This window comes from Pseudomonas sp. LBUM1670, from assembly GCF_059695695.1.
In genome coordinates, this window is sequence record NZ_CP166783.1 from 1185589 (window position 1) to 1242290 (window position 56702).

The 56702-nt window shown below is 59.8% G+C and carries 51 protein-coding genes and 2 pseudogenes (2 of these 53 only partly in view); 28 read left to right on the top strand and 25 right to left on the bottom strand.

Going from position 1 to position 56702, the window contains the following annotated elements; all coding sequences use genetic code 11:
- The 4 genes from ACA073_RS05380 to ACA073_RS05395 form a co-directional block, all read right to left on the bottom strand.
- Positions 1-537 carry the 5' portion of an ABC transporter ATP-binding protein gene (locus ACA073_RS05380; protein WP_497402164.1) on the bottom strand. The gene continues 501 nt to the left of window position 1, outside the view, so 537 of the gene's 1038 nt are visible here — the first part of the coding sequence; it begins with the start codon at positions 535-537; its stop codon lies off the left edge, out of view.
- Positions 538-766: 229 nt separating this feature from the next.
- On the bottom strand, positions 767-1918 hold the full coding sequence (gene ydcS / locus ACA073_RS05385; RefSeq protein ID WP_497402165.1) for a putative ABC transporter substrate-binding protein YdcS: 1152 nt from the start codon (positions 1916-1918) through the stop codon (positions 767-769).
- Between the two features lie 82 nt (positions 1919-2000).
- Positions 2001-3488, bottom strand: a complete 1488-nt coding sequence (locus ACA073_RS05390; protein WP_407012275.1) for a gamma-aminobutyraldehyde dehydrogenase — start codon at positions 3486-3488, stop codon at positions 2001-2003.
- 99 nt (positions 3489-3587) lie between these two features.
- On the bottom strand, positions 3588-4502 hold the full coding sequence (locus ACA073_RS05395; protein WP_497402167.1) for a LysR family transcriptional regulator: 915 nt from the start codon (positions 4500-4502) through the stop codon (positions 3588-3590).
- 186 nt (positions 4503-4688) lie between these two features.
- Between ACA073_RS05395 and ACA073_RS05400 the strand changes: the two genes are divergently transcribed.
- On the top strand, positions 4689-5411 hold the full coding sequence (locus ACA073_RS05400; RefSeq protein WP_497402169.1) for a tellurite resistance TerB family protein: 723 nt from the start codon (positions 4689-4691) through the stop codon (positions 5409-5411).
- A 59-nt stretch (positions 5412-5470) separates the two neighbouring features.
- Here ACA073_RS05400 and ACA073_RS05405 read toward each other — a convergent pair whose 3' ends face one another.
- Positions 5471-6466 (bottom strand): hypothetical protein, encoded by a 996-nt coding sequence (locus tag ACA073_RS05405; RefSeq protein WP_497402171.1) that lies wholly within the window; start codon positions 6464-6466, stop codon positions 5471-5473.
- A gap of 316 nt (positions 6467-6782) precedes the next feature.
- Here ACA073_RS05405 and ACA073_RS05410 point away from each other — a divergent pair, with 316 nt between their 5' ends.
- The 14 genes from ACA073_RS05410 to ACA073_RS05475 all read left to right on the top strand — a co-directional run bounded on the left by ACA073_RS05410 (position 6783) and on the right by ACA073_RS05475 (position 22429).
- Positions 6783-8405 (top strand): methyl-accepting chemotaxis protein, encoded by a 1623-nt coding sequence (locus ACA073_RS05410; protein ID WP_497402173.1) that lies wholly within the window; start codon positions 6783-6785, stop codon positions 8403-8405.
- A complete protein-coding gene (locus ACA073_RS05415) occupies positions 8405-8941 on the top strand; it encodes a chemotaxis protein CheW (RefSeq protein ID WP_497402175.1) in 537 nt (178 codons plus the stop codon). The genes ACA073_RS05410 and ACA073_RS05415 overlap by 1 nt, the downstream gene beginning before the upstream one ends.
- Positions 8938-10200, top strand: coding sequence for a CheR family methyltransferase (locus ACA073_RS05420; RefSeq protein ID WP_497402177.1), 1263 nt, complete (start codon positions 8938-8940; stop codon positions 10198-10200). The genes ACA073_RS05415 and ACA073_RS05420 overlap by 4 nt, the downstream gene beginning before the upstream one ends.
- Complete coding sequence (locus tag ACA073_RS05425; RefSeq protein ID WP_497402179.1) at positions 10197-10880, top strand: chemotaxis protein CheW; 684 nt, start codon at positions 10197-10199, stop codon at positions 10878-10880. The genes ACA073_RS05420 and ACA073_RS05425 overlap by 4 nt, the downstream gene beginning before the upstream one ends.
- Positions 10877-13165 carry a hybrid sensor histidine kinase/response regulator gene (locus ACA073_RS05430; protein WP_497402181.1) on the top strand — a complete coding sequence of 763 codons (2289 nt, stop codon included), beginning with the start codon at positions 10877-10879 and terminating at the stop codon, positions 13163-13165. Before ACA073_RS05425 ends, ACA073_RS05430 begins: the two co-directional genes overlap by 4 nt.
- Entirely contained in the window at positions 13162-14172 is a 1011-nt protein-coding gene (locus ACA073_RS05435; RefSeq protein ID WP_497402183.1) for a chemotaxis response regulator protein-glutamate methylesterase, read from the top strand. Before ACA073_RS05430 ends, ACA073_RS05435 begins: the two co-directional genes overlap by 4 nt.
- Before the next feature lie 48 nt (positions 14173-14220).
- Complete coding sequence (locus ACA073_RS05440; protein ID WP_497402185.1) at positions 14221-15222, top strand: diguanylate cyclase domain-containing protein; 1002 nt, start codon at positions 14221-14223, stop codon at positions 15220-15222.
- A 271-nt stretch (positions 15223-15493) separates the two neighbouring features.
- Positions 15494-16589, top strand: a protein-coding gene (gene prfB / locus ACA073_RS05445; RefSeq protein ID WP_139272976.1) for a peptide chain release factor 2 whose coding sequence is annotated in 2 segments (ribosomal slippage) — positions 15494-15565 and positions 15567-16589 — 1095 coding nt in all. Because the reading frame shifts where the segments join, the coding sequence is not laid out codon by codon here.
- Between the two features lie 101 nt (positions 16590-16690).
- Positions 16691-18193 carry a lysine--tRNA ligase gene (gene lysS, locus ACA073_RS05450; RefSeq protein WP_497402187.1) on the top strand — a complete coding sequence of 501 codons (1503 nt, stop codon included), beginning with the start codon at positions 16691-16693 and terminating at the stop codon, positions 18191-18193.
- Positions 18194-18294: 101 nt separating this feature from the next.
- Positions 18295-19011, top strand: a complete 717-nt coding sequence (locus tag ACA073_RS05455) for a TetR/AcrR family transcriptional regulator (protein ID WP_497402188.1) — start codon at positions 18295-18297, stop codon at positions 19009-19011.
- A gap of 160 nt (positions 19012-19171) precedes the next feature.
- Entirely contained in the window at positions 19172-19726 is a 555-nt protein-coding gene (locus tag ACA073_RS05460; RefSeq protein ID WP_497402189.1) for a hypothetical protein, read from the top strand.
- Positions 19727-19762: 36 nt separating this feature from the next.
- Positions 19763-21040, top strand: a complete 1278-nt coding sequence (locus ACA073_RS05465) for a flavohemoglobin expression-modulating QEGLA motif protein (RefSeq protein WP_497402191.1) — start codon at positions 19763-19765, stop codon at positions 21038-21040.
- Between the two features lie 148 nt (positions 21041-21188).
- Positions 21189-22103 (top strand): alpha/beta hydrolase, encoded by a 915-nt coding sequence (locus tag ACA073_RS05470; RefSeq protein ID WP_497402192.1) that lies wholly within the window; start codon positions 21189-21191, stop codon positions 22101-22103.
- Complete coding sequence (locus ACA073_RS05475; RefSeq protein ID WP_497402193.1) at positions 22100-22429, top strand: PA3694 family proteiin; 330 nt, start codon at positions 22100-22102, stop codon at positions 22427-22429. Before ACA073_RS05470 ends, ACA073_RS05475 begins: the two co-directional genes overlap by 4 nt.
- 195 nt (positions 22430-22624) lie before the next feature.
- Here the strand turns inward: ACA073_RS05475 and lptF are convergent, their stop codons facing one another.
- From lptF to ACA073_RS05490, 3 genes are all read right to left on the bottom strand, one after another.
- Positions 22625-23413, bottom strand: coding sequence for a lipotoxin F family OmpA-related lipoprotein LptF (lptF, locus tag ACA073_RS05480; RefSeq protein WP_497402194.1), 789 nt, complete (start codon positions 23411-23413; stop codon positions 22625-22627).
- Between the two features lie 48 nt (positions 23414-23461).
- Positions 23462-23875, bottom strand: coding sequence for a DUF4398 domain-containing protein (locus ACA073_RS05485; protein ID WP_497402196.1), 414 nt, complete (start codon positions 23873-23875; stop codon positions 23462-23464).
- Between the two features lie 341 nt (positions 23876-24216).
- On the bottom strand, positions 24217-24561 hold the full coding sequence (locus ACA073_RS05490; protein WP_497402197.1) for a pilin assembly protein: 345 nt from the start codon (positions 24559-24561) through the stop codon (positions 24217-24219).
- A gap of 201 nt (positions 24562-24762) precedes the next feature.
- On the opposite strand from ACA073_RS05490, the gene ppc reads away from it, so the two are divergent.
- From ppc to ACA073_RS05525, 7 genes are all read left to right on the top strand, one after another.
- A complete protein-coding gene (gene ppc / locus ACA073_RS05495; RefSeq protein ID WP_497402199.1) occupies positions 24763-27393 on the top strand; it encodes a phosphoenolpyruvate carboxylase in 2631 nt (876 codons plus the stop codon).
- A gap of 255 nt (positions 27394-27648) precedes the next feature.
- A complete protein-coding gene (adk, locus tag ACA073_RS05500; RefSeq protein ID WP_497402201.1) occupies positions 27649-28296 on the top strand; it encodes an adenylate kinase in 648 nt (215 codons plus the stop codon).
- Between the two features lie 87 nt (positions 28297-28383).
- On the top strand, positions 28384-29058 hold the full coding sequence (gene tsaB, locus ACA073_RS05505) for a tRNA (adenosine(37)-N6)-threonylcarbamoyltransferase complex dimerization subunit type 1 TsaB (protein ID WP_192228483.1): 675 nt from the start codon (positions 28384-28386) through the stop codon (positions 29056-29058).
- Positions 29059-29289: 231 nt separating this feature from the next.
- Positions 29290-29595 carry a hypothetical protein gene (locus ACA073_RS05510; protein WP_497402203.1) on the top strand — a complete coding sequence of 102 codons (306 nt, stop codon included), beginning with the start codon at positions 29290-29292 and terminating at the stop codon, positions 29593-29595.
- A complete protein-coding gene (locus ACA073_RS05515; RefSeq protein WP_497402204.1) occupies positions 29595-30455 on the top strand; it encodes a DUF72 domain-containing protein in 861 nt (286 codons plus the stop codon). The genes ACA073_RS05510 and ACA073_RS05515 overlap by 1 nt, the downstream gene beginning before the upstream one ends.
- 33 nt (positions 30456-30488) lie before the next feature.
- On the top strand, positions 30489-31310 hold the full coding sequence (locus ACA073_RS05520) for an isocitrate lyase/PEP mutase family protein (RefSeq protein WP_497402205.1): 822 nt from the start codon (positions 30489-30491) through the stop codon (positions 31308-31310).
- A 2-nt stretch (positions 31311-31312) separates the two neighbouring features.
- A complete protein-coding gene (locus ACA073_RS05525; protein ID WP_497402207.1) occupies positions 31313-32008 on the top strand; it encodes an extensin-like domain-containing protein in 696 nt (231 codons plus the stop codon).
- A 17-nt stretch (positions 32009-32025) separates the two neighbouring features.
- Here the strand turns inward: ACA073_RS05525 and ACA073_RS05530 are convergent, their stop codons facing one another.
- Complete coding sequence (locus ACA073_RS05530; protein WP_497402208.1) at positions 32026-32646, bottom strand: energy transducer TonB; 621 nt, start codon at positions 32644-32646, stop codon at positions 32026-32028.
- Positions 32647-32739: 93 nt separating this feature from the next.
- Between ACA073_RS05530 and ACA073_RS05535 the strand changes: the two genes are divergently transcribed.
- Positions 32740-33522, top strand: a complete 783-nt coding sequence (locus tag ACA073_RS05535; RefSeq protein WP_497402210.1) for a class I SAM-dependent methyltransferase — start codon at positions 32740-32742, stop codon at positions 33520-33522.
- 118 nt (positions 33523-33640) lie between these two features.
- Here ACA073_RS05535 and ACA073_RS05540 read toward each other — a convergent pair whose 3' ends face one another.
- A complete protein-coding gene (locus tag ACA073_RS05540) occupies positions 33641-34285 on the bottom strand; it encodes a TetR/AcrR family transcriptional regulator (protein WP_497402211.1) in 645 nt (214 codons plus the stop codon).
- A gap of 93 nt (positions 34286-34378) precedes the next feature.
- Between ACA073_RS05540 and ACA073_RS05545 the strand changes: the two genes are divergently transcribed.
- The 3 genes and pseudogenes from ACA073_RS05545 to ACA073_RS05555 form a co-directional block, all read left to right on the top strand.
- On the top strand, positions 34379-35479 hold the full coding sequence (locus ACA073_RS05545; RefSeq protein ID WP_497402212.1) for an efflux RND transporter periplasmic adaptor subunit: 1101 nt from the start codon (positions 34379-34381) through the stop codon (positions 35477-35479).
- Positions 35480-35485: 6 nt separating this feature from the next.
- A complete protein-coding gene (locus ACA073_RS05550; protein WP_497402213.1) occupies positions 35486-38551 on the top strand; it encodes an efflux RND transporter permease subunit in 3066 nt (1021 codons plus the stop codon).
- 192 nt (positions 38552-38743) lie between these two features.
- Positions 38744-39247: pseudogene (locus ACA073_RS05555) on the top strand (Fic family protein); the annotation flags it as partial.
- Positions 39248-39401: 154 nt separating this feature from the next.
- Here the strand turns inward: ACA073_RS05555 and ACA073_RS05560 are convergent.
- The 3 genes and pseudogenes from ACA073_RS05560 to plsB all read right to left on the bottom strand — a co-directional run bounded on the left by ACA073_RS05560 (position 39402) and on the right by plsB (position 42914).
- The gene (locus tag ACA073_RS05560; protein ID WP_497402214.1) at positions 39402-40091 is read right to left on the bottom strand and encodes a DUF4197 domain-containing protein; all 690 of its coding nucleotides are present in this window, start codon (positions 40089-40091) and stop codon (positions 39402-39404) included.
- A 40-nt stretch (positions 40092-40131) separates the two neighbouring features.
- Positions 40132-40308 (bottom strand): annotated as a pseudogene (locus ACA073_RS05565) (YbaY family lipoprotein); the annotation flags it as partial.
- A gap of 104 nt (positions 40309-40412) precedes the next feature.
- Entirely contained in the window at positions 40413-42914 is a 2502-nt protein-coding gene (gene plsB, locus ACA073_RS05570) for a glycerol-3-phosphate 1-O-acyltransferase PlsB (RefSeq protein WP_497402216.1), read from the bottom strand.
- A gap of 234 nt (positions 42915-43148) precedes the next feature.
- Here plsB and ACA073_RS05575 point away from each other — a divergent pair, with 234 nt between their 5' ends.
- Positions 43149-43358 (top strand): cold-shock protein, encoded by a 210-nt coding sequence (locus tag ACA073_RS05575; RefSeq protein WP_017336686.1) that lies wholly within the window; start codon positions 43149-43151, stop codon positions 43356-43358.
- Positions 43359-43494: 136 nt separating this feature from the next.
- Here ACA073_RS05575 and ACA073_RS05580 read toward each other — a convergent pair whose 3' ends face one another.
- From ACA073_RS05580 to ACA073_RS05595, 4 genes are all read right to left on the bottom strand, one after another.
- Entirely contained in the window at positions 43495-43872 is a 378-nt protein-coding gene (locus tag ACA073_RS05580; protein WP_497402217.1) for a hypothetical protein, read from the bottom strand.
- A 96-nt stretch (positions 43873-43968) separates the two neighbouring features.
- Positions 43969-44778 (bottom strand): putative RNA methyltransferase, encoded by an 810-nt coding sequence (locus tag ACA073_RS05585; RefSeq protein ID WP_497402219.1) that lies wholly within the window; start codon positions 44776-44778, stop codon positions 43969-43971.
- Positions 44778-45929, bottom strand: a complete 1152-nt coding sequence (dapE, locus tag ACA073_RS05590; protein ID WP_497402221.1) for a succinyl-diaminopimelate desuccinylase — start codon at positions 45927-45929, stop codon at positions 44778-44780. Before dapE ends, ACA073_RS05585 begins: the two co-directional genes overlap by 1 nt.
- Before the next feature lie 241 nt (positions 45930-46170).
- Positions 46171-48762, bottom strand: coding sequence for a glycosyltransferase (locus ACA073_RS05595; RefSeq protein ID WP_497402223.1), 2592 nt, complete (start codon positions 48760-48762; stop codon positions 46171-46173).
- A gap of 277 nt (positions 48763-49039) precedes the next feature.
- On the opposite strand from ACA073_RS05595, the gene tcdA reads away from it, so the two are divergent.
- Positions 49040-49852 carry a tRNA cyclic N6-threonylcarbamoyladenosine(37) synthase TcdA gene (gene tcdA / locus ACA073_RS05600; RefSeq protein WP_497402225.1) on the top strand — a complete coding sequence of 271 codons (813 nt, stop codon included), beginning with the start codon at positions 49040-49042 and terminating at the stop codon, positions 49850-49852.
- Between the two features lie 89 nt (positions 49853-49941).
- Here the strand turns inward: tcdA and ACA073_RS05605 are convergent, their stop codons facing one another.
- From ACA073_RS05605 to ACA073_RS05640, 8 genes are all read right to left on the bottom strand, one after another.
- Positions 49942-50346, bottom strand: coding sequence for a SufE family protein (locus ACA073_RS05605; protein ID WP_497402227.1), 405 nt, complete (start codon positions 50344-50346; stop codon positions 49942-49944).
- Positions 50343-51548 carry an aminotransferase class V-fold PLP-dependent enzyme gene (locus ACA073_RS05610; protein ID WP_497402229.1) on the bottom strand — a complete coding sequence of 402 codons (1206 nt, stop codon included), beginning with the start codon at positions 51546-51548 and terminating at the stop codon, positions 50343-50345. The genes ACA073_RS05605 and ACA073_RS05610 overlap by 4 nt, the downstream gene beginning before the upstream one ends.
- Before the next feature lie 162 nt (positions 51549-51710).
- Positions 51711-52745, bottom strand: a complete 1035-nt coding sequence (gene dapD, locus ACA073_RS05615; RefSeq protein WP_497402231.1) for a 2,3,4,5-tetrahydropyridine-2,6-dicarboxylate N-succinyltransferase — start codon at positions 52743-52745, stop codon at positions 51711-51713.
- A 33-nt stretch (positions 52746-52778) separates the two neighbouring features.
- On the bottom strand, positions 52779-53087 hold the full coding sequence (locus tag ACA073_RS05620) for an arsenate reductase (protein ID WP_231986532.1): 309 nt from the start codon (positions 53085-53087) through the stop codon (positions 52779-52781).
- Between the two features lie 503 nt (positions 53088-53590).
- Positions 53591-54343, bottom strand: a complete 753-nt coding sequence (locus tag ACA073_RS05625) for a M12 family metallopeptidase (protein WP_497402233.1) — start codon at positions 54341-54343, stop codon at positions 53591-53593.
- A gap of 34 nt (positions 54344-54377) precedes the next feature.
- A complete protein-coding gene (locus ACA073_RS05630) occupies positions 54378-55133 on the bottom strand; it encodes a M12 family metallopeptidase (RefSeq protein ID WP_497402235.1) in 756 nt (251 codons plus the stop codon).
- 65 nt (positions 55134-55198) lie between these two features.
- A complete protein-coding gene (locus tag ACA073_RS05635) occupies positions 55199-55954 on the bottom strand; it encodes a zinc metalloprotease (RefSeq protein ID WP_497402237.1) in 756 nt (251 codons plus the stop codon).
- A 70-nt stretch (positions 55955-56024) separates the two neighbouring features.
- A protein-coding gene (locus ACA073_RS05640; RefSeq protein ID WP_497402239.1) for a M12 family metallopeptidase crosses the window boundary here: on the bottom strand, positions 56025-56702 show its 3' portion. Its footprint extends 24 nt past the window's final position; only the last 678 of its 702 coding nucleotides appear in the window; its start codon lies beyond the right edge, outside the window; the stop codon is at positions 56025-56027.

Below are 56702 nucleotides of genomic sequence, written 5' to 3' on the forward strand. Positions count from 1 at the left end.
TTTCTTCAGCTCGCTTTGCATTTGCTCACGCAGCTTCAAATCGAGCGCGCCGAGGGGTTCGTCGAGCAGCAGCACCCGAGGGCGATTGACCAGGGCGCGGGCCAGGGCCACACGCTGGCGCTGACCGCCGGAGAGTTGCACCGGTTTGCGCTCGCCGTAGCCGCCGAGGGCAACCATGTCGAGGGCTTCTTCGGCGCGTTTGCGGCGTTCGCTTTTGCCCACGCCTTTGACTTTCAAACCGTAGGCCACGTTGTCGAGCACGTTCATGTGCGGGAACAGCGCGTAATCCTGAAACACAGTGTTTACATCTCGTTCATACGGCGGCAGCCCGGCGGCTTCGTTGCCGTGAATCCGGATGGAACCGGCACTGGGCTGTTCAAAACCGGCGATCAGGCGCAAACACGTGGTTTTGCCCGAGCCGGAAGGGCCCAGCATGGAAAAGAACTCGCCGTCCTGGATGTCGATGGAAACCCGGTCGACGGCTTTCACTTCGCCGAAAAGACGGGAAACGTTGGTGAACTGGACTGCAAGCGTCATGGTGCGGTGCTCCGAAAAGGCGAGGGCCGTCACAGCGGCCCTGCCTGGACTTCTGGAAAAACGGGTAGTTGTTATCTGTAGGGTCGAACTCGGTTTTGGTCGCGCGATGATCAAGTGTGGGAGCGGGCTTGCTCGCGAATGCGGTTGAACATTCAAAAGCTACGCTAACTGAAACTCCGCATTCGCGAGCAAGCCCGCTCCCACAATGAGATCTGCATCAACTCACAGACTAACGACCGCCCATGATCGCGATGTAGTCCTGGGTCCAGCGGCTGTACGGCACGAATTTTCCGCCTTCAGCCTGCGGGGTTTTCCAGAAGGCGATCTTCTCGAACTGGTCGAAGCCGTTGGTTTTGCAGCCTTCGGCGCCAAGCAATTCGCTCTCCTTGCACCCCGCCGGAACCGACGGCAACGAACCGAACCAGGCGGCCAGGTCACCCTGGACTTTCGGTTGCAGCGAATGGTCCATCCACTTGTAAGCACAGTTCGGGTGCTTGGCGTCGGCGTGCAGCATGGTGGTGTCGGCCCAACCCGTTGCACCCTCTTTTGGAATGACCGAGGCCACCGGCTGCTTGTCCGCCACCAGGCCGTTGACCATGTAGCCCCAGCTGCTGGACGCCACGACGCCTTCGTTCTTCACGTCACTCATCTGCACGGTCGCGTCGTGCCAGTAGCGGTGGATCAAGGGCTGCTGCTTGCGAAGCAGGTCCAGCGCGGCTTTGTATTGTTCTTCGTTGAGCTGGTACGGGTCCTTGATTCCCAGCTCCGGTCGTTTCGACTTGAGATAGAGCGCCGCATCGGCGATGTAGATCGGGCCGTCGTAGGCCTGAACCCGGCCCTTGTTGGACTTGCCGTCCGGCAGGTTCTGTTCCTCGAACACCACACCCCAGCTGTCCGGGGCGGTCTTGAATACGTTGGTGTTGTACATCAGCACGTTCGGACCCCATTGATAGGGCGTGCCATAGGTTTGTTTATTGACGACGTACCACGGGCCATCCTTTAGACGTGGATCGAGGTTCTTCCAGTTCGGGATCAATGCGGTGTTGATCGGCTGCACACGCTTGCCGGCGATCAATCGCAGCGATGCATCGCCCGAGGCGGTCACCAGGTCATAACCGCCCTTGGACATCAGGCTGACCATCTCATCGGAAGTGGCGGCCGTTTTGACGTTCACCTTGCAGCCGGTTTCCTTCTCGAAACCGGTCACCCAGTCGTAGGCCTTGTCGCTCTCGCCACGTTCGATGTAGCCAGGCCAGGCGACGATATCCAGCTGACCTTCGCCCGCGCCGACGGCTTTCAGCGGTTCGGCGGCCTGGATACTGGCGCTGGCCAACAGCGCCGTGGTGATTGCACTGAGCAGTGCGGTCTTGTGCACGAACATGGGAATTCCCTCTTCTTTAATTATGGTCGGGGCAGTTGTGAACGTGGTGAAGCATGCCGTTAGCGGCTTGTTATTAGCGTAGTCAGAGATGCTGTCCGTGGCGCGCCATGATGTGCCGCACCACGCTGTAGTCCTGAAGCGAATCGCTGGAGAGGTCTTTGCCGTAGCCCGAGCGTTTCAGGCCGCCATGGGGCATTTCGCTGACCAGCATGAAATGGCTGTTGATCCAGGTGCAGCCGTACTGCAAGCGCGCGGCGACCTGCATCGCCTTGTCCAGGTTCTGGGTCCAGATCGAAGACGCGAGGCCGTATTCCGAATCGTTGGCCCAGTCCACCGCCTGTTCGAGTTGATCGAAACGGGTCACGGTGACCACCGGCCCGAAGACTTCGCGCTGGACGATTTCATCGCTCTGTTTGCAACCGGCCAGCAAGGTCGGCTGGTAATAGAAACCGGCGCCGGAATGCACCGCCGCACCGGTCACCCGTTCAATGTGCGGCTGGCCGAGGGCACGTTCGACGAAGCTGGCCACGCGGTCGCGCTGGCGGGTGCTGATTAGCGGGCCGATTTCGTTGTCGGCATCGCGTTTGCCGGCGAAGCGCAGGCTGCTGACCGCCGCGCCGAGTTCGGCCACCAGTCGGTCATGAATCCCGGCCTGTGCATAAATCCGGCAGGCGGCAGTGCAATCCTGGCCCGCGTTGTAGTAACCGTAGGTACGCACGCCTTCGACCACGGCCTGAATGTCGGCATCGTTGCAGACGATCACCGGCGCCTTGCCTCCGAGTTCGAGGTGCGTGCGCTTGAGGGTTTTTGCGGCGGCCTGGAGGATTTTTTGCCCGGTGACGATATCGCCGGTCAACGACACCATGCGGATTTTCGGGTGGCTGACCAAGTGGCTGCCAACGCCTTCGCCACCGCCGCAAATGATGTTGATCACGCCGCGCGGGAGGATCTCGGCCAGCGCTGGCGCGAGGGCCAGAATCGACAGCGGCGTGTGCTCGGACGGTTTGAACACCAGCGTGTTGCCAGCGGCCAGGGCCGGGGCGATTTTCCACGCGGCCATCATGATCGGGTAGTTCCACGGCGCAATCGAAGCGACCACGCCAATCGGATCGCGACGGACCATGCTGGTGTAACCCGGCAGATATTCACCGCTGAGCTGGCCGGTCTGGCAGCGTACGGCACCGGCGAAGAAGCGGAACACATCGACCGTCGCGCTCAAGTCGTCCTGACGGGCCAGGTGCAAGGGTTTGCCGCAGTTCAGGGATTCGAGGCGGGCGAGCAGGTCGGCCTGTTTTTCGATGGCGTTGGCGATGTCCAGCAGCAGGTTCGAGCGCTGCTGCGGCGTGGTCCGCGACCAACTGGCGAACGCACGGTGGGCGGCGAGGATCGCGGCTTCGACTTGCTCGGTGCTGGCTTCGGCGATGTGCGTCAGCACCTCACCGGTGGCCGGGTTGAGGATCGGCTCGACAAAACCCTGACCCGCGACCAGTTCGCCATCGATCAGCAACGCGGTGAACAACGGGGTCTGCGCGCCAGCCATTTTTCGGGTTCTCTTTTCTTGTGTGGCCATGTTGCTCCCTGTGACTGGGGCCGGCCGTCTTATAGATGTACCAAGACTAGTGCCCGGACCCGAGGTCGACAAATACTAAATACTGAAGGTGGCGTTCGATTAAATAGATGGCTTGCGCCCGCCGTGGGGTTGCTCGCGGGCGACGGTCAGGAACGGGTCCACCAGCGCCGGGCGTGCCGTGCCACGGCGCCATGCCAGGCCGACGTCGAGGGTCTGGCTCAGGTCCGCTATCGGGCGCGCTTCGATGATGTCGCCCTCCAGTGACCATGGGCGATAGGTCATGTCCGGCTGGATCGAAACGCCCAGGCCGGCGGCGACCAGGCTTCGTACCGCCTCGGTCGAGGCGGTTTTCAGGGTGATGCGTGGCTGAAGCGACGCCGCCGACCACATGCGCTGGGCGTTGCGGTCCATTTCATCGACGTTCAGTTGAATCAGCGGCTCACGGGCGACGTCGGCGAGGTTGATGCTGTCGTGTTCCAGCAAGGGATGCTGGGCCGGTAGCCACAGTCGATGGGGCGAGTGCGTCAATACTTCAGTCTGCAAGGCGTGGCGGTCTTCGAGGTTGGAGAGGATCAACACGCCGACATCGATCTCGCCGCTGACCAGCAGATGTTCGATGTACGGGCGTTCGTCCTCCATCACGCGAATCTCGACGTTGGGGTAGGCGCGTTGAAAGCGGGTGAGCAAATCCGCGAGGTAGTAACCGGCGACGAGGCTGGTCACGCCGATGATCAACTGCCCGGCGACTTGGTCGGTACTTTGTTGAAGGCTGCGTTTGGCGTTGTCCACCGTCGCCAGAATCAGGTGCGCCTGGCGTAGGAATTGATGTCCTTGGTGAGTCAGTGTCATGCCCTTGGCGTGACGGTTGAATAACCCGACGCCGATTTCCTGCTCCAGTTGCTGGATGGCCAGGGTGAGTGTCGATTGGGAAATGAACGCGGCTTGCGCGGCGGCCGAGATCGAGCCGGTCTCGGCCACGGCGATGAAATGGCGAATCTGACGCAAGGTCATCATGAAGAATTACCCGGTGGGCGGTTTTTATAGATTCTCCCGAGTGTATATCTTTTTAATCGATGGCTTTGCGGGTGTTACAGGAGATGAGCAACATCTGGAAGCACTCTCCCCAGGAGAGGCTGGGCACTTTCGATCTAGGCTGGGGGCCTTAAGTGTCCGATTAGCCCTTTCGTGGAGGCTGCAAGAATGAATACCCGTGGATTGCTCGATCAGTTACTCAAATCCGGCCAGGACATGTTGCAGAACAAGGCCGGCGGCTCGCAGAACAAGGCGTCCAGCAGTGGATTGGGCGGGTTGCTCGGCGGCAGCAGTGGTTCGGGTGGCCTTGGTAGTTTGCTGTCCGGCGCAGGTGGCGGTGCATTGGCGGCGGGCGCCATGGGCCTTTTGATCGGCAACAAGAAGGTTCGTAAGGTCGGCGGCAAAGTCGCCGTCTACGGCGGCCTCGCGGCGCTGGGCGTCATTGCCTACAAGGCTTACGGCAACTGGCAGGCCCAGCAGGGCACGGCACCGCGGAGCGAACCGCAAACCGTGGACCGCTTGCCGGCGGCGCAGGTCGAGCAACACAGTCAGGCGATTCTCAAGGCGCTGGTGGCGGCGGCCAAGGCTGACGGTCATGTCGATGAGCGCGAGCGGGCACTGATCGAAGGTGAGTTCACCAAACTCGACAACGATCAGGAGCTGCAACATTGGCTGCACGCCGAGCTCAACAAACCACTCGATCCAACCGATGTCGCGCGCGCCGCCAGCACTCCGGAAATGGCCGCCGAGATGTATATCGCCAGTGTGATGCTGGTGGATGAGGAGAACTTCATGGAGAAGTCCTACCTGGATGAACTGGCCCGCCAACTCAAGCTGGAATCGGGGTTGAAGGCCGAGCTGGAAAAGCAGGTGCGCCAGGCATTGGTCTGAATGCTCGGATAAAACTGCGGCGAGGGGCACGCCCCTCGCCCAGGCTATACGGGCTCTGCCTATGCCGTAACGGGGACGTCATACGCCCATCCGGAAAAAGTGTTCGCAGCATACTTGTCTTTTGAAAACCGCTGCCTGCAGGTGATTTTCATTCCTGCGTGTAAGCCGGTAGCGGCTATGGCCCAGCTACCGTCCGGGTTGGCAATCGTCTTGCCGTGAAAGCTCCCCACTGCCGTTTGATGCAGCTCGATATCTGCCCCTGGAACACCATTCTGCCCGCGTATTGTTGAGCTCATGGACGAATGTGTGATAACTGGCGGGTCAAATACCACAACACGCAAGGCATGACTGCACATGTACCAATTACCTTTCCCGTCCAGGTATACACGCAAATCATGGACACCGGGTTTCAGATCATTATTGAATGTCAGGTTGGTATCCCCAGTACCATCTGTCTTTTTATGATTGGTCAATTCGATACCCGTATTGGCATCGGTAATTCGTAGCCAGCTGTCGGCATGACCACCCACACCAAAAGTCGGGCGTCGCTGCACTTTCATCCCCTGATATGTTCCGTGGAAAAACGGTCGTGAGTACGCCGTCACAGAGTTGCGATCTTCTTCGTTCTCGCGTCCTGCACCGGGTACTGAGTATTCGAACTCGCCCTCATTGGTGTCAGTGCTCTCCATGCCCGGTACTACGTTGATGCGGATGATGGTGGTGTCCATGGTCCAGTCGCCGTTTCTCCACAGGGCAAGGATTATGTCGTTGAATCCAGCTGGCAAATTTTTATTCACAACCAGCGCGTACTCTCCCCATTCATTCGTCAAACCCACCCCGCTCAACGCCTTGAATGTGTGGGCATCCCTTAACTGGACGCTACACCTGGCATTTCCATGCACTTGAAAGGTTGGGCGTGAATTAGTTGAAGCTCCCCATTTTGGCGTATAAACCCCCGGCGGAGATTCCAGAGGTTCAATACCTTCATCCCGTACATTGCCTTCCGATACGGAAACTTCTTCTGCTGCACTGAACTGACTTTCTGCTTTTGACATGATCTCGCTCCTGCGTTTACCAATGGCTGTTGAGTGACTCTCAACTGTCGTTCTACGCCGAGCGCCGGGCGTAGCCTACCTGTCAAAACTGACAGTTCAGACGGGCGGTAACACTGCTCCTCCCCATGTCCTCTGCGTGTTCAAGGTTTCCGTCAGCGGCTACACCACCCTGCATCGCTGCGGCTCGATCAGCCGGATTCGCGAGGGATGGCGGCCGAGAGATCGCTAGCGCCGAGAAGCGCGCACCTGTTTTATTAATGAAACACCACCCTCGGCTATACTCCCCAGCATTTGAAATGGCCCCGAGGGACTGACTGTGAAGAACTGGACGTTGCGCCAACGCATTTTGGCGAGCTTTGCGGTAATTATTGCCATCATGCTGCTGATGGTCGTCGTCTCGTATTCGCGGCTGTTGAAGATCGAGGTCAGCGAAGACAGCGTTCGTGAGGACGCGCTTCCCGGGGTGTATTACAGCTCGACGATTCGTGGCGCCTGGGTCGACAGTTTTCTCAAGATCCAGGAAATGCTGGGCTTTAAGGAAGGGCAGGGCATCAGTGCCAAGGACGCCGCCGACTTCAAAGGCTTTGAAACGCGTGTGCAGGATGCGATCAATAACTATCGCGCCACCGTCACGACGGATGAAGACAAGGTCGAATTCGCGGCCTTTGAAAAACTCCATGAGGATTACGCCAGGATTCTGGCCGCGGTGCTCGACTTGCATAAGCGCAATGAGGAGGCCGAGGCCATCAAGTTGTTAAATGAACAACTGACCCCGGCGTGGACTGCGGGGCGCATGAAGCTCAACGATATCCTCCGGGAAAACAAAGCCGTGGCCGACAAGGACATGGCGAACATCGATGAAGCCGTGGTCACCGCGAAAGTCATCATGGGCCTTTCCCTGTTGGTGGCGGTACTAGCCGCCGGTCTCTGCGGACTGCTGCTGATGCGCGCGATCATGGCGCCGATGAACCGCATCGTGCAGATCCTCGAGATCATGCGCACCGGGGATTTGAGCGGTCGCTTGAACCTGGAGCGCAAGGACGAATTCGGCGCCGTGGAAACCGGCTTCAATGACATGATGGTTGAGCTCACTTCCTTGGTGTCCCAGGCTCAGCGCTCGTCGGTGCAGGTCACCACCTCGGTCACCGAAATCGCCGCCACCTCCAAACAGCAGCAAGCCACCGCCACTGAGACCGCCGCCACCACCACCGAGATCGGCGCGACATCCCGTGAAATCGCCGCCACCTCGCGCGATCTGGTCCGCACCATGACCGAAGTCTCCACCGCCGCCGATCAGGCCTCGGTGGCCGCCGGTTCCGGGCAGCAGGGGCTGGCGCGGATGGAAGAGACCATGCACTCGGTGATGGGCGCCGCGGATCTGGTGAACGCCAAGCTGGCGATTCTCAACGAGAAGGCCGGCAACATCAATCAGGTGGTCGTGACCATCGTCAAGGTGGCGGACCAGACCAACCTGCTGTCCCTGAACGCCGCCATTGAAGCCGAGAAGGCCGGTGAATACGGCCGCGGATTTGCCGTGGTCGCCACCGAGGTGCGGCGTCTGGCGGACCAGACCGCCGTGGCCACTTACGACATCGAGCAGATGGTGCGCGAGATCCAGTCGGCGGTGTCGGCCGGGGTCATGGGCATGGACAAATTCTCCGAAGAAGTGCGCCGCGGCATGTCCGAGGTACAGCAAGTCGGCGAGCAACTGTCGCAGATCATTCATCAGGTTCAGGCGCTCGCGCCTCGGGTGTTGATGGTCAACGAAGGCATGCAGGCTCAGGCCACGGGCGCCGAACAGATCAACCACGCGCTGGTGCAGTTGGGCGATGCCAGCAGCCAGACCGTCGAATCCCTGCGCCAGGCCAGTTCCGCCATCGACGAGCTGAGCCAAGTGGCCGTCGGGCTGCGTAGCGGCGTTTCGCGATTCAAAGTCTGATGAGCGAACTCACGGCCAAACGCATCGCCGTGAAGCCGGCGTTGCACGCATTGTTTCTGGTGTTTCGCATCGGCAGCGAGCGCTATGCCCTGCAAGCGATCGAGGTGGCGGAAGTGTTGCCGCGTCTGCCGTTGAAGCCGATTCCTCGCGCGCCGGACTGGGTCGCCGGAGTGTTCGCCTATCGCGGCGCGGTGGTGCCGGTGATCGACCTCAGTGCGCTGACGTTCGGTGTACCGGCTCAGGCCCGCACCAGCACGCGATTGGTGCTGGTCAATTACCGTCCGGATGAAACCGCTGAAGCGCAGTTGCTCGGGCTGATCCTGGAGCAGGCTACCGACACGCTGCGCTGCAACCCGGCGGATTTTCAGCCTTATGGCCTCGACAATCGCCAGGCGCCTTACCTCGGGCCTGTTCGTGAAGATGCGCAAGGTTTGCTGCAATGGGTGCGCGTTGCCGATCTGCTGGATGAACAGGTGCGCGCGCTGCTGTTTCCGTCACAGCCGCTGGATCTGGCGGCGCTTGAGGAGCGTCCATGAGCAGCGATCAGCGGTTTTTCGATTTTCTCAAGGAGCGCATCGGCCTCGATGTGACCTCGGTGGGGCCGGCGATCATCGAGCGTGCCGTGCGCCAGCGCAGCACCGCATCGCGGTCGCAGACGGCCGATGAGTATTGGCACACCTTGCAAGGCTCGCGGGATGAGCAGCAAGCGCTGATCGAAGCGGTGATCGTTCCCGAAACCTGGTTTTTCCGTTACCCGGAATCCTTTGCCACCCTGGCGAAACTGGCGGCCAAACGACTGGCCGACATCAACACCATGCGCGCGCTGCGAATCCTCAGCCTGCCGTGCTCCACCGGCGAAGAGCCCTATTCCATCGCCATGGCGTTACTGGATGCCGGATTCAAACCGCACCAGTTCAAAGTCGAAGGCATGGACGTCAGCCCGCTGTCGGTGGAAAAAGCCAAACGCGCGCTGTACGGCAAGAACTCGTTTCGTGGCCAGGACCTCGCGTTTCGCGAACGGCATTTCATCGTTGAAGACGATGGCTATCGCCTCAGCGAGCGCGTGCTGGATCAAGTGCGTTTGCAGGTGGGCAATCTGCTGGATCCGGCGTTGCTGGCCAGCGAAGCACCGTATGACTTTGTGTTCTGCCGCAACCTGCTGATCTATTTCGATCAGCCCACCCAGCAGCAAGTGTTTGAAGTGCTCAAGCGGTTGACCCATGTCGACGGTGTGCTGTTTATCGGTCCGGCCGAGGGCAGTTTGCTCGGGCGCTTGGGTATGCGCTCGATTGGAATCCCTCAATCCTTCGCGTTCAGTCGTCAGAGCGCGCCTGAGCCTGTTCCAGCCTTTGTGCCGCCCCCGCTGCCGGCGCGTCAGCCGGTGCGCAGCGTGACGCCGCCGCCCGTGCGCCCCCGACCTTTCGCAAGCGTGACGCCGCTGCCCGTGATAACCAAAGCCGCCAACCCGGACGCCGCCACGCTGCAGGCAAACATCGCCGCACTGGCCAACGAAGGCAAAAGCGCTGAAGCCCGCGCCGCGTGCGAAAGCTATTTGCGCAGTCACGAACCGGTGGCCCAGGTGTTTTACTGGCTGGGACTGCTCAGCGATGTCGCCGGCCGTGCCCTCGAAGCCCAGGGGTTTTATCGCAAGGCGTTGTACCTCGAACCGCAACATCCCGACGCGTTGATGCACCTGGCGGCCTTGCTGCAATCCCAGGGCGATACGGCGGGCGCCCGACGATTGCAGGACCGCGCCGCCCGCAGCGAGCGCGCAGACAGTGAGCGCAAACGATGAACGCTGCCGACACCTTTAGCCTCACCCATGAAGATGCCCAGGCCATCGACGATTGCTGGAACCGCATCGGTATCCACGGCGACAAGTCCTGCCCGCTGTTGAGCGAACACATTCACTGCCGCAATTGCGCGGTGTATTCGGCCGCCGCCACGCGTTTGCTTGACCGCTACGCGTTGCAGCAGACAGACCGCGGACAAGTCTCGGTCGCGGTCGAGAGCGATGTGAAAACCCGCTCGCTGTTGATGTTTCGTCTTGGCGAAGAATGGCTGGGCCTGGCCACCCGCAGTCTGGTGGAAGTGGCGCCGCTGCAAGCCATTCATTCCCTGCCGCACCAGCGTTCCCGGGCCTTGCTCGGTGTGGCGAACGTGCGCGGCGCGCTGGTGGCGTGCCTCTCGCTGGTTGAATTGCTGGGCCTGGATGGCGCGAGCAGCGTAGCGTCCGGTGCGCGCGTGATGCCGCGGATGCTGATCATCGCCGCCCACGGTGGGCCGGTGGTGGTGCCGGTGGATGAAGTCGACGGCATCCATGCCATCGACGAACACACCCTTGATGCGGCGTCCCGGTCCGGCAGCCAGGGCAGCGCCAAATACACCCGTGGCGTGTTGCAATTCAAAGGTCGCAGCCTGCGTTGGCTGGATGAAGAACAACTGCTGTCCGCCGTGACCCGGAGCCTCACATGACCCCCGAGCAAATGCGCGACGCCTCTTTGCTGGAACTGTTCAGCCTGGAAGCCGAGGCCCAGACCCAGGTGCTGAGCACGGGGCTGCTGGCGCTTGAACGGGACCCGACCCAGGCCGATCACCTCGAGTCGTGCATGCGCGCGGCCCACTCGCTCAAGGGCGCGGCGCGAATTGTCGGCGTCGATGCCGGGGTCAGCGTTGCCCATGTGATGGAAGATTACCTGGTCAGCGCCCAGGAAGGGCGCCTGTACCTGCGGCCCGAACACATTGATGCACTGTTGCAAGGCAACGATCTGCTGATGCGGATTGCGACGCCGAGCGACGCTCCGGCGCCTGCGGACATCGAAGCTTACGTCGTCTTGATGGGACGGCTGCTTGTTCACATGGCTGCGGCTGCCCCCATCGCGCCGCCGATGGCAGAAATTCAGCTGGAACCGCCGACGCCCAAGGTTGAGCCGCCCATGCCGGCCGCCACCGAAGCCCCCGCGGCAGCGCCCGCCGAGCCAGCGCCCAAGACCAAACGCACCACCGAGAACGGCGAACGCGTCCTGCGGGTCACGGCCGAACGCTTGAACAGCCTGCTCGACCTGTCGAGCAAATCCCTGGTGGAAACCCTGCGGCTCAAACCGCACCTGGCCACCATGCAGCGCTTGAAGCGCATACAGAACAACAGCCTGCGGGCGCTGGAAAATCTCAACGTCCATCTCAAGGAACAGACCCTGAGCCTGGAGGCCCGGGAAGCCCTCGATGATGCTCGCCGGTTGCTGGCGGAATCCCAGCAATTGCTGGTGGAAAAGAACGCCGAGCTGGATGAATTCGCCTGGCAGGCCAGTCAGCGCGCGCAAGTCTTGTACGACACGGCGCTGGCCTGTCGCATGCGGCCGTTTGCCGATGTGCTGACCGGGCAAGTGCGCATGGTCCGCGACCTGGGTCGCAGTCTTGGCAAACACGTACGGCTGGAGATCGAGGGCGAGAAAACCCAGGTCGACCGCGACGTCCTGGAAAAACTCGAAGCGCCACTGACGCACCTGCTGCGCAATGCCGTCGATCACGGCATCGAATCCCCGGAGGAACGACTGCTGGCCGGTAAACCGGAAGAAGGTTTGATCCGCCTGCGTGCGTCCCATCAGGCCGGTCTGCTGGTGCTGGAACTGAGCGATGACGGCAACGGCGTGGACCTGGAAAAGGTCCGCCGCAGCATCATCGAACGCCAGTTGTCCCCGCCCGACACCGCCGCGCAGTTGAGCGAAGAGGAACTGCTGACGTTTCTGTTCCTGCCGGGCTTCAGTCTGCGGGACAAGGTCACCGAAGTGTCCGGACGCGGCGTCGGCCTCGACGCGGTTCAGCACATGGTTCGTCAGTTGCGCGGCGCGGTGGTGCTGGAGCAGACGGCGGGCGAGGGCAGCCGTTTCCATCTTGAAGTGCCGCTGACGCTGTCGGTGGTGCGCAGCCTGGTGGTGGAGGTCGGCGACGAGGCGTATGCGTTTCCGCTGGCTCACATCGAGCGCATGTGCGACCTGGAGCCAACGGACATCGTGCAGGTCGAGGGCCGTCAGCATTTCTGGTACGAGGGCCGACACGCCGGATTGGTCGCTGCGAGCCAGTTGCTCCAGCGTCCGGCGAGCGCGAATAGCCAGCAAACGCTCAAGGTCGTGGTCATCCGCGAGCGCGATGCGATCTACGGCGTCGCGGTCGAGCGGTTTATCGGCGAGCGTACGCTGGTGGTCCTGCCGCTGGATGAGCGTCTGGGCAAAGTACAGGACATCTCCGCTGGCGCCTTGCTCGACGACGGTTCGGTGGTGCTGATTGTCGACGTCGAAGACATGCTGCGGTCCGTGGATAAACTGCTCAATACCGGTCGCCTGGAGCGTATTGCCCGCCACAGTAATCAGGCGGTCGAAGCGGCGCGCAAACGGGTCCTGGTGGTCGACGATTCGCTGACCGTCCGCGAATTGCAGCGCAAGTTGTTGCTCAATCGCGGCTACGACGTGGCGGTGGCGGTGGATGGCATGGATGGCTGGAACGCCCTGCGTTCGGAGGATTTCGATCTGCTGATTACCGATATCGACATGCCGCGCATGGACGGCATCGAACTGGTGTCTTTATTGCGCCGGGACAATCGATTGCAATCGCTACCGGTTATGGTGGTGTCCTACAAGGATCGCGAAGAAGACCGTCGTCGTGGACTGGACGCCGGGGCCGACTATTATCTGGCCAAAGCCAGTTTTCATGACGACGCCCTGCTTGATGCAGTGGTCGAGCTCATCGGAGGAGCGCGGGCATGAAAATTGCGATAGTTAACGACATGCCCATGGCGGTAGAGGCTTTGCGCCGCGCCTTGGCATTTGAGCCGGCGCACCAGGTGATCTGGGTCGCCGGCAATGGGGCCGAGGCGGTGCAACGTTGCGTGGAATACACCCCGGACTTGATCCTGATGGACCTGATCATGCCGGTGATGGACGGCGTCGAGGCGACCCGGCGGATCATGGCCGAGACGCCGTGCGCCATCGTGATTGTCACGGTCGACCGCCAGCAGAACGTGCACCGGGTGTTCGAGGCCATGGGGCATGGAGCTCTGGACGTGGTCGATACGCCGGCGATAGGTGCGGGCAATGCCCAGGAAGCGGCGGCACCGCTGCTGCGCAAGATCCTGAACATCGGCTGGCTGATCGGCGACAAGGGCAATCGGGTGCAACCTGCACCGAGTGCGTTGCGCCACTCGGGCTCCCGGCAAAAACTGATCGCCATCGGTTCGTCCGCCGGCGGGCCGGCAGCACTGGAAGTACTGCTCAAGGGGCTGCCGCGAGATTTCCCGGCCGCTATCGTGCTGGTGCAGCACGTCGACCAGGTGTTCGCCGCCGGCATGGCCGAGTGGCTCAGCAGCGCCAGCGGCCTGAACGTGCGCCTGGCCCAGGAAGGCGAGCCGCCGCAGGCGGGCACCGTGCTGCTGGCCGGCACCAACCACCATATTCGCTTGTTGAAAAACGGCACGCTGGTGTACACGGTCGAGCCGGTCAACGAGATCTATCGGCCCTCGATCGATGTGTTTTTCGAGAGCGTGGCCCGTTACTGGAACGGCGATGCCGTGGGTGTTTTGTTGACCGGCATGGGGCGCGATGGCGCGCAGGGGCTTAAACTCATGCGTCAACAGGGCTACCTGACCATCGCTCAGGACCAACAAAGCAGCGCGGTGTATGGCATGCCGAAAGCGGCAGCGGCCATCGACGCGGCTGTAGAGATTCGCCCGCTGGACAAGATAGCGCCACGATTGCTGGAGATTTTCGCCAAATGACTATGCTTAGCAGCAATCCTGGTCCAGGCAGCACTCAGGTGACCGCACATGAATGACTTACAGCTCGACGGCTTCAAGAGCGACGAAAACGCCGCCATGGTGTTGTTGGTGGACGATCAGGCCATGATCGGCGAAGCGGTGCGCCGCGGGTTGGCGAATGAAGAAAACATCGACTTCCACTTCTGCGCGGACCCGCATCAGGCCATCGCCCACGCGGTGCGCATCAAGCCGACGGTGATCCTTCAGGACCTGGTCATGCCCGGCCTCGACGGCCTGAGTCTGGTGCGTGAGTACCGCAATCACCCGGCCACCAAGGACATTCCGATCATTGTGCTGTCGACCAAGGAAGACCCGCTGATCAAAAGCGCGGCGTTCGCGGCCGGGGCCAATGATTACCTGGTCAAACTGCCGGACAACATCGAACTGGTGGCGCGCATCCGCTATCACTCGCGCTCCTACATGACCCTGCTGCAACGCGACGCGGCATACCGCGCGTTGCGGGTCAGCCAGCAGCAATTGCTCGACACCAACCTGGTGCTGCAACGGCTGATGAACTCGGACGGCCTGACCGGGCTGTCGAACCGCCGGCATTTCGACGAATACCTGGAGCTGGAGTGGCGGCGTTCGATGCGTGAACAGAGTCAACTGTCGCTGTTGATGATCGATGTCGACTACTTCAAGTCCTTCAACGACAGTTTCGGCCACCTCGAAGGCGATGAAGCCCTGCGCAAGGTCGCCACAGCCATCCGTGACGCCAGCGCCCGGCCTTCGGATTTGCCGGCCCGTTACGGCGGCGAAGAGTTCGTCCTGGTCCTGCCCAATACCTCGCCGGTCGGTGCGCGGCTGGTGGCGGAAAAACTGCGCCAGACCGTGGCCGGGTTGAAGATTCCGCACATTTTTCCGAGCGAAGGTTCAAGCCTGACCATCAGCATTGGCTTGTCGACCATGACCCCGCAACCGGGGAGCGATAGCCGGCAATTGATCCTGGCGGCGGACAAGGGGCTGTACCTGGCGAAGAACAATGGGCGTAATCAGGTGGGGATTGAGTAGTGGGCGACCGGGTTTGTGGGTATAGCCCCCCCGGCTGGCAAATACCCCTGTGGCGAGGGAGCTTGCTCCCGCTGGGCAGCGAAGCGGCCCCTCTTTCCACAAAAAGAAGGGGACTGCTGCGCAGTCCAGCGGGAGCAAGCTCCCTCGCCACAGATTCACTTGGCGTTCGCTTTAATCATTCGCCGCTAAAGCCGCCAGGCGGGCTGCCGTGACAGTCTGATTACGTTATACTCGCCGGCTTTAAAAAGTTCGCCAACGAGTGCTGCCCGCCATGGAAATCAACCCGATCCTTAACAGTATCAAGGACCTGTCCGAGCGCTCCGAAACTATTCGGGGGTATCTTTGACTACGATCAAAAGCATGAGCGTCTGACTGAAGTCAATCGCGAGCTTGAAGATCCGTCTGTCTGGAACAACCCGTCGTACGCTCAGGAACTGGGCCGCGAGCGGTCCCTGCTGGCGCAGATCGTCGAAACCCTCGACGAAATGCACACCGGCCTGGCCGACGCCAAAGACCTGCTGCTGATGTCCGCAGAGGAAGAAGACCAGGCCGCCGTCGATGACGTTGCCGCCGAAGTCGAGCGTCTGCGCGAGTCCCTGGAAAAACTCGAATTCCGTCGCATGTTCAGCGGTGAAATGGACGCCAACAACGCCTACCTGGACATCCAGGCCGGTTCCGGCGGCACCGAGGCCCAGGACTGGGCCAACATCCTGCTGCGCATGTACCTGCGCTGGGCTGACAAACGCGGTTTCGACGCGACCATCATGGAGCTGTCGGCCGGTGAAGTCGCCGGGATCAAGGGCGCCACCGTGCACATCAAGGGCGAATACGCCTTTGGCTGGCTGCGTACCGAAATCGGCGTGCACCGTCTGGTGCGCAAGAGCCCGTACGACTCCGGCAACCGCCGTCACACCTCGTTCTCGGCCGTGTTCGTATCGCCGGAAATCGATGACAACATCGAAATCGACATCAACCCGTCGGACCTGCGCATCGACACCTACCGCTCCTCCGGTGCCGGTGGTCAGCACGTAAACACCACCGACTCGGCCGTACGTATCACCCACGTACCGACCAACACCGTGGTCAGCTGCCAGAACGAACGCTCCCAGCACGCCAACAAAGACACCGCGATGAAAATGTTGCGGGCGCGCTTGTACGAGCAGGAAGTGCAGAAACGCAACGCCGCCTCGCAAGCCCTGGAAGAGACCAAGTCGGACATCGGCTGGGGTCACCAGATTCGCTCCTACGTGCTCGATGCGTCGCGAATCAAGGATTTGCGCACCAACATCGAACGCAGCGACTGCGACAAGGTGCTCGACGGCGACATCGACGAATACCTGGTGGCCAGCCTGAAACAAGGGCTTTAAGGCACGCGCTACAGGGGCGTCGTACCCTGTAGGAGCGAGGCTTGCCCGCGAACCCCGGCGAATGCCGGGGGCAACGAACCTGTGATGGAATATTTAAAGACATGAGCGACCTAGAACTCGACCCGCAAGCCCTGCAACAGGAAGAAAACTCCCTGATCGCCCTGCGCAAGGAAAAGCTTGCCGCCGAGCGCGCCAAGGGCAATGCCTTCCCGAACGACTTCCGCCGCGACAACTACTGCGAAGACTTGCAGAAACAGTACGCGGACAAGACCAAGGAAGAGCTCGCAGAGGCTGCAATCCCGGTCAAGGTTGCCGGTCGCATCATGCTCAACCGTGGCTCGTTCATGGTGATCCAGGACATGACCGGTCGCATCCAGGTTTACGTCAACCGTAAAACCCTGTCGGAAGAAACCCTGGCCGCGGTGAAAACCTGGGACATGGGCGACATCATCGCCGCCGAAGGCACCCTGGCCCGTTCCGGCAAGGGCGACCTGTACGTCGAGATGACCAGCGTGCGCCTGCTGACCAAATCCCTGCGCCCGCTGCCGGACAAGCACCACGGCCTGACCGACACCGAACAGCGCTACCGCCAGCGTTACGTTGACCTGATCGTCAACGAAGAAGTGCGCCAGACCTTCCGCGTGCGTTCGCAAGTCATCGCTCACATCCGCAGCTTTCTGATGAAGCGCGACTTCCTCGAAGTCGAAACGCCGATGCTGCAGACCATCCCGGGTGGTGCGGCGGCCAAGCCGTTCGAAACGCACCACAACGCGCTGGACATGGAAATGTTTCTGCGTATCGCGCCGGAGCTGTACCTCAAGCGCCTGGTGGTTGGCGGCTTCGAGAAAGTCTTCGAGATCAACCGCAACTTCCGTAACGAAGGCGTTTCGACGCGTCACAACCCTGAATTCACCATGTTGGAGTTCTACCAGGCGTACGCCGACTACGAAGACAACATGGACCTGACCGAAGAACTGTTCCGCGAGCTGGCGCAGCTGGTGCTGGGCAGCACCGACGTGCCTTACGGCGACAAAGTGTTCCACTTCGGCGAACCGTTCGTGCGTCTGTCGGTGTTCGACTCGATCCTCAAGTACAACCCTGAGTTGACCGCTGATGATCTGACTGACATCGACAAGGCCCGTGCCATCGCCAAGAAGGCCGGCGCCAAGGTGCTGGGCTTCGAAGGTCTGGGCAAACTGCAGGTGATGATTTTCGAAGAACTGGTCGAGCACAAGCTGGAGCAGCCGCACTTCATTACCCAGTACCCGTTCGAAGTGTCACCGCTGGCCCGTCGTAACGACGACAACCCGAACGTCACCGACCGTTTCGAGCTGTTCATCGGTGGTCGTGAAATTGCCAACGCCTATTCCGAGTTGAACGACGCGGAAGACCAGGCCGAGCGTTTCATGGCGCAGGTGGCCGACAAGGACGCCGGCGACGACGAAGCCATGCACTACGACGCCGACTTCGTTCGCGCGCTGGAGTACGGCATGCCGCCAACGGCCGGTGAAGGGATCGGCATCGACCGTCTGGTGATGCTGCTGACCAACTCCCCGTCGATCCGCGACGTGATTTTGTTCCCGCACATGCGGCCGCAAGCGTAAGTGTTTCAAACAAAAAGCCGCCTAAATCAGGCGGCTTTTTATTGCCTGTCTGGTACAAACGTATCAATTGGTTACTTTGAAATGAAAGAGGAATACCTGTCGTGAACCGTGCAATGGCTCTAGAGGGTGCAGCGGGTATCGCCACTGCGGTCGCGGAAAGTGTTCAGTACCAGGGCCGCAAGGCCAGCCGCCAGGGCAGCGAGCAGCGTCGACAGGACATTCTCGATGCGGCGATGCGCATTGTCGTGCGCGATGGCGTGCGGGCCGTGCGTCACCGTGCAATCGCCGCCGAAGCCTGTGTGCCGTTGTCCGCCACCACTTACTATTTCAAGGACATCGATGACCTGCTCACCGATACCTTCGCCCAATACGTGGAACGCAGCGCGGCATTCATGGCCAAGTTGTGGGTGAACAACGAAGGCTTGCTGCGCGAGATGGTCGTCAGCGGCGACGGCAGTCCCGAGTCGCGCTCGCAATTGGCGGACGATATTGCGCGGTTGATGGCGGACTATGTTCATCGGCAACTGATCAACCGTCGCGAACATTTGATGGCCGAGCAAGCGTTCCGTCAGGAAGCGTTGCTCAACCCCCGCCTGGCGGAGTTGGTGCGCTCGCATCAGCAAATTCTCCTTCAGGGATCGTGTCAGCTTTTTCAGGTTTTGGGCTCCCGTGAACCACAACAGGATGCCAAAGTGTTGACGGCGATTATCGGACGGATGGAATATCAGGGCCTGCTCAACGACGCCGAGCCTGCCGCCGAAGAAGAAATGCTCGGCATCCTGACCCGCTACATGCATTTGGTCTTGGCGTCGGTGTAATCCCAAGTGGGAACTCGGTCCCCCGTGGGAGCGGGCTTGCTCGCGAAAGCGGTGTATCAGACAACGGAAATGTTGAATGTTAAACCGCCTTCGCGAGCAAGCCCGCTCCCACATGTACCGGTGTTTACTTGAGGGGATGCTTGTTCATAGGGAGTGTTGAATGAAAGCCTGGCGCGTCGTTGTGATCGCCTTGTCGTTCCTGTTGCTCAGTGGCTGCCTGGTGACCTTCAGGGAGCCTCTGCCCACGAGCGACCCCGCGCCCAAGGGATTGCTCGGCAAATGGACCAGCACCAACGCCTGGGGCGAGCCGATGAACCTTGAGCTGACGCGCATCAGCGACAATCGCTATCAGGCGGTCAGCTACTTCAAGGCCAAACCCAAGGACCGCGAAGCCTATCCTTTCACCGTCTCGCGCCATGGCAGCCGCTGGTATCTGTCGGCGAAAGTGCCGGCGCAGTTCGGCGGGCACTTCACCATTGCCGGTTTCGAACTCACCGACAAGCATGAACTGGTGATCTACAACCTCGACCTCGAGCAGATCAACCAGGCCTTGGGGCAAAAAGTCCTCAGCGGCGAAGGTTTCCAGACCGACGATGGCGACGGCGTGCTGATAGACACCAACATGGATCAGGTCTTCGCTTACCTCGATGATCCGGCCAATTCCGATGTCTTCGTCGAGGCCGTGCGCTATCAGCGCCTGACCAAAGCCAAGTAAACACAGCACATAACGGTTTTTCTACAGGAGTTTCGGGTGGACGATTACCAGCAGTCGATACGCATTTTGTCCGATCGCATTGTGCTGGCGCAGACGCCGATCCGCGTCCTTGATGCGGTCAAATGGGACGAGAGCATTCGCAAGGGATTCCTCAAGGCCAAGGGCAAGGAAATGCCGGCGGTGGACCGCGATTACTACCTGAACCGGCCGCTGTCGTTCGATTCCAGCAAAGTGAAGCTGGAGTTCCAGAACATCGAGCGTGACATCACCCGCCAGCTCGGCCAGTTCAACCCGGTCGGCCAGATCATGCGTCGCATGTGCAAGGAGTACCGCATGGTGGTGCGCATGCTCGAAGCGCGCGGCACCGAGGATTTCGGGCTGATTTCACAAGAGTTGTACGGCGCGGCGTCCGATGCGTTTCACGCGGGTGACCCGACCCTGTCCGACCTGGGCCTGATGCTCTCCGATTATCTGAACAACATCGATGGCCGTGGTGACCTGAAGGATGAGCCGAAAGTCCTCACCGCCAAGGAAGCCGTGAATCTGTTGCAAACCCGGCTGAGCAAAGTGTTTGGCGAGGCCGAGGAAACCATTCGGGTGTTCGAGTCCGACGGGATCGTTGCCGATGCCGCAGCGGGCGCCGACTACATCAAGATCCGCACCGACGCGATGTTCAACGAGCGTGACGTGCGCGCTCTCGAAGTCCACGAAGGGCTGGTGCACGTGGGCACTACGCTCAACGGCCTGAACCAGCCGATCTGCACCTTCCTGTCCAAAGGTCCGCCCTCGTCGACGGTGACCCAGGAAGGGCTGGCGATCCTGATGGAAATCATCACCTTCGCCTCTTACCCGAGCCGCCTGCGCAAACTGACCAACCGCACCCGCGCCATTCACATGGTGGAGGAGGGCGCGGACTTCCTGCAGATCTTCGAGTTCTTCCGCGAACAGGGCTTTGAAATGGCGGAAAGCTACGGCAACGCCAGTCGGGTTTTCCGTGGTTCGGTGCCGAATGGTCTGCCATTTACCAAAGACTTGTCCTACCTCAAGGGCTTTATCATGGTTTACAACTACATTCAGTTGGCCGTGCGTAAGGGCAAGCTTGAGCAGATACCGCTGCTGTTTTGCGGCAAGACCACGCTGGAGGACATGCGCACCTTGCGCCAATTGGTCGATGAAGGGTTGGTGGTGCCACCGAAATACCTGCCTGAACAGTTCCGCGACATGAACGCGCTGTCGGCGTGGATGTGCTTCTCCAACTTCCTGAACCACCTGAGCCTGGACCGGATCGAAGCGGATTACTCCAACATCCTCTAACGTGTACGCCGTCCAAATGTGGGAGCGGGCTTGCTCGCGAAAGCGGTGTGTCAGCCAACAGACATGTTGAATGTTAAACCGCTTTCGCGAGCAAGCCCGCTCCCACATTTGATCCGTGTTTCAACTCTTTCTCGCGAGGTTTCAACGGATGAGAATCCTCGGCATCCTCTGCCTTCTCCTGACCCTCGCCGGTTGCAGCTCGCTGCTGTTCTACCCCGAACCCGGCCAGTTGTTCACCCCGGAAAAAGCCAAACTCGAATACCGAGACGTCACCCTCACCACCGCTGACGGCCTCAAACTGCACGGTTGGTGGCTGCCGGCAAAAAAGGGCGTCGAGGTCAAAGGCACGGTGCTGCACCTGCATGGCAACGGCGGCAATTTGCCGATGCATCTCGGCGGCAGCTGGTGGTTGCCGGAAGAGGGTTATCAGGTACTGCTGATCGATTATCGCGGCTACGGTTTGTCCGAAGGCGAACCGAGTCTGCCGGCGATCTATCAGGATATCGACGCCGCGTTCAAATGGCTCGACCAGGCACCGGAAGTCAAAGGCAAACCGCTGATCCTGCTCGGCCAGAGCCTCGGCGGCTCAATGGCCGTGCATTACCTGGTTCAACACCCCGAACGCCAGAAGCAACTCAAGGCCTTTGTCCTCGACGGCGTGCCCGCCAGTTATCGCAGCATCGGCCAGTTCGCCCTGAGCCATTCCTGGTTGACCTGGGCGTTTCAGGTGCCGCTGTCGTGGCTGGTGCCGGACGGTGACAGCGCGATCCACTCCATGGAACAGCTCAACGGCGTGCCGAAACTGATCTACCACAGCATCGACGATCCGATCGTGCCCCTTTCCAACGGCATCCGTCTGTATCAAGCTGCGCCGCCGCCGCGGGTGCTGCAACTGACCCGTGGCGGTCACGTGCAGACGTTTGCCGATCCGGTCTGGCGCAAGGTCATGCTGCGTTATCTCGATGACCCGCAGCATTTCAACGGCCTGCGCCGACTGGGTGAAATTCCCAATTACCCGGCACCCGAAAATTCTGAAGATGAACCACCAGAGAGCCCGCAATGAGTGAAGAACGTAACGCCATCCCGCTGATCATCACCGGTATCTGCAGCATCCTCGGCACAGTGGCTGCCCTGTGGTGGTACGGCTACCTGCACTTCGCCAAACCCGAAGATGCACTGCTGCTCAGCGACTTCACCATGCTCAAGACCGTGCCGGGCGAAGAGTACAAAGTCTCCCTGGAACCGGCGGCACAAGTGGCTCAGTGCATCGATGGGGTGCTGGTGATGTTCGACACCGAACAGAAAGGCCTGAGTGGCGTGTTGGTCAACAACAAGAAACAGGCCGTGCGTTGCATGGGCCAGGAAACTCCGCAGAAGCTGGAGCAGTAACCGGATCTTGATCGCGACAACGATCAAATGTGGGAGCGGGCTTGCTCGCGAAGGCGGTGTGTCAGCCAACAGAGATATTGAATGATAAGCCGCTTTCGCGAGCAAGCCCGCTCCCACAGTGGGTTAAGTGATCTCCAGACATAAAATGCCCCGCCTGATCAGATCAGGCGGGGCTTTTGCGTTACTGCATGAAGCTTAGTTCGAGCTAACCGCCGAACGCGGAATCACCGGCTGGTTGTCGTTGGAAATGGTCACTTCCACCCGACGGTTCATCGCCCGACCCGAAACGCTGCCGTTTTCAGCAACCGGGTATTCCTTGCCGTAACCCTGGGCAACGATGCGCGCCGGATCAACGCCCATCTTCACCAGTGCCGTGCGCACGGAACCGGCGCGGCGCTCGGACAGGGACTGGTTATGCGACGCCGTACCGGTGCTGTCGGTATAGCCTTCGACAATCACTTTACGGTCCGGGTTTTCCTGAAGGAACTGCGCCAGTTTGTTGATGTTCACCAGGCCGCTGGATTTCAGGTCGGCACGGTCAGTGGCAAACAGAACATCACCGAAGGTTACCAGCGTCCCACGATCGGTCTGCTTGGCGTTCAGGCTGTCCTGCAACTGCTTGATCTGCGCATCGCGAGCATCCAGACGCGCCTGGGCTCGTTGTGCGGCAGCGTTCTTCAGATTGGCTTCAGCGGTGCGCAGGGCGATGGTTTGCTTCGCCACTTCAACGCGCTGATTGGTCAGGTATGCCAGTTGGTCGACTTCGTTCGAGTCTCGCTTGTCCAGATAAGCCTTGTCGGCCTTGTCCAGGTAATCGCTGGCGTCCTTGGTTTCCAGCGCGGCGACTTTGCTCGCCTGCGGGTTGGCTTGCAGGCCGCTGTAATTGGTGCGGGCCTGTTCCAGGTTCGCGTTAGGCGGCGTCGAGCAGGCAGCCAAAGCAACGCTTGCGGCCAGCAGGGCAGGGATCATCAATTGATTGCGCATGTTGGTTTCGTCCTTTTAAGTCGAGTAAGAAGTACGTCGTGGCGGCGCTTATTGCACGGTGCGCTGGCTTTCCTGACGCAGTTCCTGAACCCCTTTCTGAGAGTCCTTCACCGCCTGTTCCGCTTTGAGCGCCTGAGCTTTGCGTTCGGCTACGCGCGCGTCCCACTCGGCCTGTTCGGCGAGCATGCGGGCTTCGTCGTACTTTTTGTCGTGCATGGCGATTTCGGCTTGTTTGAGCTTGTCCTGGGCGGACTTCATCTCAACCGCGGCGAACTCGGTGCCGCCCGCGCTGACGGCGCTGTTCACGGCCGATTGGGTCACGGCGTATTGCTCGGTCGGCGGGTTACCGGCGCAACCGGCCAGAACGAAGCTGGTGCCGATCGCCAGGGCGGCCATTTTCAGACCGCGCAGGTGGTTGAACGAGGACTTGGCAGTGTTGACTTTCATGGTCTTCAACTCCATTGGAAAAACTCCTGAAAAACTTAAAAATCCATCCTGGGCAAGGAGCCGCAACCATCAAATTTCGAAGCGTTTTGAAACGGCCGTCCCAGGCGTGGTTACTGGTTACGACCTTAGGCATTTTTTAAAAGTTCAGAGAAGATGACCTGGCGCCGGAAAAAACTTTGACCGAACGGACAGGGCTCTAAATCGGGAACTTTGGGGTGAGAGGCGGTATGCGCACCTGTAGGAGCGAGCTCGCTCGCGATGGATTTCGACACGCCGCGTTTCTTAAGGAATCGCGCGTTTTCATTGACGACCATCGCGAGCGAGCTCGCTCCTACAGGGGATCCATTGGGGGATAGTCAATGCTTCTGCTTGTCGTTACCGGATGACAAATCATGCAAATGACGACGGGACAACGCGAGAAAACGCGGGGTCGGACCGATGTCTTCGTACAGAGGATCGCCTTCTTCATCGGTGGCCACGACGGTCGAGCCCTTCACATACGGGAAGCTCTTTTCCAGCTCTTCCAGCGCAGCGCCGATCAACTCGCCGAGCAGTTCTTCAGGTTGCCGCTTGGGGTACATCTCGATGACCGCCGCCAATCGTGCGGCGGCCTCCACATCCAGATGAATCGCGTAGCCGGTGTCGGTCAGGCGACCCTTGGCGTTTTCTTCCCAATGGTTGGCAAGCTCGCGGATTTTCATAAAAACCTCATTGCGCGCCTGCTCGTGGCAGGCTGGTGAGTGTCCGGCCATGGCCGGCGAAAGCCGTTGTGCGGCTTACTCTTCAGACTAGCTTGCGGGCCCGAGGTTTAAAGTCCCTTCGTCGTCTGCTTGTAAGAAGCGCTTTACGGCGGCACTCTTTACCCCACGAAGCACACCGGATTTTTCGCTGGAGAACGGCTGATGACCGATATTGATGCACGCTTGCGCGAGGACGTTCACCTGTTGGGTGAGTTGTTGGGCAACACCATTCGTGAGCAGTACGGGGACGGTTTTCTCGACAAGATCGAGCAGATCCGTAAAGGCGCCAAGGCTGACCGTCGCGGTTCGATGGACGCCGAACTGAGCGCCAGCCTCAACCAGTTGAGCGAAGACGAGTTGCTGCCGGTGGCGCGGGCGTTCAACCAGTTTCTCAACCTCGCCAATATCGCCGAGCAATATCAGCTGATTCACCGCCGCGAAGAATCGCAGCCCGCGCCGTTCGAGGCGCGTGTATTACCCGAATTGCTCGCGCGTCTGCTTGCCGAAGGCCACGGTGCCGAGTCGCTCGCGCGGCAGTTGGGACGACTGGAAATCGAGTTGGTGTTGACGGCTCACCCGACCGAAGTCGCGCGCCGCACGCTGATCCAGAAATACGACGCCATCGCCGCGCAACTCGCCGCTCAGGACCATCGCGACCTGACCACCGCCGAACGCGAGCTGATCCACGCAAAGCTACAGCGCCTGATCGCCGAAGCCTGGCACACCGAAGAAATCCGCCGCACCCGCCCGACACCCGTGGATGAGGCCAAATGGGGCTTCGCGGTGATCGAGCATTCGCTGTGGCACGCGATCCCGAACTATTTGCGCAAGGCCGATAAAGCCCTGCATGACGCCACCGGCCTGCATTTGCCGCTGGAGGCCGCGCCGATTCGCTTTGCGTCGTGGATGGGCGGCGACCGCGACGGCAACCCCAACGTGACGGCTGCCGTGACGCGCGAAGTGTTGCTGCTGGCGCGCTGGATGGCCGCTGATTTGTACGTGCGCGATGTCGATCACCTCGCCGCCGAACTGTCGATGCAACAAGCCAGTGACGCGCTGAAAGCCAAGGCCGGCGACAGCGCCGAACCGTATCGCGCCGTCCTTAAACAATTGCGTGAACGCCTGCGCGCCACCCGTAACTGGGCGCATGCCGCCTTGACGACCGCGACGCCAGCGCCCGCCGATGTGTTGCAAAACAACCGCGACCTGCTCGATCCGCTGGAGCTCTGCTACCAGTCGCTGCATGAGTGCGGCATGGGCGTGATCGCCGACGGGCCGTTGCTGGATTGCCTGCGTCGTGCGGTGACGTTCGGGTTGTTCCTGGTGCGTCTCGATGTCCGGCAGGACTCGTCGCGGCACTCGGCGGCGATGACCGAAATCACCGATTACCTCGGCCTCGGTCGGTACGAAGACTGGAGCGAAGAAGAGCGCATCGCCTTCCTGATGCGCGAGCTGAACAACCGTCGTCCGCTGTTGCCGGCGTACTTCAAACCGTCCGCCGACACCGCTGAAGTGCTCGCGACTTGCCGGGAAATCGCCGCCGCTCCGGGTGCCTCGCTCGGTTCGTACGTGATCTCCATGGCCGGCGCCGCTTCCGATGTGCTGGCGGTGCAACTGCTGCTCAAAGAGTCTGGTGTGTTGCGGCCGATGCGCGTGGTGCCGCTGTTCGAAACCCTCGCCGACCTGGACAACGCCGGCCCGGTGATCGAAAAACTGTTGCTGCTGCCGGGTTATCGCGCGCGTTTGCAAGGCCCGCAGGAAGTGATGATCGGCTACTCCGACTCGGCCAAGGACGCCGGCACCACCGCGGCGGCCTGGGCGCAGTACCGGGCGCAGGAACGTCTGGTCGACATATGCCGCGAGCAGCAAGTGGAGTTGCTGTTGTTCCACGGTCGCGGCGGCACCGTGGGCCGTGGCGGCGGTCCGGCGCACGCGGCGATTCTGTCGCAGCCGCCGGGGTCGGTGGCGGGGCGCTTCCGTACCACCGAGCAGGGGGAAATGATTCGATTCAAATTCGGCCTGCCGGACATCGCCGAGCAGAACCTCAATCTGTACCTCGCGGCCGTTTTGGAGGCGACTTTGCTGCCACCGCCACCACCGGAACCCGCCTGGCGCCATTTGATGGACGAATTGGCGGCAGACGGTGTCAGCGCTTACCGCGCCGTGGTGCGGGAAAATCCGCAATTCGTCGAGTATTTCCGCCAGTCCACCCCGGAGCAGGAGTTGGGACGCCTGCCTCTGGGCAGTCGCCCGGCCAAACGCCGCGCCGGCGGAATCGAAAGCCTGCGGGCGATTCCGTGGATCTTCGGTTGGACCCAGACGCGTTTGATGCTGCCCGCCTGGCTCGGCTGGGAAGCGGCGCTGAGCAAGGCGCTGGAGCGCGGTGAAGGCGAGCTGCTGGGGCAGATGCGTGAGCAATGGCCGTTCTTCCGCACACGCATCGACATGCTGGAAATGGTTCTGGCCAAGGCCGACGCCGACATCGCCCGCTCTTATGATGAGCGGTTGGTCGAGCCGGATCTGCTGCCTTTGGGTGCGCACTTACGCGACCTATTGTCGCAGGCGTGCGCGGTGGTCCTCGGGCTGACCGGTCAGTCGCAGCTACTGGCACATAGCCCAGATACCCTCGAATTCATCCGCTTGCGCAACACCTACCTCGACCCGCTTCATCTATTGCAGGCCGAGTTGCTGGCACGTTCGCGACAGCAGGAAGTGGCGCAGGGCAGCCCGGTAGAACAGGCGTTGCTGGTGTCTGTGGCGGGGATTGCCGCCGGTTTGCGAAATACCGGCTAAAGTTTTCGTCGGGGGTTCGCGCAGGACGGGAAAGTACTGTCAGGCGACAGTTAATGATGGGGTTGCGACTTGGTGTACCCGGACGAGAGGTCACGCAAGGCGCGGGTTTCTCCGACTTTCGGCGGCTTGTGTGCGTAGGATCTGCTGTGTATCTTGATCAGCCTTTGGCCGTTTGGGCGGTCACGACCCTGTTTTTGAGATTGGCCCCACGAGGCGAATCCGTTGTTATCTATATAAAAATTGAGGAGCACATCGATGCGCGTCATTCTGCTGGGAGCTCCCGGGGCCGGTAAAGGTACTCAGGCCAAGTTCATCACCGAAAAGTTCGGCATCCCGCAAATCTCCACCGGCGACATGCTGCGTGCCGCGGTCAAAGCCGGCACCGAGCTGGGCCTGATCGCCAAGAGCGTGATGGACAGCGGTGGCCTGGTTTCTGATGACCTGATCATCAATCTGGTCAAGGAACGCATCAGCCAGGCGGATTGCGCCAACGGTTTCCTGTTCGACGGCTTCCCGCGCACCATTCCTCAGGCTGAAGCCCTGGTGAAGGCCGGCGTCGAGCTGGACCACGTTGTGGAAATCGACGTCAAGGACGAAGACATCGTTCAGCGTATCGCCGGTCGTCGCGTGCATGAGGCTTCGGGCCGCGTGTACCACATCGTCTACAATCCGCCGAAAATTGCCGGTAAAGACGACGTCACCGGTGAAGAGCTGGTGCAGCGCAAGGACGATACCGAAGAAACCGTGCGTCATCGTCTTTCGGTTTACCACGCTCAGACCGAGCCTCTGGTGAAGTTTTACCAGGAGCTGTCCGCCGCTCAGGGCAAACCGCAGTACAGCCACATTGAAGGTGTTGGCTCGGTTGAAGCGATCACCGGCAAGGTGCTTGAAGCGCTGAACTGAAAACCGCTTGATCTTCTACGGCCCGCTTGCGGGCCGTAGTTGTTTATACTGACGCACTTTTTTCTGACCTCTCTTACGGAAACATCGATGAGCACCTTGCTGGCCCTGGACACCGCGACTGAAGCTTGCTCCGTTGCCTTGCTGCATGACGGTAAAGTCACGAGCCATTACGAGGTGATCCCGCGCCTGCATGCGCAGAAGCTGTTGCCGATGATCCAGCAATTGCTCGCCGATGCCGGGACCACTTTGCAAGCGGTCGATGCGATTGCCTTTGGCCGTGGGCCGGGCGCGTTCACCGGCGTGCGAATCGCCATTGGCGTGGTGCAGGGTCTGGCGTTTGCGCTGGATCGCCCGGTGTTGCCGGTGTCGAACCTGGCAGTGCTGGCGCAGCGGGCGTATCGCGAACACGGCGTGAGCCAGGTCGCGGCGGCCATCGATGCGCGGATGGATGAAGTGTATTGGGGTTGCTACCGTGAAACGGCGGGGGAGATGCGCCTGGTCGGCAATGAAGCCGTATTGCCGCCGGAAGTGGCAGCGTTGCCGGCCGATGCCAGCGGCGACTGGTTTGGCGCGGGCACCGGTTGGGGGTATGCCGAGCGCATCGCCGTCAGCCTGAGCGGGCAAGACGCGGGCATGTTGCCTCACGCCGAAGACTTGTTGACCCTGGCGCGGTTTGCCTGGGAACGCGGTGAAGCGATTGTGGCGGATGAGGCGCAGCCGGTTTATCTGCGGGACAAGGTGGCGACGCCGAAAGCGCGTTGATTCTCTGGACCGAGGCGGTCCCTTCGCGAGCAAGCCCGCTCCCACAGGGTCCACGCATACCATGTGGGAGCGGGCTTGCTCGCGAAAGCGGTATAAGCAACACAGCCAATCGTCGTTTTATCCCCCCGCTTTTAAACCTTTTCGCATTTCTGTGCTCTAGTTATCACCAAGCGGTTTGCGTAGTGGGTTATGCGCCACTAGACTGCCATCATCGATACCGAGCATGACTTTATGCGTATAGACGGCCTTTCCTCTCAGTCCTACCCCATCAAGCGCAAGCCTCGCAAAGGGCATGTGGTTGAGGACGAATCCGTCGATATCGAGGGCGAGCTGGAGTTTCCTTCCGAAGAGCAAATGGCTTCACGCGCCGCCAAAGCCTCCGCGCAGCGCCTGAGCAATCTCCCCGCGCGTCAACAAGACATGATTTACCACCGCGCCATGAGCAAAAGTGTCGCGATGGCCCTGGCCAGCTACCTCAGCACTGCCGGTCTTGTCGATTGGGATTCGGATGTGATGGGGCTCGACCTGTACATCTGATGCGGCTGCCTTACTACCTCGGCTGCCCGTCCTGGAGCGAAAACGCCTGGCGCGATTATCTCTATCCGCAAGACGCGAAACCCGCCGATTTTCTCAATCTGTATTCTCAAGTATTCAACGCCGTGGAAGGTAACACGACCTTCTACGCGAGCCCGGCTGCCAGCACCGTGCAGCGCTGGGCCGAGACCATGCCCGAACACTTTCGCTTCACCGCCAAATTCCCCGGCGACATCAGCCACGGCGGTGACCTGCGTGAACAACTGACCGCCACCGACACCTTCCTGCAATTGCTCAGCCCGTTGGGCGAACGGGTGTCGCCGCTGTGGCTGCAACTGTCGAAAAGCTTCACGCCGCAACGATTGCATGAGCTGGCGGGTTTTATCGACGCGGTGGATCGGCCTCTGGCCATCGAAGTGCGTCATGACGATTTCTTCGCCAAGGGCGATGCCGAGCGCTCGCTCAATCGCCTGTTGCTGGATCGCGGAGTCGAACGCATCTGCCTCGATCCGCGCGCGCTGTTCAGTTGCACGTCGACCGATCCGTCGGTGCTCCACGCCCAATCGAAGAAACCCCGGGTTCCGCCGCGTCCGGCGGCGTTCACTCAGTTCCCGCAAGTGCGCTTCATCGGCCATCCGCAACTGGAAGCCAACGATCCGTTCCTGGTGCCCTGGGTCGAGAAAATCGCCCTGTGGATCGAAGAGGGTCGCACGCCCTATATTTTCCTGCACACCGCCGACAACCTGCTGGCCGCCAAACTCGCGCAACGTTTCCACGCGAAACTGATGCTGCGTTTGCCTGGCCTGCCGCCGCTGCCTGAGCTATACAGAGAGCCCGCCGCCGAGCAACTTGGCCTGCTCTGAGGCGGATTCCCTGCCTTTTTCAGGAGCCTGCCAATGGATGCGCAAACCCTTCGAGCCCAGGCGTTCAAAGCACTGCATGAACGCGACGGCGCTTTTGTCATTCCCAACCCGTGGGACGCCGGCTCGGCGAAAATGCTCGCCAGCCTTGGCTTCGAGGCGCTGGCGACCACAAGTGCCGGTTATGCCTTTTCCAACGCACGCCCCGATGGCGCATTGACGCTGGACGATACCCTGGCGAACGTTCGGGCGATTGTCGCGGCCACGGACCTGCCGGTGGCGGTCGATCTGGAAAACGGATTTGCCGATGATCCCGTCGAATGCGCCCAAAGCATCCTCCGAGCCGCTGCAGAAGGCGCCGTCGGCGGTTCGATCGAAGATGCCACAGGGCGCGCAGACGCTCCGATCTACTGCTTCGACCATGCGGTTGCCCGGATCGAAGCCGCCGTCGCCGCGGCGCGCAGTTTGCCATTCCCCTTCACGCTGACGGCCCGGGCCGAAAATTTCCTGCATGGCAATCCCGATCTGGACGACACGATTCGCCGCTTGCAAGCGTTCGCCGAAGCGGGCGCCGACGTGTTGTACGCGCCGGGTCTGCGCAGCGCTGAAGACGTTTTGGCGGTGGTCCGCGCCGTGGCACCCAAACCGGTGAACGTGTTGATGTCTGGCGGGCTCAAACTGACGGTCGAGCAGTTGAGCGAAATGGGCGTCAAACGCATCAGTGTCGGTTCGGCACTGGCCCTGGCGGCGTATGGCGAATTCTTCCGTGCGGCCGAAGAAATCAAGACCGCGGGCACCTTCAGCTTTACGTCGCGGTCGATGCCGTACGCGCAGGCCAATCAATTGTTCAAAGGCTGACAATGCGGTTTTCGCGGGTGCTGCTGGTGTTGGTGCTGATGGTCGGTGTGGCGGGCGTGAGCGTCTGGCGCGGCTGGATCTCTCTGCCGCCGCAGTGGAATCCTTGGGCGCCGCTGGACGTCAAGGCCGAACCGAACCTGTTGACCCGCTACAAACTGATGCGCCTGCGTGACGATCCGCAATTGTGCGAGCAAGCGCTGGGCAGTTCCGGATTGCGCGTATCTCATCAGGCCGACAGCCCTGACGCAAAGTGCCCGTTAAACGACACCTTGCGCGTGCAGGGCGGCGACGTCGCGTTGAGCAGCAGCTTCCTCGCCAGTTGCCGCCTGGCGGTGTCGTTTGCCCTGTTCGAGCGCCACGCATTGCAACCTGCGGCGCAGGCGGTCTATGGGCAAGCGGTCATCCGTGTCGACCATTTGGGGAGCTTTGCCTGTCGCAACGTCTACGGTCGCGAAAATGGCAGGCGCAGCCAGCATGCCACGGCGAATGCGCTGGATATCGCCGGTTTTCGCCTGGCCGACGGTCGATCGATCAGCGTGCTCAAGGAGTGGTCGAAGGATAATCAGGACGCACGGTTTTTACGCCAGGTCCGCGACGGCGCCTGCGACGTGTTCAGTGTGGTGTTGAGCCCGGACTACAACGCCGCCCATCGCAATCATTTTCACGTGGATGTCGGGCCGTGGTGGGTGTGTCGCTGATGGCTTGTTATTGAAGGTCAGGCGGCGATGCGCAGGTTCTGCAGAACGATCGGGCGCGCCCAGCCGATGTCGAAATCGAAGTTTTTCTGTTGTTCCGCGAGCTCTTCGGCCGGGAACGGCGGGAAGGGTTTGTCCAGCAGGTCCATTTCGAATTCGGCGATCGGCAGGTGCAATGGACGCGGTTGTGGTGCCGGACCGGCTTCTGGCACGGGTTGACCCGCAGTCAGCACGATCGGGCGAACCCAGCCACTTTCGAAGTTCTGCTGCTTTTGCTGAGCAGCGATTTCTTCCGCTGGGAACGGTGGGAACGGTTTGTCGGCCAGGTCCATTTCGAACTCGGCAATTGGCAAGAACAGCGGCTCGGGTGGCTTGACCGCAGTTTCCTGCACATTGCATTCACGCTGGGAAACGATGTGCGCCAGCAGCTCGCTGCCAATCGTAGGTTCGACCGGGCTTTCGAGATCGACTGGTGGAAAATCGAGAGAAGCCGGCACGACATCGCCCGACTGATCGGCCAGGGCCTGGGCAAAGAAATCCTGCCACAGGTGACTGACGCCGCTCAGTGCTTGGGAATTTCGCAGGCCAAAATCGCCGTGGGGCGAGATGTAACCTATCGATGTGCGTTGAATGCCTGACATTTCTCTCGGTCGACGCTCAGCTCTGGCAAAATGCTCGTTAGTTTTGTTATCGGCCGTTTTTGCCGATCATTAATTTTTTGAGCGTGTTTTCCCATGATTGAGCAACCGGCGGCTTGCCGCATCCATGTCGAGGCCTTGGGCACGGCTTTTCAGCCACAGGCCGAGCAGTGGGCAGAGCGTCTGGGCCTGCCTTTGCAGGTTGATGACGGCGAATTCGCCTTGCAGGTGGGTGAACAGGGTTTGCAACTGCAACAGCTCGGCCCGGACGCGCCGGGGCCGGTGCGGGTGGACTTCGTCGAGGGTGGCGCGGCTCATCGTCGGTTGTTCGGCGGTGGCACGGGGCAGATGATTGCCAAGGCTGTTGGCATCGCGCAAGGCGTGCGTCCGTGTGTGCTGGACGCCACGGCGGGGCTGGGCAAGGACGCATTTGTGCTGGCAAGCCTGGGCTGCGAGATGAGCCTGATCGAACGTCAGCCGCTGATCGGTGCGTTGCTTGAGGATGGCTTGGCGCGGGCTGCGGAAGATTTCGACGTGGCGTCGATTGTGGCGCGCATGCGTTTGCTCAAGGGCAACTCGATCGAGGTCATGCGCAACTGGGAAGGCGAGCCGCCGCAGGTGATCTACCTCGACCCGATGTTTCCCCACCGTGAGAAAACCGCGCTGGTGAAGAAGGAAATGCGCCTGTTCCGGCCGTTGGTGGGGGATGACCCGGATGCGCCGGCATTGCTGGAGGCTGCGTTGGCGTTGGCCAGCCATCGGGTGGTGGTGAAGCGTCCGCGCAAGGCGCCGTGTATTGCGGGGCCGAAGCCGAGTCATGCGCTGGACGGGAAATCCAGTCGGTATGACATATATCCGAAGAAAGCGCTCAAGCCTTAAGACCGTGTCGCTCCCTTCGCGAGCAAGCCCGCTCCCACAGAGGATCTTTGGTGCTGCCTAGATCCAGTGTGGGAGCGGGCTTGCTCGCGAAGGCGCCAGACCAGACAACCAAGACCTGTCAGGCTGTCTCTGGCCGATAAGCCCGCATAAACAACCCAACCACTTCCCACACATGTTCCTCGGCCGCATCCCCGGTCAACGGCTCACCACACCCATACAACAACCGAAAATTCCCCGCGCCCTTGAGCAGGCAAAAGAAATGCTCCGCCGCGTTACGGGGCTTGTCGATGCTCAACGCACCGCTCTGATCAACCTTGCTCAGCAACCGCTCCATGCCGTGCAGCATGCGCTCCGGTCCGGCCTCGAAGAAGATCTGCGAGAGCTTCGGGTCCTGGCTGCCCAGCGTCATCATCAACCGATGCAGGTTCACCGATTCATCGCTATTGATCAGGTGATGAAAACCGCGCGCGATGTTCAACAGCACTGTTTCCACTGAAACGCCGTCGGGCAATTCGAAAAACAGCGTAGGCAATTGTTCTTCACACTTGGCGACGACGGCGGCGGAGAACAGCGTCTCCTTGTCGTTGAAATGGCTGTAGACGGTCAGCTTCGACACACCAGCCTCGGCCGCGACGGCGTCCATGCTGGTGCTCGCATAACCATTGCTCAGAAACAGGATTTTCGCCGCATCGAGGATTGCCTGGCGCTTGACCAGATCCTTGGGGCGGCCCGGACCATTGGGTGCTGAAAGATTGTTCGCCATATTCGTTTTTAATACTGGACTGGTGAGTTTGCTATTAATACCATACTGGCCAGTATAATTATTCCAAGCACCATTAGCGAAAGGTCCTTCACCATGTTCCGCTATGCCTTGCCCCTCGCATTGCCAGTCAGTCTGGCGTTTTTATTGTCTGCGTGTGGTCACGAGGAGGCGCCGCAAGTCACCGTTCGACCGGCCCTGGTTGTGCAGCCAGAGCCTTCGGCCCAGGCGATGGAAAGCTATCCCGGTGAAGTCCGTGCTCGCTACGAGCCGGACCTGGCCTTTCGCATTGGCGGCAAAGTCAGCCGACGACTGGTCGAAGAAGGGCAGCGGGTCAAGGCTGACCAGCCTTTGGCGGAGCTCGATCCCCAGGACGTGCGCCTGCAACTGGAAGCTACCCGCGCCCAGGTCGCGGCTGCCGAAGCCAATCTCAATCTCGTACGCGCCGAGCGTGACCGCTACAAGACCCTGATGGATCGTCAGATGGTCAGCCGTTCCCAGTACGACAATTCCGAAAACCTCTACAGATCCGGTGAAGCGCGCCTGAAGCAGATCAAGGCCGAATTCAACGTCTCCACCAATCAGGCCAGCTATGCGGTGCTGCGCGCGCCTCAGGACGGCGTAGTGGCCAAACGCGCGGTGGAAGTCGGGCAAGTCGTGGCCGCCGGTCAAACCGTGTTTACCCTCGCCACCGATGGCGAGCGTGAAGTGTTGATCAGCCTGCCGGAGCAGAGCTTCGGTCGTTTCAAGGTCGGGCAGCCGGTGTCAGTTGAACTGTGGACCCAACCCGATCAACGGTTCACCGGGCGCATCCGTGAGCTGTCACCTGCCGCCGATCCAAAGTCTCGCACCTTCGCCGCCCGCATTGCGTTCACCGCCGGCAAAGTCCCGGCCGAACTCGGCCAGAGCGCCCGGGTGTTCATCCAGACTGCCGATGTGGTGTCGCTGTCGGTGCCGCTGTCGGCGCTCACCGCGGAAAACGGGGCCACCTACGTTTGGATCCTTGGCGCCAACAACACCCTGAAAAAAGCCCCGGTGCGGGTCGGTGCGTTCGGCGAGAAAACCGTGCCGGTGCTCGAAGGCCTGAACGCCAGTGACTGGGTGGTGGCGGCCGGTGTCCATGTGCTTCATGACGGGCAGCAAGTGCGCCCGGTGGATCGCTCCAACCGCGTGGTCAATCTGGCGGACAAGGAGTAATCCCCGATGGGTTTCAATCTTTCCGAATGGGCGCTGCGTAATCGCCAGATCGTACTGTTCCTGATGCTGTTGCTGGCGATCGTCGGTGCGCTTTCCTACACCAAGCTCGGCCAGAGCGAAGATCCGCCGTTCACCTTCAAGGCCATGGTCATCCGCACCAACTGGCCGGGGGCCACCGCCGAGGAAGTGTCGCGCCAGGTCAGCGAGCGCATCGAAAAGAAACTGATGGAAACTGGCGAGTACGAGCGCATCGTCTCGTTCTCACGACCGGGCGAATCCCAGGTGACGTTCGTTGCGCGTGACTCCATGCACTCGGTGGAGATTCCGGATCTCTGGTATCAGGTTCGCAAGAAGGTCAGCGATATTCGTCAAACCTTGCCACCGGGTATTCAGGGGCCTTTTTTTAACGATGAATTCGGCACAACGTTCGGCAATATCTATGCGCTGACCGGCGACGGTTTTGATTACGCAGTGCTCAAGGACTACGCCGACCGCATCCAGATCCAGCTGCAACGGGTCAAGGATGTGGGCAAGGTCGACCTGCTCGGGTTGCAGGACGAGAAGATCTGGATCGAACTCTCCAACGTCAAACTCGCCACCCTCGGCTTGCCGTTGACGGCCGTGCAACAGGCGCTTGAAGAGCAGAACGCGAAGTCCACGGCGGGCTTCTTTGAAACCACCAGCGAGCGATTGCAGCTACGGGTTTCGGGGAATTTTCAGACGGTTGAAGAGATCAAGAACTTCCCGATCCGGGTCGGTGATCGTACGTTCCGTATCTCCGATGTCGCGAACGTCCGTCGCGGTTTCAACGATCCTCCGGCGCCACGCATGCGCTTCATGGCGCAAGACGCCATCGGCCTGGCCGTGGCCATGAAGGACGGTGGCAACATTCTGGAACTCGGCAAGGCGCTGGAAATCGACTTCGCCCGAATCCAGAAAAACCTCCCGGCGGGCATGCAGCTGCGCAAGGTCTCCGATCAGCCGGCCGCGGTGAAAACCAGCGTGGGTGAATTCGTTCAGGTGTTGGTGGAAGCGCTGGCAATTGTGTTGCTGGTGAGCTTCTTCTCCCTCGGCGTGCGCACCGGCATGGTGGTCGCGCTGGCCATTCCGCTGGTGTTGGCGATGACCTTCGCCAGCATGTATTACTTCGGCATCGGCCTGCACAAGATTTCCCTCGGCGCACTGGTGCTGGCGCTGGGTTTGCTGGTGGACGACGCGATCATCGCCGTGGAAATGATGGCGATCAAAATGGAGCAGGGCTTCGACCGGATCAAGGCGGCCAGTTATGCCTGGACCAGCACCGCGTTCCCGATGCTCACCGGTACGCTGATCACCGCTGCCGGTTTCCTGCCGATTGCCACTGCGCAATCGGGGACTGGCGAATACACCCGTTCGATTTTTCAGGTAGTGACCATCGCACTGCTGGCATCGTGGGTTGCGGCCGTGGTTTTCGTGCCGTTCCTGGGGGAAAAACTCCTGCCGGATCTGGCGAAAATTCATGCCGCCAAGCACGGCACTGGCCAGCCTGACCCGTACGCCACGCCTTTTTATGAACGTGTGCGACGTCTGGTGGAGTGGTGCGTGCGCTGGCGCAAGACGGTGATCGCGCTGACGGTGGTGTTGTTCATCGCCTCCATCGTGTTGTTCCGCTTTGTGCCGCAGCAATTCTTTCCGGCCTCCGGGCGACTGGAATTGATGGTCGATCTGAAACTGGCCGAAGGTGCTTCGCTGAGCAACACCGCCGACGAGGTCAAAAGGCTTGAGAGCTTGTTGAAGGATCACGCCGGCATCGACAGTTACGTGGCCTACGTCGGCACCGGTTCGCCGCGCTTTTACCTGCCGCTGGATCAGCAACTGCCTGCCGCAAGCTTCGCTCAGTTCGTCGTCCTGGCCAAGACCATCGAGGACCGCGAACCCTTGCGTGGGTGGCTGATCGAAACCCTCAACGAACAATTCCCGGCCCTGCGTTCACGGGTGACGCGCCTGGAAAACGGTCCGCCGGTTGGTTATCCGGTGCAGTTCCGGGTCACCGGCGAGCACATCGAGGAAGTCCGCGCCCTGGCCCGCAAAGTGGCGGCCAAGGTTCGCGAAAATCCCCATGTGGCCAACGTTCACCTGGACTGGGAAGAGCCGAGCAAAGTGGTGTACCTGAACGTCGATCAGGACCGCGCCCGAGCGCTTGGGGTGAGCACGGCGAACCTGTCGAAGTTTCTGCAAAGCTCTCTCACCGGGGCCAGCGTCAGCCAGTACCGCGAGGACAACGAGTTGATCGAAATCCTCCTGCGCGGCACCTTGCATGAACGCACTGAACTGTCGTTGCTGCCAAGCCTGGCGGTGCCGACCGACAACGGTCGCAGCGTAGCGCTGTCGCAAATCGCAACGCTGGAATACGGTTTCGAAGAAGGCATCATCTGGCACCGCAACCGCTTGCCGAACGTGACGGTCCGCGCCGACATCTACGGCAAGGAACAACCGGCGACGCTGGTGCAGCAGATCATGCCGACGCTCGATCCGATCCGCGCGGAACTGCCCGACGGTTACTTGCTGGACGTCGGCGGCACCGTGGAAGATTCCGCCCGTGGGCAGAACTCGGTAAAGGCCGGTGTGCCGCTGTTCATTGTCGTGGTGCTGACGTTGCTGATGCTGCAACTGCGCAGTTTCTCACGCACGGTGATGGTGTTTCTGACCGCGCCTTTGGGATTGATCGGCGTGACCCTGTTCCTGATGGTCTTCCGCCAGCCGTTTGGTTTTGTGGCCATGCTCGGGACCATCGCGCTGTCCGGGATGATCATGCGTAACTCGGTGATTCTGGTGGACCAGATCGAGCAGGACATCGCGGCCGGGCTCAAACCCTGGCAGGCGATCATCGAGGCCACGGTGCGTCGTTTCCGGCCGATCGTGCTGACCGCGCTCGCCGCCGTATTAGCGATGATCCCGCTGTCACGCAGCGTGTTCTTCGGGCCGATGGCGGTGGCGATCATGGGTGGGTTGATTGTGGCGACGGCGTTGACGTTGCTGTTTTTGCCGGCGCTGTATGCGGCGTGGTTCCGCATCAAAAAAGAACCCGCCTGACTCCCTGTAGGAGCGAGCTCGCTCGCGATGGTCGTTAACGATAACGCGTGCTGTCTGGATCCACTCGTTGCCCAGACGTTTTTCGCGAGCAAGCTCGCTCCGACAGGTATTTCAGAAACCTCTGATATTGAGTCAGAGGGACCTGAATGCTGTACTCAAGCCTCAGTTTCATGAGGTTTTGAGACAGCAATAATGAAAAAGCCACCGATGCTGAAGGGGCGGACCGATCCGGTGTTCGACCTGTTGGGGAAGTCACCCCACAAAGAGCGCCTTTCGGATTACCTCGCCCTGCTCAAGCCGCTGGACGATCAGGGACGCTATCGTCCCTTCGATGAGTTGCGTTATCGCTGGGCGCCAGGGCTGGATCCGCACCTGTGCTGGGCGCTGGTGAAAAAAGCGCGTAGAGCGCAGTACTCAAGTGTTTTGCCACTGGGCGAGCCACTTCAGTGGGGCAACTTCCTGCTAACGCCGGTGGCGCAGAAAGCGATCTCCGCCGTCGATCGACAAGCGACTACGGCCGCGCTGGAGTTCATGACCAGTCAGATCGGCGAGCACGCGCACTTCAGTTATCTGCTAAACGATCTGATCGAAGACGAAGCGATCAGCAGTAGTCAGCTCGAAGGCGCGGCGACCACAACGCGGGTGGCCAAGGACATGCTCAAGCGCAAACGCCTGCCGCGCACGCCGGATGAGCGAAACCTGCGCGCAGTCAGCGGTTTCACCCAAACCTGTCGGAACCATTGTGGGAGCGGGCTTGCTCGCGAAAGCGGTGAGTCAGTCTAGATTGATGTCGACTGACCCACCGCTTTCGCGAGTTCAAGCCCGCTCCCACAGGGTTTTGTGATGAGGCTTAGAGCGTGCCGAAAACCTTTTTCGCCAGGCTGGTCGCTGCAGCCGCAGGATTCTGGCGGATGGTTTCTTCCTGTTTGCCGATCATTTCGAACAAGCCGTTCAGTGCCTGCTCGGTCACGTAGCTTTCGATGTTGGCATTTTTTGTATCGATCACGCCCATGGTCGCGGCTTGTCCGGCGAAGGAGTTGTACTGCTTGGCCAGGCCAACCTGGTCGGTGGCTTGCTTGACGATCGGCAGGAACTTGGCGCGGATCTGTTCGCGGCTGGTTTTGTTCAGGTATTGGGTGGCCGAATCGTTGCCGCCGCTGAGGATGCCCTTGGCGTCTTCAACGGACATTTTTTTCACCGCGTCCACGAGAATGGGCTGGGCCTGGGTCACAGCGGTTTCCGCCGCTTTGTTCATGCTGGCTTCCAGTTGATCGACCTGGTCGCCCATGCCGAACTGTTTCATTTTGCTGGCGACCTTGCCCAATTTGCCCGGCAGTTTGATTTTCACGTCCGGGTTGTTGCTGAATCCGCCCGGTGTGCCGAGTTGTTTCACGGCCAGTTGCGCGCCTTGGGTCAGGGCATCCTTGAGGCCGCCGGTGGCGTCTTTTTGCGACAGGTCGCTGAGCGACAGCGCCATGGCGCTGGCGGAAATCATCAAGCCTGCGCAGAGGCCGGCGAAGCGAAGGGTAGGGCGGAACATGGCGGCTTCCTTGTTCGGAAAAAAGTGAGCAAAAAGAGAATTAGCGGACAGCGTCGACGCGGATCTTCAGTGGCTGCGGATCACTGCCATCCAGTTGCACGGCGTGGTGTTCGGTGGTGGTGAACATCAGTTTGCCATTCACCTCGATTCGCGCGCTAACCGAGTAACGGTGGCCCGGTTTGACCTGCGCCGGATCGTAACTCAGATGGATCTCCAATCTAATGTGGGAGCGGGCTTGCTCGCGAAAGCGGTTTAACATTCAACATCTCTGTCGTCTGGCACACCGCTTTCGCGAGCAAGCCCGCTCCCACAGGTTTTGCGTTAGTTCTCGGGCTGGATGGCAGCCAGATCCGCCGCATCTTCGCTGCGATGCAACGCCACCTGCCGGATCGACAGGCGAATCTCAGCCGGCAATACGCGTTTGGCCGCGCCTTCGGCCAGTTCGCCGAGCAGTTCGTGATAGCTCAACTTGCCGGCTTCGTCGCGCTTGAGCACGTCGAGATCGAGCAGGGTCTGGATGAAGTGGCGGAACAGGCTCTTGTCGAAAAACTCCGGGGCGTTCAGGCCATGCAGGATCGACAGGCGCTGGGCCATTACCGTGCACAGGTCCTCCAGTTCTTCGGCGCTGATGCTGTTCTGGCCGCTGTTGAGCAGCAGGGAAACGGTCATATAGAAGCGCTGCAAGGTCTGGGCAATGCTTTTCGACAGCAGTGTCAGCAGCACGAAATGCCGCGAGCTCGGCGCCGGACGTAGATAGACGTCGTTCTCGAAACGCAGCAGGCCTTGCTCGACGAACGCTTCAAGCCATTGATCGATTACCGCATCCAGTTCGTCCAGCGACCAGCGTATGAACAGCTCCGATTGCAGGTACGGATACAGCGCGCGGGCGTAGCGCAGGATCTGCTCGCGGTTCATGCGCGAGGCGCTCTGGAAGAAACTCGCGAGCAACGCCGGCAACGCGAAAATGTGCAGCACGTTGTTGCGGTAGTAGGTCATCAGGACGGCGTTTTGCTCGTCCAGGAACAGAATCTTGCCGAGCGCATCACTCTGTTCGGACAGCAGATCCATGTCCTTCACATGCTCGATGAGCGCGCGCCCGTCACCTTCCGGCAGCGTGGTGTGCGGCGAGTACGGGACTTTGCGCAGCAACGCCAGGTACAGATCCAGCACCCGCGCCATGGCGCGATCGTCCAGCGCCAAACGACTGGTGGACAGCAATGCCAACGCCACCAGATTGACCGGGTTGATCGCCGCCGCTTCGTTCAGGTGCTGCGCGACTTTCTCGCCGAGGCGGTTGGTGGTTTCGTTGAGCCACGCCGGTTTGAACTGCGGACCGAGTTCCTGTTGGCGCCAGTCCGGCTGTTCGCTGTCGAGGAATTCGGCCAGTTTGATCGGCTCGCCGAAGTTCACCGCCACCTGGCCGAAACGCTGCTTCAGGGCGCCGATGACTTTGAAGATGTCGAAGATCGATTCTTTCTTCTTGCTCGCGCCACGCAATTCGCCAAGGTAAGTCCGGCCTTCCAGCACGCGCTCGTAACCGATGTACACCGGGATGAAGACGATCGGCATGCGCGACGAACGCAGGAAGCTGCGCAGGGTAATCGCGAGCATCCCGGTTTTCGGTTGCAGCATGCGCCCGGTGCGCGAGCGGCCGCCCTCGACGAAGTACTCGACCGGGAAACCTTTGGTGAACAGGGTGTGCAGGTATTCGTTGAACACCGAGGTGTACAGCGGATTGCCCTTGAAGGTGCGGCGCATGAAGAACGCGCCGCCACGACGCAGCAGGCCGCCGATCCCCGGCATGTTGAGATTGATCCCGGCGGCGATGTGCGGCGGAGTCAGGCCGTTGCGAAACAGCAGATAGGACAGTAGCAGGTAGTCTATGTGGCTGCGGTGGCAGGGTACGTAAATCACTTCGTAACCCGGGGCGACCTTCTGCACGCCTTCGATGTTGTTGACCTTTATACCGTCGTAGATCTTGTTCCAGAACCAGCTCAGCACCACTTCCATAAAGCGGATCGCGGTGTAGGTGTAGTCCGAGGCGATCTCGTTGCCGTAACGCAGGGCCTGGGTCTTGGCTTTCTCCGGAGAAATGTTTTCGCGCTCGGCTTCGTCGAGAATGGCCTGCTTGACCAGCGGTTGATTGAGCAGGCCTTTGACCAGGTTGCGGCGGTGGGAAATGTCCGGGCCGATCACCGCGGCTTTGAGGTTGCGGAAGTGCACCCGCAGGATCCGCTGGGCCATGCGCACGGTGCGTTCGTGACCCTTGTTGTGCTCGATCAGTTCACGCAGGTGGATCGGCGCGGAGAACTGCACGCGGGTCTTGCGCCCCAGCACGATGATGCTCAGCAAGCGGCGCAGACGTCCGGTAACGGCCCAGCTGTCGGCGAACAACAGCTTCCACGGGCTCGATTCGCTGTCCGGCGACTGGCCCCAGAACACGCTGACCGGAATGATCTGCGCGTCTTCGGCAGCGTTCTGGCTCAGGGCGCTGACCAGGCGAGTCAGGGTCGGCGGCGCACCGCGTTTGTCCTGACGGCCGAGCCAGTCGGGCTCCGGTGTCAGGTAGAAGAACGCGGCGGGTTCCAGCAGGTTACCCACTGACACTGGCAGTACCGGGCGAGGCAGGCCGGCTTTGCTGCACTCGGTGTCGACCACGGCGAGGTCTGTCAGCGAAGGATTTTGCAGGACGTAGAACACCGGACGACTGCGGTCGAGGTTGAGAGTGAACGACGACTGGTTGATTGTCTCCGAGCGAACCCAGAGATAAAGCAGTCGGCGCAGGGTGCCAAACACAAGACGGCGGAACGGGGAACGGGTCATACGGCATCTGCATGAGTGAATAAAACCGAGCAAATGCTCGGGCGGTCGATAGTGTGCCGGATTCGTCGAAAATCGGCAAAAAAGCGGCTAAGTAAAGTTGAGTTGAGAGTTTTCACGTCTGTCATATACTCGGCGAGTTGCACTGGCCATATAGTGGCACCTGCCAGTGCAAGCAATGTTCCCGAGGCTTTCCTGCGAAAAGTCTGATCAATAATAAAAAAGGAGTATGAACAGATGGCAACACGTGAAACCGGCAACGTGAAGTGGTTCAACGACGCCAAGGGCTACGGCTTTATTCAGCGCGCGGACGGGGTGGATGTGTTTGTGCACTACCGCGCGATTCGCGGTGAAGGGCATCGTTCACTGACTGAAGGTCAGCAGGTCGAGTACGCGGTCGTGACCGGCGAAAAGGGTTTGCAGGCTGAGGATGTGGTGGGCTTGTAAACCCACTCTCCAGACCACCCAAAACAATTGTGGGAGCGGGCTTGCTCGCGAAGGCGGTGTGTCAGTCAAAATTATGTCGACTGACACACCGCCTTCGCGAGCAAGCCCGCTCCCACATTTGATTTGTGTACAGACTTTAAGCGGTTTTCCAGGTGATCTCTTCTTCACCATCGGCGCTGATGCGCATCCAGCGATCAGCCGTCTCTTCGCCTTCTTCCTCGACCCAGCTCCCCGGTGCGCAACGCACTTCGACGTTCAGCGCGGCAAACGCGGCGCGGGCGCAGGCGATGTCGTCTTCCCACGGGGTTTGATCACTTTCCAGGTACAGGCTGTTCCATTTGCCGACGGCTTTCGGCAGCCAGGTCACCGGCACATTGCCGGCCTTGCACTTGTAGGTCTGGCCTTTCTGAACCCAGTCGGTGCACGGGCCTAAAGCTTCGGCGAGCCAGGTCGCAACAGCCTTGTAGTCGACGTCGGCGTCTTTCAGGTAAATCTCGATATCGGGTTGGCGCATGGATGTCCTCACTGCGGGTCTGAAAAATCCATTCGCGGATTTAGCCGGACTCAAGCCGTTGCTCAAGACCAAAAAATTAAGATTGCTCTCTAACTACTACTGCAGTACGAAATAATCGTAGCGCATCGAAACAGTGACCTCGAACGGCTCGGCCTGTTCGATGACCGCCGCCCGGCGTTCGGCACTGGCGCGCCAGCCGTGTGGCGTCATGGCCAACAGGTTGGCGCGATCCTGACCACTTGAAAGCGTCAGTTTGAACTCCAGTGTTTCGCTGTGTTGCAGCGCCATGCCTTCCGGCACCAACGCCAGATGCTTGTCGTCGGTGTACTCACGCACTTCATCGTACAGCCGTTCGCGCAATTCCATCAGATGGCCGCTGGTCGGCCCGACTTTCATCAAGCCGCCGCCGGGGCTGAGCAAGCGTTTGGCTTCTTCCCAGTCCAGCGGGCTGAAGACGCTGGCGAGAAACTGGCAGCTACCCGAGGCCAACGGCACCCGCGCCATGCTGGCGATCAACCAGGTCAGCTGCGGATTGCGCTTGCAGGCGCGTTTGACGGCTTCCCGGGAGATGTCCAGCGCGTAACCGTCTGCGTTCGGCAATGCCTCGGCGATTTGCGCGGTGTAGTAACCCTCGCCACAACCGATGTCGAGCCAGCGCTGCGGCGCGTATTGCGCTGCCAGTTCCGCCAGGCGCTTGGCCACCGGCGCGTAATGGCCGGCGTTCAAGAAGTCGCGACGGGCTTCGACCATCGCCAGGTTATCCCCAGGGTCGCGGCTGTTCTTGTGCTGCACCGGCAACAGGTTCAGGTAACCCTGGCGCGCGCGGTCGAAACGATGCCCGGCGGGGCAGGCCACGCCGTTGTCCACCGCATTCAGCGGTTCGCTGCAGATCGGGCAGGCGAGCATCAGGCGAGCAACTTGATCAGGGTCTGGTAGTAGATTTCGGTCAGCACATCGAGGTCGGCGGCCAGTACGCGCTCGTTGACCTGGTGAATCGTCGCGTTGACCGGGCCCAGCTCGACCACTTGCGTGCCCATGGTTGCAATGAAGCGACCGTCGGAGGTGCCGCCGCTGGTGGAGGCTTTGGTTTCGCGACCGGTGATGTCCTTGATGCTCGACGCGACGGCGTCCAGCAACGCGCCCGGTTCGGTGAGGAACGGCAGACCGGACAGCGCCCAGTCGATGTGCCAGTCCAGGCCGTGCTTGTCGAGGATGTCGGCCACACGTTTTTGCAGACCTTCGACGGTGGATTCGGTGGAGAAGCGGAAGTTGAACACCGCCACCAGATCACCCGGAATCACGTTGGTCGCGCCAGTGCCGGAATTCACGTTGGAAATCTGGAAACTGGTCGGCGGGAAGAAATCGTTGCCATGGTCCCAGTGCTCGGCGGCCAGTTCGGCCAGCGCCGGGGCAGCGAGGTGGATCGGGTTCTTGGCGAGGTGCGGATAGGCCACGTGACCTTGCACACCGTGCACGGTCAGTTTGGCGCCGAGGGAACCGCGACGGCCGTTCTTGACCACATCACCCACCAGCGTGGTGCTCGACGGTTCGCCGACGATGCACCAGTCCAGACGTTCCTTGCGGGCGGCGAGACGTTCGATCACAGCCTTGGTGCCGTGGTGCGCCGGGCCTTCTTCGTCGCTGGTGATCAGGAAAGCGACTTTGCCCTTGTGATCCGGGTAGTCGGCGACGAAGCGTTCGGCGGCTACGGTCATGGAGGCGAGGCTGCCTTTCATGTCCGCCGCGCCACGACCGCAGAGCATGCCGTGTTCGTCGATCAGCGCGTTGAACGGGTCGATCTGCCAGGCCGTCACCGGACCGGTCGGGACCACGTCGGTGTGACCGGCGAAGCACAGTACCGGACCGTCGTGTTTGCCGTGGGTCGCCCAGAAGTTATCCACATCTTCGATGCGCATCGGTTCCAGTGTGAAACCGGCATCGCCCAGGCGCTGCATCATCTGCTTCTGGCAATCGGCATCGACCGGCGTCACGGACGGACGGCGGATCAGGTCGATGGCGAGTTGGAGGGTCGGCGAAAGGTCGGCGTGGGCCGTCATGGAAAACTCCGAAAAAACTTGAATATGGGCGCGGACCAAATGTGGGAGCGGGCTTGCTCGCGAATGCGGTGTGTCAGCCAACATATATGTTGATTGTTACACCGCATTCGCGAGCAAGCCCGCTCCCACAGGTTTTGAGTGCGGTCAGTAAGACCGTATATCACGCCAAGCCCCGCAAAATGGCGGTTATCTTAAAGCAAAACGGCGGCCACTGGCCGCCGTTTAGTGCATCTGCAAAGATTTAGACTGCCGGTGCCGTTTCGGCCTCGACGGCCGGTTTCGGCAGCGAGGACAGGAACGCCATGATCAGCGCCGCCAGGTACGGCAGCGACTGTACCAGCAACATGATCACCCAGAAGCGCATGTCGTTGCTCGGCAGCCCGTTCACCAGGAAGATCCCCAGCGCGGCGCCCCACAACAGCAGCATGATGAACACCTCCTCACGCGCCTCCGAAATCGCCACCCAGAAGCCGTGGTTATCGGCGTTTTTCGGTGTGCGGAAAAACGGAATGCTGCTGGTGAAGAAACCGTACAGCACCGCTTTGGCGATGGTGTGCGACAACGCCAGCCCGGCCAGTGCGGCGCAGAACGCGTCCTTCAGGTTCACGCCAACGGCGCGACGATAGAGGAAGATGATCTTGCCGACCTTGAACACGAACAGCGCCAACGGCGGAATCGCGAAAATCAGCAACGGTGGATCGACCCGCTGCGGCACGATGATCATCGCCGACGACCACAACAGCGCGCCAACGGTGAAGAAGATGTTCATGCCATCCGCGACCCACGGCAACCAGCCCGCGAGGAAGTGGTAACGCTGGCCACGGGTCAGCTCGGTGTCCTTGCCGCGCAGCAAACTGGCGGTGTGACGCTTGATGATCTGAATCGCCCCGTAAGCCCAGCGGAAACGCTGTTTCTTGAAGTCGATAAAGGTATCGGGCATCAGGCCCTTGCCGTAGCTGGTGTGGTAATACGCCGCCGACAGACCTTTCTCGAACACCCGCAGACCCAGTTCGGCGTCTTCACAGATGCACCAGTCGGCCCAGCCCAGTTCCTCGAGCACCGATCGGCGGGTCATGGTCATGGTGCCGTGCTGGATGATCGCGTCGCGGTCATTCCGGGTCACCATGCCGATGTGGAAGAAACCTTTGTATTCCGCGTAGCAGAGCTTCTTGAAGGTGCTTTCGTTTTGATCGCGATAATCTTGCGGCGACTGCACCACAGCGATTTTCGGATCGGCGAAGTGCGGCACCATGTGCTTGAGCCAGTTCGGGTCGACGCAGTAATCCGAGTCGATCACCGCAATCACTTCGGCATCCTTGGCGGTGTGCGGAATCAGGTAATTCAGCGCGCCGCCCTTGAAACCGGCCAGCGGTGCGACGTGGAAGAACTTGAAGCGCGGGCCGAGGGTTGCGCAGTAATCGCGCACCGGTTCCCAGACCGCCGGGTCCTTGGTGTTGTTGTCGATGATCAGGACTTCGAAGTCCGGATAGTCGAGGTTGGCCAGGGCGTTGAGGGTCTGTTTGACCATCTCCGGCGGCTCGTTGTAGCAAGGCACGTGAATCGACACTTTCGGCCTGTAGTCCGAATCGCCCACCACCGGCAGGAATTCACGCCGGCGTTTGTGGGTCCAGACCGCTTCGGCCAGTTCATGCGCCTCGGTCAGCAGAACGATAAACACCCCGAGCGCGCCGAGGGCGAGCAGGAAGCCCACCGTCAGGCTGAACCAGGTGCTGTATTGCAAGCTGTAGTCATAACCGATCCACACCAGTACCGATCCGCAAAGGAAGGCGATAAAGGTCAGGAAGGTACGGCCGCGTTGACGCAGGGCAGAGCCGTCGATCATCAGCAGGGTCAGCGACAACAAGGCCAACACCACCGAACCGACAGCCAGCACGCGCCATTGCGGAATGGCGACGACCGGGCCGTCGAAGTTGAATTTTTGCAGGCGCGCAGCGTTGAACACACCCCAATAGGCGCCCACCGAACCTTCGTCACTGGCCTTCCACGGCTGGTCAAACGCTTCGATCACGAAGTAGTTGAAGCCCTGACGGTTGAGCTTGTTGACCAGTGTGCGCAAGTAAATTGCCTGGTCCGCCGGCGATGCATCGGCACCGCCGCGCATACGGCCGTTGCTCGGCCAGCCGACTTCCGACAGCAGCAGCGGTTTTTTCGGGAACATTTTTTTCAGATCGCGGGCGCGGTCGAGTACGAACTGGCCGGACTGTTCCATCGGAACATGTTCCCAGTACGGCAGGACGTGAGCAGCGATCAGGTCGACGTGCTTGGCCAGGCTCGGGTTTTCTTCCCAGACGTGCCATTGTTCGGACGTGGTCACCGGCACTTTCACCGCCGCACGGACGCGATCCAGAATGATGCTGAGTTCCGCGGCGGTAATTTCCTTACGGAAGATCGCCTCGTTACCTACCACCACGCGAACCACACTGCGCGAGGTGTTGGCGATTTCTATGGCGCGGGTGATCTCGCGCTCGTTGCGCTCCTCATCCGGGCTGATCCAGATCCCGAGAGTGACCCGCAGTCCGTATTCTTCCGCCAGTTTGGGAATGTTCTCCAGCGTCCCGTCGACCGAGTAGGTACGGATGTTGTCCGTCAGCTTGCTCATGATCTCCAGATCGCGACGCATTTCATCGTCGGTCGGGTACTGCTCTTTCTGCGGGTACTGGCCTTGCTGGAATGGCGAGTACGAGAAGCCGGAGATTTGTTCAGGCCAGTTGGGGGCGGTGACCGGGCGATTGATCAGAGCCCAGAAGCCGGTAAACAAGGCAGCGATGGCGAGCACCACGACCAGGTTGAGTCCAAATTTACGCGATGACATGGTTATTTCGGGTTCCAAAGGCTGTGGAACGAAGGAAACGGGTGGCTGCTGCCCGGGGCGCGCATCCTACACCTGGCTTTCCCTGACCGTACAGCGAACAGGGAAATGCCCGACTTTGGGCAATCCAAGTCGATATAAGTTCTTTCGTTAGAGCTCACAGGGCAAATCTTCGTTCGATGTCGTTTCCTCAAGGCTGGAAAGTCGTCCATTCATAGCGCAAAGATGTTCTTGGCCGCCGACGGCCCTATAATGCGCGCCGGTTTTTGGGGTAATGGTCATGAGTACAGAAGATCCGCGGTTTGCAGGCATCGCCCGTTTGTATGGCATCGAAGGCCTTGAGCGCTTGCGCGCGGCCCACGTGGCGATCGTCGGCGTCGGTGGCGTCGGTTCATGGGCGGCTGAAGCCATCGCCCGGTGTGGTGTCGGCGAGATTTCGCTGTTTGACCTCGACGACGTTTGCGTCAGCAACGCCAACCGTCAGTTGCATGCGCTGGACAGCACCGTCGGCAAACCCAAGGTCGAAGTGATGGCCGAGCGCCTGCGCGGGATCAACCCGGATTGCACGGTGCACGCGGTGGCGGATTTCGTCACCCGCGAAACCATGTCCGAGTACATCACGCCGAACATCGACTGCGTGATCGACTGCATCGACAGCGTAAATGCCAAAGCCGCGCTGATCGCCTGGTGCAAACGCCGCAAGATCCAGATCATCACCACCGGCGGGGCGGGTGGGCAAATTGATCCGACGCTGATTCAGGTGTGCGACTTGAACCGGACCTTCAACGACCCGTTGGCCTCGAAGGTGCGTTCGACCCTGCGCCGCGACTACAACTTCTCCCGCACCGTGACCCGTCATTACAGCGTGCCGTGTGTGTTTTCCACCGAGCAGCTGCGTTATCCGAAGCCGGATGGCAGCATTTGCCTGCAGAAGAGTTTTGTCGGGGATGGCGTGAAACTGGACTGCGCAGGCGGGTTTGGTGCGGTGATGATGGTGACGGCGACGTTTGGCATGGTCGCGGCGACCAAGGCTGTGGATAAGATTGTGGCGGGTGTTCGGCGGCCGGCGGATCGGGTTAAACCTGAGGTTTGATGGGTGTGGCTGATGGCCCCTTCGCGAGCAAGCCCGCTCCCACAGGGGCACGCATTCCAATGTGGGAGCGGGCTTGCTCGCGAAGGCGATTAACCCGCCAACTCATTCATTCGCTGCAGCACGGCATTCAAGCCATTACTGCGCGATGGGGAGAGCTGCCGTGATAGACCTAGCTGATCAAACCACTCCGGCAAATCCACCAGCTGCAACTCAACCGCCGACAACCCGTTAACCCGCGCCAGTAACAACGCCACCAACCCGCGAATCAATCGCGCATCGCTGCTCGCGGCAAACTGCCAGTGACCGTCCTGTAGCGAGCCCACCAACCACACCTGACTTTCACAGCCATGCACGCGGTTGGCGTCGACCTTGTCCACATCGCTCAACGCCGGCAGACGGTCGCCCCATTGCATCAGCAGCCGCGCCCGTTGTTCCCAGCCAGCGGCAGCCTGAAAGGTTTCGAGCGCCGTGACGGCATCTGCCGGGAGGTTCATCGCAACAACTCCAGCGCCTGATCCAGCGCTTCAAAGAACCGCTCCAGATCTTCGGAATCGTTATACAGTGCCAACGACACCCGAATCGCCCCGGCCAGTTCAAAGTTTTTCAGCAATGGCATGGCGCAGTGATGACCGGCGCGCACCGCAATTCCCTGTTCTGTCAGCAAATGCGCCAGATCAGAGTTATGCACACCCTCGACGACAAAACTCGCCAGCGCCAGTTGCGGTTTGCCCAGCAGCCGGATGCCGTTGCGTGCCTCAAGACCTTTCAACAAATAGTCGTGCAACGCCGCTTCATGGGCCGAAACCGCGTCCTGATCGAGGCTAGCGAGGTAATCCAGCGTCGCCCCAAGACCAATCACGCTGGAAATCGGCGGCGTGCCCGCTTCGAATCCCAACGGCGCCGGGCGAAAGCGTGCGTGCTGGTAATCCGCATCCAGCACCATTTCGCCGCCGAATTGCCAATGGCGCAGTTGCTTGAGCGCTTCATGGCGCCCGAACAACACGCCCAAACCGTCGGGACCGTAGAGCTTGTGGCTGGAAAATACATAAAAGTCGCAACCCAGCGCCTGCACGTCATGCCGGCCATGGACCACGCCTTGAGCGCCATCGACCACGGTCAACGCGCCGTGTGCCTTGGCCATCGCCAGCAAGGCGGGCAGCGGCTGCCAGGCACCGAGCACGTTGGACAGCTGACTGACCGCCAGCAAGCGAGTCCGCGGGCCGATCATCGACGCGGCGGCATCGAGGTCGATCAAACCGTCAATATCCAGCGGCAGGATCACCAGTTTCAAACCGCGACGGTGGGCCAGTTGCTGCCACGGCAGCAGGTTGGCGTGATGCTCCAGGGCGCTGATGACAATTTCGTCGCCCGGATTGAACAGGTGCTCCAGACCATAGGCCAGGAGGTTCAGCGCGGAGGTGGCGCCGTGGGTAAAGATGATCTGTCCGCATTCGCCGGCATTCAGCCAATGGGCGACTTTGCTGCGGCTGGCCTCGAACGCCTGGGTGGCGTGAGCGCCGGGCAGGTGTTGCGCCCGATGCACGTTGGCCGCGCCATTGGCGTAGTAATGCGCCAGGGCATCCAGCAGGGCTTGAGGTTTTTGCGTGGTGGCGGCGTTGTCCAGATAGGTCTGGTCTTGCCGTTGCAGCGCGGCGATGGCCGGAAAATCGGCGCGCCAGGGAGAGGGAATCATCATGCTATCGGGCCCTGGTGAACATGGGCGAGGTGTACGCCTGACCTGATGGTCGGGTCTACGTCGGACCTGTAGGAGCGAAGCTTGCTCGCGAAGGGGCCCTTGAGGCTGCCAAAAACTTCGCGGGCAAGCCTCGCTCCTACAAGGTTATCTGTGACGCTCTGCTTAGTTGTGAGCGTGCAGCGCTTCGTTCAGTTCGATCGCCGATTTGTGGGTTTTGCATTCCACGGCACCGGTTTCCGAATTGCGGCGGAACAGTAGGTCAGGTTGACCGGCCAGTTCACGGGCCTTCACGACTTTGACGAGCTTGTTGTGCTCGTCCAGCAGCGCCACTTTGGTGCCGGCGGTCACGTACAGGCCCGATTCAACGGTGTTACGGTCGCCCAACGGGATACCGATACCGGCGTTGGCGCCGATCAGGCAGCCTTCGCCAACCTTGATCACGATGTTGCCACCGCCCGACAGGGTGCCCATGGTCGAGCAACCGCCGCCCAGGTCCGAACCCTTGCCGACGAAGACACCCGCGGAAACGCGGCCTTCGATCATGCCCGGGCCTTCGGTGCCAGCGTTGAAGTTGACGAAACCTTCATGCATCACGGTGGTGCCTTCGCCCACATAAGCGCCCAGACGCAGACGCGCCGCGTCAGCGATGCGCACACCGGCCGGAACCACGTAGTCGGTCATTTTCGGGAACTTGTCCACCGAGAACACTTCCAGCAGCTCGCCGCGCAGGCGGGCTTCCAGTTGGCGCTCGGCCAGTTCGGCGAGGTCGATCGCGCCCTGGCTGGTCCAGGCCACGTTCGGCAGCAGCGGGAACACGCCGGCCAGATTCAGGCCGTGCGGCTTGACCAGACGATGGGACAGCAGGTGCAGCTTGAGGTAAGCCTCAGGCGTCGAAGTCAGTTGCGCGTCTTCAGCCAGAATGGTCGCGACGAGTGGCTTGTGGCTCTCGGCCAGACGGGTCAACAAGGCAGCCTGGGCGGCATCGACGCCCTTGACGGCTTCAGCCAGTTGCGAGGCCTGAGCATTACTGAACGCGATGGCCTGATTGCCTTCGGTGTAGCCCAGAACGGGCGCGATGGCCGCAATCAGTTCGGCCGACGGGTTGAGCAATGGCTGTGCGTAAAACACTTCCAGCCATGCGCCTTGACGGTTTTGAGTGCCGACACCAAAGGCCAGGCTGAACAGGGTAGTGGACATGTGAATACCTCTAACAAAATTGAACGGGCGGGCTTACTTGAGCGCTGCCGCGTAGATATCTGGCTTGAAGCCAATCAGGGTTCGGTCACCGAGATCGAGCACCGGGCGCTTGATCATCGAGGGTTGCGCGAGCATCAGTTCGATGGCTTTCGGCTGGTCGAGATCGGCTTTGCGTTCGTCGTCGAGCTTGCGAAAGGTCGTACCTGCACGGTTCAACACCACTTGCCAGCCGTGCTCGTCGCACCATTGGGTCAGGTGTTCACGGTCGATTCCGGCCGTTTTGTAATCATGAAAGTCATAGCTGACAGCGTGTTCATCGAGCCAGGTGCGCGCCTTTTTCATGGTGTCGCAGGCTTTGATACCGAAAAGGTGCAACGTTTTTCTTGAAACGGTCAAGGAATTGCCTCCTTTGCAGATGCTGGAAAAAAAGGTGAAGGATTATGCCATGACCAGACGGTTTCGCGTCGGCCTTGGTCGGGTTTGTCATGTAGGAGCCGAGCTTGCTCGCGATGAACCTGAGAACACCGCAGGGTGACAGGCTTGTAGCGTTATCGTTAACGACCATCGCGAGCAAGCTCGGCTCCTACAGGGGGGCGGTGTTTCATGGTCGCGTGCGACATAGGTGGAAGGGGCAGGGATCAGTCCAGGCGGCTGATATGGCGCGATCCTTCGGATTACCGGGCGCAAAACCGCCGATTACGTTTGAAGGTGCTGCGGGCGCAACGCCTGGAGATGTACACGCTCAGCGTCATCACCAGATGGGTGATGACGTTGAGCTTTATTTAAGTGAGGCGAATCCGGGGACTCTCAATAATGTGAGCCATGGGTCGCAGATCAACCCGTTCTCAGGGGTGCTCACAAGAGCCGCCGTCATGTGAATGGGGAATCGGATAGAGGATTAGAATGACGCGTTTATCCTCGTTACTTATTTCTGTATTCATCGGGACTTCGAATTTTCCATCCGTGAGTTCTTTTTCGACCGGATAATGCATGATGGATGTTTTGTCGTAAGCGCCAACGAGTATGTCGTCGATTTCCAACGGTGTAAACTTATTGAGGTCTACTTCTGCTTTGCTCATGCCGTATTTTACGGCGTACTCTTCATAGACTTTTTCTTTGTTCCACGGAATATTTGCATCGAGGTGCAAGTGTTCATGATGCAAACCCAATGCATGACCGAATTCATGCAGAACAACTGCTCTGAAGTCGAAGTCTGATTGTATTGCTTTGATAAGCATCGTCGGTTGACCCGCTTTAAATAATAGTGCGTCAGTGCCAATAACTGAGCCGTTGCTTTGAGCATTTGTTTGGATCTTGATGTCGCCATTGTTCCCATCAATAAACTTGAACGTCAAACTGACATAGGGTTCCCATTCCCGGATCAACGCTTTAATCGCTTCCTTTAGTGACTCGGAAGGACCGCCTAAAAACGAAATGGTCAATTCGCGGGAGGGGTTCCATAGCTGTTTGTACATCGCGACCGCACGCGTTGAGATGCCGCCAGGCAACGCATTGTCGGGGTTCTCGGCGACGGCTATTTGATAGGACCCTTGTGGGTTTGCAGTTTTCAGAATCATGCAGGGTTTATGATTGCACATGTTCAATATCCTTTTGAATTGATTGCCAGGGAAGTTATGGATAAGTCCGACGCATGAACGCGATGTCTCCTTCGCTGATGTTCCAGTTTTCAGATTGATGCCAGTCGCCCACGGTGAGTTCGTTGAAGACTTGATAGTGCATCACTGATTTTCGGTCGTAGGGTGCGTAGGTGCGACCGGGCACGCGCTCAAGGGGAAAAACATTCGCGTCAACTTGCGCTTTGGAGTAGCCAGCAGAATTCGCGAAATGGACATAGGCTTTTTCCCGGTCCCAAGGTATTCCCGCATCAGGATGTTGATGCTCATGATGCAGTCCTAGCGCATGGCCGAATTCATGTATGACGGTGAACTCGAAGCGGGAAGAAGTAATGTTGGTTCCCAATGTCATCGAGGGGTTGTGAGGGTGCCCCGTGAGTGAGTCGGTCCCTATTGCTGAACTGCCAGCGTCGTCAAGTCGTGGCTGGAAATCGACCCGGATATCACCCAGGAACTCATCGGAGTTGAAAATGTCCTCTTCATCCATTTCAATGAATTCGAATTTTAGATTAATGTAAGGCAGCCATTTGCTAGCGCCTTTTTTTACGGCTTCAAATGAATGTTCATCGAAGCTGTAAACGAGAATTTTCAACGTTCTACCGGGGGTCCAGTACTTGGTGTGTTCACCGACGCTTCTTTTATTTCGACCGCCGCTGTTTATCGCTCCGTTACTGGGGCGTTCGTTGACTGCAGCAGTATAAGAGGCTAGCGAGTCTGAAGTTTTAATAATGCTGCAGTATTGATGTTGGCTCATGTATTGCCGTCCTTGGTTTTGGTTTGGTGTATGGATTTGACGTGGGACTGGTCATACTTGTTTGATCAAAGCGTGGCGGGAAAAGGATAAGCCTCGGCCATGAACGCTTTATCCTTTTGACTGAGGACAAGATTAAGATCGATTTTGAAGTCGCCTTCGGTCCAGTCCTGGCGCACGGCATAGTGCATGATCGACTGCGGGTCGTAAGGTGAGTAAACCACTTCGCTGGCGTCAAGAAGGTTGAAGTAGCGTTCGTCAACGCTGCGACGCGCGTAGTCGTCCTCATCCGCATCTTCATCCACGTCATGGGCCGCGTAAACTGCCCGTTTGTTCCAGGGAATGTTCGACTCGGGATGCAGGTGTTCATGTTCTGCGCCCAGTACATGGCCAAATTCGTGCATGGCATTGGCGATGAAAAATTTTAAGGAAAGGTGGTGGTCCGGTGACAGACGCATGGTTGGGAGGCTCTGATCGGTCTCGATCAAGGCGTTGGTGCCAATATAAGACCAGTACACGCCTGGTTCGCTCTTGATGCGGATATCACCGACTTCACCTTCGACGAAATCGAACTTCAGGTTCACGTATGGCAACCAGTTACTCGCCGCAGTCTTGACGGCGTCCTTAAAGCTTTGATCGCCGTTCAGAAATGCAATGCGCAATGTGCGGCCCGGAGCCCAGAAGTTTGTGTGCTTGCCGGCTGCCCGCTTTTTACGACCGGTTACAGAGATTCCGCGATTCGCAGGATTTTCGGCGATGGCAGCGTCGTAAGAAGCTTGAATATCTTCTGGTTTTTTGATGAAGCAATAAGACGGGTTAGTCATATATATACATCCGTGTATTATTGGATTTGATTTTTATTTGGTTATGTTTGCTTAGGGTAGATCTTGCGCATCAATTTCTATCGCTCTGACTGATTGTTTTATTTTTATCCACGAACCAGTCGCCTGTGGTCAGTTCGTTGGGAACCATATAATGCATGATCGATGTCGGGTCATAGGGGGTGGTTCGATTGTTTGTTGTTTCCAGTTTTCTGAATAAGTTGTGGTCGACTTCTTCCTTGGACCAATTGTAATTCGTCAGGTAGTGGTGATAGACGAGCGGCTTGTTCCATGGAATGTCGGATTTGGGGTGTTGATGTTCATGTTCCATCCCCAGTGCATGTCCGAACTCGTGCAAAACGGCACTTTCGAACCCCGGATGTGACAGGTCGGTGCCAATGTTCATCGTATTCTCGCCAGGACCGCGCAGGGTGGCATCGGTACCAATGGCTGAATAGTTCAAAGGCGCTTCCATGGTGATTCTAATATCACCCTCAGCACCGCTTGCGAACTCCAGAGTCAGGTTGATGGAGGGCTGCCACTGCTTGATGGCTGCTATCGCCGCTTGGCGGTGTGCATTGGAGGGCGGGTTGAGAAAGGCGATTTTAAGCGTCCTGTCACGGGCCCAAAATTTACTATGAGTGGCGACACCGCGTTTTTGTCTGCCCCCAGTATCAGAGACGGTTTTATTGTCAGGGTTTTCATTGATGGCAGCTTCATAAGAGGCTTGCTCGTCAAAGTTGCTGATAAC

What these genes read in the sequence shown, in the direction of transcription:
- ydcS (WP_497402165.1), bottom strand. Translation starts at nt 1,918, where the DNA reads ATGTTCGTGCACAAGACCGCACTGCTCAGTGCAATCACCACGGCGCTG.
- ACA073_RS05390 (WP_407012275.1), bottom strand. Translation starts at nt 3,488, where the DNA reads ATGGCCACACAAGAAAAGAGAACCCGAAAAATGGCTGGCGCGCAGACC.
- ACA073_RS05395 (WP_497402167.1), bottom strand. Translation starts at nt 4,502, where the DNA reads ATGATGACCTTGCGTCAGATTCGCCATTTCATCGCCGTGGCCGAGACC.
- ACA073_RS05400 (WP_497402169.1), top strand. Translation starts at nt 4,689, where the DNA reads ATGAATACCCGTGGATTGCTCGATCAGTTACTCAAATCCGGCCAGGAC.
- ACA073_RS05405 (WP_497402171.1), bottom strand. Translation starts at nt 6,466, where the DNA reads ATGTCAAAAGCAGAAAGTCAGTTCAGTGCAGCAGAAGAAGTTTCCGTA.
- ACA073_RS05415 (WP_497402175.1), top strand. Translation starts at nt 8,405, where the DNA reads ATGAGCGAACTCACGGCCAAACGCATCGCCGTGAAGCCGGCGTTGCAC.
- ACA073_RS05420 (WP_497402177.1), top strand. Translation starts at nt 8,938, where the DNA reads ATGAGCAGCGATCAGCGGTTTTTCGATTTTCTCAAGGAGCGCATCGGC.
- ACA073_RS05425 (WP_497402179.1), top strand. Translation starts at nt 10,197, where the DNA reads ATGAACGCTGCCGACACCTTTAGCCTCACCCATGAAGATGCCCAGGCC.
- ACA073_RS05430 (WP_497402181.1), top strand. Translation starts at nt 10,877, where the DNA reads ATGACCCCCGAGCAAATGCGCGACGCCTCTTTGCTGGAACTGTTCAGC.
- ACA073_RS05435 (WP_497402183.1), top strand. Translation starts at nt 13,162, where the DNA reads ATGAAAATTGCGATAGTTAACGACATGCCCATGGCGGTAGAGGCTTTG.
- ACA073_RS05440 (WP_497402185.1), top strand. Translation starts at nt 14,221, where the DNA reads ATGAATGACTTACAGCTCGACGGCTTCAAGAGCGACGAAAACGCCGCC.
- lysS (WP_497402187.1), top strand. Translation starts at nt 16,691, where the DNA reads ATGAGCGACCTAGAACTCGACCCGCAAGCCCTGCAACAGGAAGAAAAC.
- ACA073_RS05460 (WP_497402189.1), top strand. Translation starts at nt 19,172, where the DNA reads ATGAAAGCCTGGCGCGTCGTTGTGATCGCCTTGTCGTTCCTGTTGCTC.
- ACA073_RS05470 (WP_497402192.1), top strand. Translation starts at nt 21,189, where the DNA reads ATGAGAATCCTCGGCATCCTCTGCCTTCTCCTGACCCTCGCCGGTTGC.
- ACA073_RS05475 (WP_497402193.1), top strand. Translation starts at nt 22,100, where the DNA reads ATGAGTGAAGAACGTAACGCCATCCCGCTGATCATCACCGGTATCTGC.
- lptF (WP_497402194.1), bottom strand. Translation starts at nt 23,413, where the DNA reads ATGCGCAATCAATTGATGATCCCTGCCCTGCTGGCCGCAAGCGTTGCT.
- ACA073_RS05485 (WP_497402196.1), bottom strand. Translation starts at nt 23,875, where the DNA reads ATGGAGTTGAAGACCATGAAAGTCAACACTGCCAAGTCCTCGTTCAAC.
- ACA073_RS05490 (WP_497402197.1), bottom strand. Translation starts at nt 24,561, where the DNA reads ATGAAAATCCGCGAGCTTGCCAACCATTGGGAAGAAAACGCCAAGGGT.
- ppc (WP_497402199.1), top strand. Translation starts at nt 24,763, where the DNA reads ATGACCGATATTGATGCACGCTTGCGCGAGGACGTTCACCTGTTGGGT.
- adk (WP_497402201.1), top strand. Translation starts at nt 27,649, where the DNA reads ATGCGCGTCATTCTGCTGGGAGCTCCCGGGGCCGGTAAAGGTACTCAG.
- tsaB (WP_192228483.1), top strand. Translation starts at nt 28,384, where the DNA reads ATGAGCACCTTGCTGGCCCTGGACACCGCGACTGAAGCTTGCTCCGTT.
- ACA073_RS05510 (WP_497402203.1), top strand. Translation starts at nt 29,290, where the DNA reads ATGCGTATAGACGGCCTTTCCTCTCAGTCCTACCCCATCAAGCGCAAG.
- ACA073_RS05515 (WP_497402204.1), top strand. Translation starts at nt 29,595, where the DNA reads ATGCGGCTGCCTTACTACCTCGGCTGCCCGTCCTGGAGCGAAAACGCC.
- ACA073_RS05520 (WP_497402205.1), top strand. Translation starts at nt 30,489, where the DNA reads ATGGATGCGCAAACCCTTCGAGCCCAGGCGTTCAAAGCACTGCATGAA.
- ACA073_RS05525 (WP_497402207.1), top strand. Translation starts at nt 31,313, where the DNA reads ATGCGGTTTTCGCGGGTGCTGCTGGTGTTGGTGCTGATGGTCGGTGTG.
- ACA073_RS05530 (WP_497402208.1), bottom strand. Translation starts at nt 32,646, where the DNA reads ATGTCAGGCATTCAACGCACATCGATAGGTTACATCTCGCCCCACGGC.
- ACA073_RS05535 (WP_497402210.1), top strand. Translation starts at nt 32,740, where the DNA reads ATGATTGAGCAACCGGCGGCTTGCCGCATCCATGTCGAGGCCTTGGGC.
- ACA073_RS05540 (WP_497402211.1), bottom strand. Translation starts at nt 34,285, where the DNA reads ATGGCGAACAATCTTTCAGCACCCAATGGTCCGGGCCGCCCCAAGGAT.
- ACA073_RS05545 (WP_497402212.1), top strand. Translation starts at nt 34,379, where the DNA reads ATGTTCCGCTATGCCTTGCCCCTCGCATTGCCAGTCAGTCTGGCGTTT.
- ACA073_RS05550 (WP_497402213.1), top strand. Translation starts at nt 35,486, where the DNA reads ATGGGTTTCAATCTTTCCGAATGGGCGCTGCGTAATCGCCAGATCGTA.
- ACA073_RS05560 (WP_497402214.1), bottom strand. Translation starts at nt 40,091, where the DNA reads ATGTTCCGCCCTACCCTTCGCTTCGCCGGCCTCTGCGCAGGCTTGATG.
- plsB (WP_497402216.1), bottom strand. Translation starts at nt 42,914, where the DNA reads ATGACCCGTTCCCCGTTCCGCCGTCTTGTGTTTGGCACCCTGCGCCGA.
- ACA073_RS05575 (WP_017336686.1), top strand. Translation starts at nt 43,149, where the DNA reads ATGGCAACACGTGAAACCGGCAACGTGAAGTGGTTCAACGACGCCAAG.
- ACA073_RS05580 (WP_497402217.1), bottom strand. Translation starts at nt 43,872, where the DNA reads ATGCGCCAACCCGATATCGAGATTTACCTGAAAGACGCCGACGTCGAC.
- ACA073_RS05585 (WP_497402219.1), bottom strand. Translation starts at nt 44,778, where the DNA reads ATGCTCGCCTGCCCGATCTGCAGCGAACCGCTGAATGCGGTGGACAAC.
- dapE (WP_497402221.1), bottom strand. Translation starts at nt 45,929, where the DNA reads ATGACGGCCCACGCCGACCTTTCGCCGACCCTCCAACTCGCCATCGAC.
- ACA073_RS05595 (WP_497402223.1), bottom strand. Translation starts at nt 48,762, where the DNA reads ATGTCATCGCGTAAATTTGGACTCAACCTGGTCGTGGTGCTCGCCATC.
- tcdA (WP_497402225.1), top strand. Translation starts at nt 49,040, where the DNA reads ATGAGTACAGAAGATCCGCGGTTTGCAGGCATCGCCCGTTTGTATGGC.
- ACA073_RS05605 (WP_497402227.1), bottom strand. Translation starts at nt 50,346, where the DNA reads ATGAACCTCCCGGCAGATGCCGTCACGGCGCTCGAAACCTTTCAGGCT.
- ACA073_RS05610 (WP_497402229.1), bottom strand. Translation starts at nt 51,548, where the DNA reads ATGATGATTCCCTCTCCCTGGCGCGCCGATTTTCCGGCCATCGCCGCG.
- dapD (WP_497402231.1), bottom strand. Translation starts at nt 52,745, where the DNA reads ATGTCCACTACCCTGTTCAGCCTGGCCTTTGGTGTCGGCACTCAAAAC.
- ACA073_RS05620 (WP_231986532.1), bottom strand. Translation starts at nt 53,087, where the DNA reads ATGAAAAAGGCGCGCACCTGGCTCGATGAACACGCTGTCAGCTATGAC.
- ACA073_RS05625 (WP_497402233.1), bottom strand. Translation starts at nt 54,343, where the DNA reads ATGTGCAATCATAAACCCTGCATGATTCTGAAAACTGCAAACCCACAA.
- ACA073_RS05630 (WP_497402235.1), bottom strand. Translation starts at nt 55,133, where the DNA reads ATGAGCCAACATCAATACTGCAGCATTATTAAAACTTCAGACTCGCTA.
- ACA073_RS05635 (WP_497402237.1), bottom strand. Translation starts at nt 55,954, where the DNA reads ATGACTAACCCGTCTTATTGCTTCATCAAAAAACCAGAAGATATTCAA.